This window comes from Rhodococcus sp. KRD175 (assembly GCF_017168275.1).
GTDB classification, from domain to species: domain Bacteria; phylum Actinomycetota; class Actinomycetes; order Mycobacteriales; family Mycobacteriaceae; genus Rhodococcoides; species Rhodococcoides fascians.
Window position 1 is genome coordinate 87,827 of record NZ_JABFAQ010000012.1, and the last position, 56,628, is coordinate 144,454.

General features: G+C 63.8%; 54 protein-coding genes, 2 tRNA genes and 1 pseudogene (2 of these 57 only partly in view). 19 read left to right on the forward strand and 38 right to left on the reverse strand.

The annotated features are described in order from the left end of the window. The 5 genes from J1M81_RS18430 to J1M81_RS18450 form a co-directional block, all read left to right on the forward strand. Positions 1-144, forward strand: the final stretch of a protein-coding gene (locus J1M81_RS18430) for a hotdog fold domain-containing protein (RefSeq protein ID WP_206498542.1). 351 nt of this gene lie to the left of the window's left edge; 144 of the gene's 495 nt are visible here — the last part of the coding sequence; its start codon lies off the left edge, out of view; it ends in the stop codon at positions 142-144. 12 nt (positions 145-156) lie between these two features. Beyond that, positions 157-1,065 (forward strand): prephenate dehydrogenase dimerization domain-containing protein, encoded by a 909-nt coding sequence (locus J1M81_RS18435; protein ID WP_032365638.1) that lies wholly within the window; start codon positions 157-159, stop codon positions 1,063-1,065. A 32-nt stretch (positions 1,066-1,097) separates the two neighbouring features. Further along, positions 1,098-2,051 (forward strand): diiron oxygenase, encoded by a 954-nt coding sequence (locus J1M81_RS18440; RefSeq protein WP_027496306.1) that lies wholly within the window; start codon positions 1,098-1,100, stop codon positions 2,049-2,051. Positions 2,052-2,487: 436 nt separating this feature from the next. Further along, entirely contained in the window at positions 2,488-2,691 is a 204-nt protein-coding gene (locus J1M81_RS18445) for a DUF3072 domain-containing protein (RefSeq protein WP_032368910.1), read from the forward strand. A gap of 292 nt (positions 2,692-2,983) precedes the next feature. Beyond that, on the forward strand, positions 2,984-4,030 hold the full coding sequence (locus tag J1M81_RS18450; protein ID WP_027494765.1) for an alpha/beta hydrolase family protein: 1,047 nt from the start codon (positions 2,984-2,986) through the stop codon (positions 4,028-4,030). On the opposite strand, the gene hisC is transcribed toward J1M81_RS18450, so the two are convergent. Then, positions 4,019-5,074 (reverse strand): histidinol-phosphate transaminase, encoded by a 1,056-nt coding sequence (gene hisC / locus J1M81_RS18455; RefSeq protein WP_206498543.1) that lies wholly within the window; start codon positions 5,072-5,074, stop codon positions 4,019-4,021. The two genes, J1M81_RS18450 and hisC, sit on opposite strands and share 12 nt — an antisense overlap. Positions 5,075-5,170: 96 nt before the next feature. On the opposite strand from hisC, the gene J1M81_RS18460 reads away from it, so the two are divergent. The 3 genes from J1M81_RS18460 to J1M81_RS18470 all read left to right on the forward strand — a co-directional run bounded on the left by J1M81_RS18460 (position 5,171) and on the right by J1M81_RS18470 (position 6,276). Then, the gene (locus J1M81_RS18460) at positions 5,171-5,935 is read left to right on the forward strand and encodes a dienelactone hydrolase family protein (RefSeq protein ID WP_027494763.1); all 765 of its coding nucleotides are present in this window, start codon (positions 5,171-5,173) and stop codon (positions 5,933-5,935) included. A 123-nt stretch (positions 5,936-6,058) separates the two neighbouring features. Next, positions 6,059-6,148 (forward strand) — tRNA-Ser (locus tag J1M81_RS18465). A gap of 55 nt (positions 6,149-6,203) precedes the next feature. Next, a tRNA-Arg gene (locus tag J1M81_RS18470) sits at positions 6,204-6,276 on the forward strand. Positions 6,277-6,557: 281 nt separating this feature from the next. Here the strand turns inward: J1M81_RS18470 and J1M81_RS18475 are convergent. The 9 genes from J1M81_RS18475 to J1M81_RS18515 all read right to left on the reverse strand — a co-directional run bounded on the left by J1M81_RS18475 (position 6,558) and on the right by J1M81_RS18515 (position 17,152). Next, positions 6,558-8,039: an ATP-binding protein gene (locus J1M81_RS18475; RefSeq protein WP_206498544.1), complete on the reverse strand. Its 1,482-nt coding sequence runs from the start codon at positions 8,037-8,039 to the stop codon at positions 6,558-6,560. A 274-nt stretch (positions 8,040-8,313) separates the two neighbouring features. Further along, positions 8,314-8,508 (reverse strand): hypothetical protein, encoded by a 195-nt coding sequence (locus tag J1M81_RS18480; protein ID WP_206498545.1) that lies wholly within the window; start codon positions 8,506-8,508, stop codon positions 8,314-8,316. Between the two features lie 171 nt (positions 8,509-8,679). Beyond that, positions 8,680-10,446 (reverse strand): sigma-54-dependent Fis family transcriptional regulator, encoded by a 1,767-nt coding sequence (locus tag J1M81_RS18485; protein WP_283348110.1) that lies wholly within the window; start codon positions 10,444-10,446, stop codon positions 8,680-8,682. A gap of 307 nt (positions 10,447-10,753) precedes the next feature. Then, on the reverse strand, positions 10,754-12,403 hold the full coding sequence (groL, locus tag J1M81_RS18490) for a chaperonin GroEL (protein WP_032407834.1): 1,650 nt from the start codon (positions 12,401-12,403) through the stop codon (positions 10,754-10,756). A 42-nt stretch (positions 12,404-12,445) separates the two neighbouring features. Beyond that, entirely contained in the window at positions 12,446-12,787 is a 342-nt protein-coding gene (locus J1M81_RS18495) for a hypothetical protein (RefSeq protein WP_145916562.1), read from the reverse strand. 71 nt (positions 12,788-12,858) lie between these two features. After that, on the reverse strand, positions 12,859-13,203 hold the full coding sequence (gene mimD, locus J1M81_RS18500; protein WP_027494759.1) for a propane 2-monooxygenase effector subunit MimD: 345 nt from the start codon (positions 13,201-13,203) through the stop codon (positions 12,859-12,861). After that, on the reverse strand, positions 13,200-14,324 hold the full coding sequence (locus J1M81_RS18505) for an aromatic/alkene monooxygenase hydroxylase subunit beta (protein WP_167325896.1): 1,125 nt from the start codon (positions 14,322-14,324) through the stop codon (positions 13,200-13,202). Before J1M81_RS18505 ends, mimD begins: the two co-directional genes overlap by 4 nt. 65 nt (positions 14,325-14,389) lie before the next feature. Next, positions 14,390-15,433, reverse strand: a complete 1,044-nt coding sequence (locus tag J1M81_RS18510; RefSeq protein WP_206498546.1) for an FAD-binding oxidoreductase — start codon at positions 15,431-15,433, stop codon at positions 14,390-14,392. 87 nt (positions 15,434-15,520) lie between these two features. Continuing rightward, the gene (locus J1M81_RS18515; protein WP_027494756.1) at positions 15,521-17,152 is read right to left on the reverse strand and encodes a methane monooxygenase; all 1,632 of its coding nucleotides are present in this window, start codon (positions 17,150-17,152) and stop codon (positions 15,521-15,523) included. A gap of 214 nt (positions 17,153-17,366) precedes the next feature. Between J1M81_RS18515 and J1M81_RS18520 the strand changes: the two genes are divergently transcribed. Both J1M81_RS18520 and J1M81_RS18525 read left to right on the forward strand, forming a co-directional pair. Beyond that, entirely contained in the window at positions 17,367-17,579 is a 213-nt protein-coding gene (locus J1M81_RS18520; protein WP_206498547.1) for a hypothetical protein, read from the forward strand. A 61-nt stretch (positions 17,580-17,640) separates the two neighbouring features. Continuing rightward, complete coding sequence (locus J1M81_RS18525; RefSeq protein WP_206498548.1) at positions 17,641-18,234, forward strand: hypothetical protein; 594 nt, start codon at positions 17,641-17,643, stop codon at positions 18,232-18,234. A gap of 102 nt (positions 18,235-18,336) precedes the next feature. Here the strand turns inward: J1M81_RS18525 and J1M81_RS18530 are convergent, their stop codons facing one another. The 5 genes from J1M81_RS18530 to J1M81_RS18550 all read right to left on the reverse strand — a co-directional run bounded on the left by J1M81_RS18530 (position 18,337) and on the right by J1M81_RS18550 (position 24,785). Then, a complete protein-coding gene (locus J1M81_RS18530; protein WP_206498549.1) occupies positions 18,337-18,894 on the reverse strand; it encodes a hypothetical protein in 558 nt (185 codons plus the stop codon). A gap of 293 nt (positions 18,895-19,187) precedes the next feature. After that, the gene (locus J1M81_RS18535; RefSeq protein ID WP_206498550.1) at positions 19,188-19,964 is read right to left on the reverse strand and encodes a glucose 1-dehydrogenase; all 777 of its coding nucleotides are present in this window, start codon (positions 19,962-19,964) and stop codon (positions 19,188-19,190) included. A gap of 85 nt (positions 19,965-20,049) precedes the next feature. Beyond that, positions 20,050-21,468, reverse strand: coding sequence for an NAD(P)/FAD-dependent oxidoreductase (locus J1M81_RS18540; protein WP_206498551.1), 1,419 nt, complete (start codon positions 21,466-21,468; stop codon positions 20,050-20,052). Continuing rightward, positions 21,465-23,312: a DUF3556 domain-containing protein gene (locus J1M81_RS18545; RefSeq protein ID WP_206498552.1), complete on the reverse strand. Its 1,848-nt coding sequence runs from the start codon at positions 23,310-23,312 to the stop codon at positions 21,465-21,467. The genes J1M81_RS18540 and J1M81_RS18545 overlap by 4 nt, the downstream gene beginning before the upstream one ends. A 189-nt stretch (positions 23,313-23,501) precedes the next feature. After that, positions 23,502-24,785, reverse strand: coding sequence for a CdaR family transcriptional regulator (locus J1M81_RS18550; RefSeq protein ID WP_206498553.1), 1,284 nt, complete (start codon positions 24,783-24,785; stop codon positions 23,502-23,504). A 94-nt stretch (positions 24,786-24,879) separates the two neighbouring features. Between J1M81_RS18550 and J1M81_RS18555 the strand changes: the two genes are divergently transcribed. Continuing rightward, on the forward strand, positions 24,880-26,370 hold the full coding sequence (locus J1M81_RS18555; RefSeq protein ID WP_206498554.1) for a class I adenylate-forming enzyme family protein: 1,491 nt from the start codon (positions 24,880-24,882) through the stop codon (positions 26,368-26,370). A gap of 45 nt (positions 26,371-26,415) precedes the next feature. Here J1M81_RS18555 and J1M81_RS18560 read toward each other — a convergent pair whose 3' ends face one another. The 6 genes from J1M81_RS18560 to J1M81_RS18585 form a co-directional block, all read right to left on the reverse strand. Next, the gene (locus J1M81_RS18560; protein WP_308051291.1) at positions 26,416-26,694 is read right to left on the reverse strand and encodes a hypothetical protein; all 279 of its coding nucleotides are present in this window, start codon (positions 26,692-26,694) and stop codon (positions 26,416-26,418) included. 112 nt (positions 26,695-26,806) lie between these two features. After that, positions 26,807-27,313 (reverse strand): nuclear transport factor 2 family protein, encoded by a 507-nt coding sequence (locus tag J1M81_RS18565; protein ID WP_206498555.1) that lies wholly within the window; start codon positions 27,311-27,313, stop codon positions 26,807-26,809. After that, positions 27,313-28,095 carry an SDR family NAD(P)-dependent oxidoreductase gene (locus J1M81_RS18570; RefSeq protein WP_206498556.1) on the reverse strand — a complete coding sequence of 261 codons (783 nt, stop codon included), beginning with the start codon at positions 28,093-28,095 and terminating at the stop codon, positions 27,313-27,315. Before J1M81_RS18570 ends, J1M81_RS18565 begins: the two co-directional genes overlap by 1 nt. Before the next feature lie 13 nt (positions 28,096-28,108). Further along, positions 28,109-29,440 (reverse strand): MFS transporter, encoded by a 1,332-nt coding sequence (locus J1M81_RS18575; RefSeq protein WP_032407845.1) that lies wholly within the window; start codon positions 29,438-29,440, stop codon positions 28,109-28,111. Between the two features lie 22 nt (positions 29,441-29,462). Then, the gene (locus J1M81_RS18580) at positions 29,463-30,902 is read right to left on the reverse strand and encodes an FAD-dependent oxidoreductase (protein ID WP_206498557.1); all 1,440 of its coding nucleotides are present in this window, start codon (positions 30,900-30,902) and stop codon (positions 29,463-29,465) included. Beyond that, positions 30,895-31,719 carry an SDR family NAD(P)-dependent oxidoreductase gene (locus J1M81_RS18585; RefSeq protein WP_241258253.1) on the reverse strand — a complete coding sequence of 275 codons (825 nt, stop codon included), beginning with the start codon at positions 31,717-31,719 and terminating at the stop codon, positions 30,895-30,897. Before J1M81_RS18585 ends, J1M81_RS18580 begins: the two co-directional genes overlap by 8 nt. A 217-nt stretch (positions 31,720-31,936) precedes the next feature. Here J1M81_RS18585 and J1M81_RS18590 point away from each other — a divergent pair, with 217 nt between their 5' ends. Then, complete coding sequence (locus J1M81_RS18590) at positions 31,937-32,599, forward strand: helix-turn-helix domain-containing protein (RefSeq protein ID WP_206498605.1); 663 nt, start codon at positions 31,937-31,939, stop codon at positions 32,597-32,599. A gap of 19 nt (positions 32,600-32,618) precedes the next feature. Here the strand turns inward: J1M81_RS18590 and J1M81_RS18595 are convergent, their stop codons facing one another. Further along, positions 32,619-33,038 (reverse strand): nuclear transport factor 2 family protein, encoded by a 420-nt coding sequence (locus J1M81_RS18595; protein ID WP_206498558.1) that lies wholly within the window; start codon positions 33,036-33,038, stop codon positions 32,619-32,621. Between the two features lie 99 nt (positions 33,039-33,137). On the opposite strand from J1M81_RS18595, the gene J1M81_RS18600 reads away from it, so the two are divergent. Together J1M81_RS18600 and J1M81_RS27025 are read left to right on the forward strand one after the other, a co-directional pair. Beyond that, positions 33,138-33,509, forward strand: a complete 372-nt coding sequence (locus tag J1M81_RS18600) for a hypothetical protein (RefSeq protein ID WP_206498559.1) — start codon at positions 33,138-33,140, stop codon at positions 33,507-33,509. Then, positions 33,509-33,556 (forward strand): annotated as a pseudogene (locus J1M81_RS27025) (hypothetical protein); the annotation flags it as partial. The gene J1M81_RS18600 and the pseudogene J1M81_RS27025, both read left to right, overlap by 1 nt. A 147-nt stretch (positions 33,557-33,703) precedes the next feature. Here the strand turns inward: J1M81_RS27025 and J1M81_RS18610 are convergent. Beyond that, on the reverse strand, positions 33,704-34,162 hold the full coding sequence (locus J1M81_RS18610; protein ID WP_206498560.1) for a hypothetical protein: 459 nt from the start codon (positions 34,160-34,162) through the stop codon (positions 33,704-33,706). A 113-nt stretch (positions 34,163-34,275) separates the two neighbouring features. On the opposite strand from J1M81_RS18610, the gene J1M81_RS18615 reads away from it, so the two are divergent. Then, positions 34,276-35,151 (forward strand): bifunctional methylenetetrahydrofolate dehydrogenase/methenyltetrahydrofolate cyclohydrolase, encoded by an 876-nt coding sequence (locus J1M81_RS18615; RefSeq protein ID WP_027494744.1) that lies wholly within the window; start codon positions 34,276-34,278, stop codon positions 35,149-35,151. On the opposite strand, the gene J1M81_RS18620 is transcribed toward J1M81_RS18615, so the two are convergent. From J1M81_RS18620 to J1M81_RS18645, 6 genes are all read right to left on the reverse strand, one after another. After that, positions 35,121-35,924, reverse strand: coding sequence for an IclR family transcriptional regulator (locus J1M81_RS18620; RefSeq protein WP_027494743.1), 804 nt, complete (start codon positions 35,922-35,924; stop codon positions 35,121-35,123). The genes J1M81_RS18615 and J1M81_RS18620 overlap by 31 nt on opposite strands. 69 nt (positions 35,925-35,993) lie before the next feature. Further along, positions 35,994-36,686, reverse strand: coding sequence for a GntR family transcriptional regulator (locus J1M81_RS18625; protein ID WP_201010485.1), 693 nt, complete (start codon positions 36,684-36,686; stop codon positions 35,994-35,996). Positions 36,687-36,716: 30 nt separating this feature from the next. Then, positions 36,717-37,868: an aromatic ring-hydroxylating dioxygenase subunit alpha gene (locus tag J1M81_RS18630; RefSeq protein ID WP_197077464.1), complete on the reverse strand. Its 1,152-nt coding sequence runs from the start codon at positions 37,866-37,868 to the stop codon at positions 36,717-36,719. Positions 37,869-37,963: 95 nt separating this feature from the next. Then, complete coding sequence (locus J1M81_RS18635; RefSeq protein ID WP_206498561.1) at positions 37,964-39,127, reverse strand: NAD(P)/FAD-dependent oxidoreductase; 1,164 nt, start codon at positions 39,125-39,127, stop codon at positions 37,964-37,966. Then, positions 39,124-39,486 carry a bifunctional 3-phenylpropionate/cinnamic acid dioxygenase ferredoxin subunit gene (locus J1M81_RS18640; protein WP_027494739.1) on the reverse strand — a complete coding sequence of 121 codons (363 nt, stop codon included), beginning with the start codon at positions 39,484-39,486 and terminating at the stop codon, positions 39,124-39,126. Before J1M81_RS18640 ends, J1M81_RS18635 begins: the two co-directional genes overlap by 4 nt. A 369-nt stretch (positions 39,487-39,855) precedes the next feature. Continuing rightward, positions 39,856-40,941 carry an S-(hydroxymethyl)mycothiol dehydrogenase gene (locus J1M81_RS18645; protein ID WP_206498562.1) on the reverse strand — a complete coding sequence of 362 codons (1,086 nt, stop codon included), beginning with the start codon at positions 40,939-40,941 and terminating at the stop codon, positions 39,856-39,858. Positions 40,942-41,433: 492 nt separating this feature from the next. Here J1M81_RS18645 and J1M81_RS18650 point away from each other — a divergent pair, with 492 nt between their 5' ends. The 3 genes from J1M81_RS18650 (at position 41,434) to purU (ending at position 46,461) form a co-directional block, all read left to right on the forward strand. After that, on the forward strand, positions 41,434-42,945 hold the full coding sequence (locus J1M81_RS18650; protein WP_052053699.1) for a BCCT family transporter: 1,512 nt from the start codon (positions 41,434-41,436) through the stop codon (positions 42,943-42,945). A 176-nt stretch (positions 42,946-43,121) separates the two neighbouring features. Next, a complete protein-coding gene (locus J1M81_RS18655) occupies positions 43,122-45,587 on the forward strand; it encodes an FAD-dependent oxidoreductase (RefSeq protein WP_206498564.1) in 2,466 nt (821 codons plus the stop codon). A 25-nt stretch (positions 45,588-45,612) separates the two neighbouring features. Further along, positions 45,613-46,461 (forward strand): formyltetrahydrofolate deformylase, encoded by an 849-nt coding sequence (gene purU / locus J1M81_RS18660; protein WP_206498565.1) that lies wholly within the window; start codon positions 45,613-45,615, stop codon positions 46,459-46,461. An 80-nt stretch (positions 46,462-46,541) separates the two neighbouring features. Here purU and J1M81_RS18665 read toward each other — a convergent pair whose 3' ends face one another. Genes J1M81_RS18665 through glyA form a run of 8 tightly spaced genes read right to left on the reverse strand, consistent with a single transcriptional unit; the run spans position 46,542 to position 55,538 of the window. Continuing rightward, positions 46,542-47,924: an L-serine ammonia-lyase gene (locus tag J1M81_RS18665; protein WP_206498566.1), complete on the reverse strand. Its 1,383-nt coding sequence runs from the start codon at positions 47,922-47,924 to the stop codon at positions 46,542-46,544. After that, on the reverse strand, positions 47,921-48,331 hold the full coding sequence (locus J1M81_RS18670) for a glycine cleavage system protein H (RefSeq protein WP_241258255.1): 411 nt from the start codon (positions 48,329-48,331) through the stop codon (positions 47,921-47,923). The genes J1M81_RS18665 and J1M81_RS18670 overlap by 4 nt, the downstream gene beginning before the upstream one ends. After that, entirely contained in the window at positions 48,328-49,254 is a 927-nt protein-coding gene (gene folP / locus J1M81_RS18675; RefSeq protein ID WP_283348109.1) for a dihydropteroate synthase, read from the reverse strand. Before folP ends, J1M81_RS18670 begins: the two co-directional genes overlap by 4 nt. Positions 49,255-49,284: 30 nt before the next feature. After that, positions 49,285-49,860, reverse strand: a complete 576-nt coding sequence (locus tag J1M81_RS18680; RefSeq protein ID WP_032408349.1) for a sarcosine oxidase subunit gamma — start codon at positions 49,858-49,860, stop codon at positions 49,285-49,287. Continuing rightward, positions 49,853-52,696 (reverse strand): 2Fe-2S iron-sulfur cluster-binding protein, encoded by a 2,844-nt coding sequence (locus J1M81_RS18685; RefSeq protein WP_206498567.1) that lies wholly within the window; start codon positions 52,694-52,696, stop codon positions 49,853-49,855. Before J1M81_RS18685 ends, J1M81_RS18680 begins: the two co-directional genes overlap by 8 nt. Further along, positions 52,693-52,971 carry a sarcosine oxidase subunit delta gene (locus tag J1M81_RS18690; protein WP_206498568.1) on the reverse strand — a complete coding sequence of 93 codons (279 nt, stop codon included), beginning with the start codon at positions 52,969-52,971 and terminating at the stop codon, positions 52,693-52,695. The genes J1M81_RS18685 and J1M81_RS18690 overlap by 4 nt, the downstream gene beginning before the upstream one ends. Positions 52,972-53,022: 51 nt before the next feature. Continuing rightward, on the reverse strand, positions 53,023-54,261 hold the full coding sequence (locus tag J1M81_RS18695; RefSeq protein WP_032367894.1) for a sarcosine oxidase subunit beta family protein: 1,239 nt from the start codon (positions 54,259-54,261) through the stop codon (positions 53,023-53,025). After that, on the reverse strand, positions 54,258-55,538 hold the full coding sequence (gene glyA / locus J1M81_RS18700) for a serine hydroxymethyltransferase (protein WP_206498608.1): 1,281 nt from the start codon (positions 55,536-55,538) through the stop codon (positions 54,258-54,260). The genes J1M81_RS18695 and glyA overlap by 4 nt, the downstream gene beginning before the upstream one ends. 166 nt (positions 55,539-55,704) lie before the next feature. On the opposite strand from glyA, the gene J1M81_RS18705 reads away from it, so the two are divergent. Continuing rightward, positions 55,705-56,376 carry a GntR family transcriptional regulator gene (locus tag J1M81_RS18705; RefSeq protein ID WP_027494729.1) on the forward strand — a complete coding sequence of 224 codons (672 nt, stop codon included), beginning with the start codon at positions 55,705-55,707 and terminating at the stop codon, positions 56,374-56,376. Here J1M81_RS18705 and J1M81_RS18710 read toward each other — a convergent pair. After that, positions 56,360-56,628, reverse strand: partial view of a LysR family transcriptional regulator gene (locus tag J1M81_RS18710; RefSeq protein WP_032367892.1) — the end only. 667 nt of this gene lie beyond the right edge of the window; only the last 269 of its 936 coding nucleotides appear in the window; the start codon falls outside the window, past its right edge — the gene reads right to left on this strand; it ends in the stop codon at positions 56,360-56,362. The genes J1M81_RS18705 and J1M81_RS18710 overlap by 17 nt on opposite strands.

The window sequence follows — 56,628 nt, forward strand, 5'->3', positions numbered from 1 at the left end:
GTGGCAGAAGTGGAGACCATTCCCGACTTCGCGACCGTCACCGACGGATGCGAGATCGTCGTGCCGGTTGCCATCCGTGACACCGCGGGCGTCGAGGTGGTGCACGCCGACATCACGATCTGGGTATCTGCAGCCTCTCGTTGACATACTCGACCGATGGACACGGTGACGCGGTCGGAGCAGCAGAACTCGGTAGTGGTGGTCGGGGGCTCCGGAGCCGTCGGCCGGCTACTGGTCGACCTCCTGCGCAGCGACGGCGTGCAGGTCACCGTCGTCGACGCTCGAGCCGCTTCGACATCGGTCGACGCCGCGACGCTCGTCGGCGACATCACCGCACCCGACCACCGCGTCACAGCTGCATTGTCGACTGCGTCGACGATCGTGCTCGCTGTGCCCGAGTCCGTGGCACTGTCGGCCGATCTGAGCGCGGTACGCCCCGACGCACTGCTGGTGGAGACGTTGTCGGTCAAGTCCGGCTACTCGCAGTACGCCGGCCGCGGCGGACACCTCGGCCCGACGCTGGGCATAAACCCGATGTTCGCACCGTCCCTGGGCATGAACGGACGCCCCGTTGCCGTCGTCGTGCACCGACCCGGCACCTCGGCCGACGCGTTCGTCGACAGACTGCAGCACTGGGGTGGCCGGACCGTTCTCCTCGACGCCGAGCGTCACGACCGACTCGCTGCGGCGACCCAAGCGCTCACCCACGCCAGTGTTCTCGCGTTCGGGCTCGCCCTGGCCGAGCTCGATCTGCCGTTCGCCGACATCGACGCCGTCGCTCCTCCCCCACACACGACGATGCTCTCCGTCCTCGCACGCATCACCGGTGGGGAGCCCGAGGTGTACTGGGACGTTCAGGCAGGTAACCCACACGCCGCGGAGGCGCGGGCGGCGCTGCGCCGCGCGACGCAACTGCTCGGCGAGACCGTCGAATCCGGCTCGGAGTCCGAGTTCGCCGAACTGATGAACCGAGCAGGCAGCGCCCTCGGCAGCTCCGCCGATCGCTATCGATCCGTCTGTGCCGAGTTGTTCGGTATCGTTCGAGGTTCCGGCGACAATTCGTGATCGCCGGTCCGGACGCGGAGGCGGGGCACACGATGTTGGAACAGCCGACCTTGCCGGAGCACGACCCCCACGATGTCGTCGAGAGCGCGGTCGTAGCGCGGTTGGCGAAAAACTGGTCGCAGCGTGCCACCGTCAAGAAGCCCGAACCCCAGTTGGACGATTTGTTCGACACGACCAAGCGAGATTTTCCCGACGCCTTGATCCCGTTCGGAGAACACGACACATTCCTCGGTGCCGAACCGGAACAGCAGGATCGGCTGCGCGCCTGGGGCTGGATCGCGTTCAACAAGAACGTGATGGATGTCGAGCAGCACGTCGTTCACCCGGGGTTTTCGCTGCTCGCCCAGGATGTGTTCGAGACCGGGATGGGCGACACCCTTGCGGTCGCGGTGACTCAGGCCATGGTGGACGAGCAGTACCACACGCTGATGCACCTCAACGCCAGTGCGGCGACCCGTCGCGGTCGCGGTTGGGCGTTGTCCGAACGATCCCTGCCGTTCAGTTCCACCGTCCGTCGCCAGCGGACCGCTCAGGCGAAGAGCGACGACCCGTGGTCTGCGGCGATCAGCTCGCTCGCCTTCATGACGGTCGCAGAGATCTCCATCACGTCCTACCTCGATCTGATCGAGGACGACGACGTCATTCAGCCGATCAATCGGGCGACGGTCAAGCTCCACAATCGCGACGAGTACTGCCACGCATCGATTGCCGACGACATGGCGGCGATCGTCTTCGACAGGCTCGGATCCAACGATCGACAGAAGTTTCTCGACGGTCTCGTCGACGGCATGGATGCGTTCTCGAGCAGCGACTTCTCGACGTGGGCGCGCATTCTCGAACTCGAAGGTGTCCGCGGAGCCGAGGCCATGATCGCCGACGTCGAGGCCGACAAGAGCCGTCGAGCGCTGGTTCAGGACTACAGCGGACTGCGATCCCTGTGCCGAAAGCTGGACGTCGAGGACAGTATCGATATCGATTGGGGCTGACGGCAGAACATCTGCGACTGCAATCCACAGGTAACATTTCCCGGCAGTTCCCGTATCAAGTAGTGGCCCTCCCCTCCACGGGCCCCGGCACCCCTGCGGTGCGGGCGGGGGAGCGAAAGCAGGCGGCGGCGGAAGGATGCAGAACTGAGCCGAGCCGGCACCGCACAGGAAATCGGTGATCGGATCCGCCGAAGCGAGGGCGGGGGTGGTGACCATGGCTGCCGCAGCGATCGCGCTTCCGATGCCGATTCTGACCAGCAGGTTCTTCGTCTTCATGTTGCTCCAATTCGAGGGGGTGCGATGGAGCTTCCTCGCCGGATCCTTGAACTGTCAACGAAGTCATTCGCGCGACCGACAGCCGTGCTGAGCAGGGCGGCACCGTAATGCGCAGGGTCGACGCGTTTGGAAACCGTCACGAGGGCGTATTTACGAACGTATGAGCGAAAACGAGCAGGTCAACCAGAACCCCGAGAAGGATCCGGACGACTGGGTCACCGGCGACGAGCCGATGACCGGTCCGCAGAAGAGCTACCTGAGCACCCTCGCTCAGGAAGCAGGGGAGGAAGTTCCCGACGGCCTGAACAAGGCGCAGGCGTCGGAAATGATCGACAAGTTGCAGGGCGAAACCGGCCGCGGTTGAGCCTGCTCCGTCAGAAGTCCACTCGATGTGACATCGACCCCCGAAAAGTCCACCGAATGTCACATTGAGTGCCTTCCGAAGCACCTCCCGGTGGCAGCATCCGACCAGGTAGACCGTTATTTCTTCGGTACATGTAACAAAGGATTACGCAGACTTTTGTACCCGGGATTTCGCGGCTACTGTGAGCGGACCCACAGCCCTCGGCGTGTCTGCGTCGCGGTGGGTACGTTGTGGAACGGATGTTGTTTGTGTTGCGCCCGCGAGGGTGCGCCTGGGGAGGATGGCAGATCAGATGCACCGTCGTGTGTTGGCAGTAGCGGGGGCTGCGCTGGCTGTGTCCTTGCTGTCGTCGGGTATCGCCGGAGCGCAGCCGCTTCCGGGTACCGGCAGTGCCGATGGTGGCGGGGCAGCACCTGGCATACAGGCGCAGTCGTTGCCGACGGCAGCGGCTCGTATCGATCGAGTCGACATGTTGACTCCGCGTCGTGCGGCCGTGTGGGTCGATTCGCCGGCGATGGGTCGGGCGATCCAGGTGCAGGTTCTTCTTCCAGCCGCGCAGGCCGTGTCCCGTCCGACGCTCTACATGCTCGACGGCGTCAGTGCCGGCAAGGAATCCGATTACAAGGAAAGCACTTGGACGCAGAAGACCGACATCGTCGATTTCTTCGCGGACAAGCAGGTCAATGTCGTGTTGCCGGTCGGCGGATCGAGTAGCTACTACACCGACTGGAATGTGCCCGACCCCGTCCTGGGCGTCAACAAGTGGGAGACGTTCCTGACGGCGGAGTTGCCGCCGCTGATCGATGCGCGGTTCTCCGGTAACGGCACCAATGCCATCGGCGGTGTGTCGATGGGTGCCCAGGCCGCGATGGATCTGATCACGCGCCACCCCGATCTCTACACCGGAGTAGCCGGTTTGAGCGGTTGCTACGACAACTCGCAGAACAACCTCAAGGACGCCGTGCGCGCCACGGTCGCCACCAACGGCGGCAACGCCACCAACATGTGGGGCGAGAACGCCGACGCGAAGTGGATCGAACACGATCCGTCACGCAACGCAGAAGCCTTGCGCGGCAAGGACGTCTACGTGTCCGTCGGCACCGGCCTACCCGGCCCGTACGAGCTGGGCCCCGGCGGCGGTGGTGTGCAGGAGGCTGCGATGGGCGGACCGCTCGAAGCTGCAGCGCTGTACTGCACCACGCTCTTCGACACACGCCTACGCTCGATCGACATACCGGCCACCTTCACCTACCGCCCGTACGGCATTCATCAGTGGCCGTACTGGCAGGACGATCTCCGTGAATCCTGGCCGACGCTCGAGCGCGCGCTAGGACTGTAGAGCGAACTTCAGAAACGCGTCGTTCTCGTGCGGGTCGCCGATGGTGACCCGCACTCCGTCGTTTCCGTAGGAACGCAACAGCACGCCCTGTTCGGCTGCGCCCGAGGCGAATTCACCCGAACGCTCGCCCAGCGGCAGCCAGATGAAATTGGACTGGGATACGCCCACGTCGTAGCCACCCGAGACCAGGGCGTCGCGTACTCGATCACGTTCGGCGATCAGCGCACCGGTCCGGGCCAGTAATTCAGCCGAGGCTTCGAGCGACGCGAGAGCCGCCTGCTGAGCGATCGTGCTGACGGCGAACGCAATTCGAACCTTCGACAGTGCCGTGATCACCTCGGGATCGGCCACGGCGTAGCCCACCCGCAGACCCGCGAGGCCGTACGCCTTCGAGAACGTCCGCAGCACGATCACGTTGCGCCGACCGCGAGCGATCTCCACCCCATTGGTGTGATTGCCTGCCGCGTCGGGCCGGGTGTACTCGAAGTAGGCCTCGTCGAGGACGACGAGGACGTTCGGCGGTACCGCGTCGAGAAAGGCCACGAGCTTGTCGCGCTGAACGACGGTTCCGCTCGGGTTGTTCGGGTTGCAGACGAAGATCAGTCGGGTGCGCTCGGTGATGGCGTCGAGCATCGCGTCGAGATCGTGCACGTGGTCCGACGTCAGCGGCACCTGAACGGGCGTCGCTCCCGTCACCCGGACGATGATCGGATAGGCCTCGAACGAGCGCCACGCGAAGATGACTTCGTCACCGGGGCCACAGGTGATCTGAACGACCTCCTGGCACAATGCGACCGAGCCGTTTCCGGCGGCCACGTTCTCCGGGGGCACTCCCAGCTTTTTCGCCAACGACTCGACGAGCGCCGTCGCGCGGATGTCGGGGTAGCGATTGACTCCGCCGGCCGCTTCCGCGATCGCCTCACGGACACTCGGCAGAGGGCCCTGTGTCGTTTCGTTACTTGCCAGCTTGATCGCACCGGGAAAGCTGCGGCCGGGTACGTAAGCGGGGATGGCGTCGAGGTCGGGGCGGATGTGCACGGTCACGCCCGTCATTATGCGCCGACCCTGTCGGCAGTCGACTTCTGCCTGTCCGCGTCAAAGCTGTGCAGGACGGCCGGAATCGTCCTATCTTCGTACAGTATGTCGGGAACTTTCAGCGACTTCGCAGTCCTTCGGTCCGCCCCCGCGCCCACAGTCGGCGCGGACGACGAGGTGGATACGGCCGCATCGAAACCCGTCTCGCAGGAGAAAGTGCCGTTGACGGCCGTCGAGCCCGATGGGTCCCCGCGCGGCGGGATCGTCGTGTTGCACGAGGCCAGGGAGATACCCGAGTCGCTGAAAGATCTCCTGCGCGCCCTCGCGTTGGAAGGGTGGCTGGCGGTAGCGCCGGACCTGTTCCATCGAGGACACGGCGACGACAAGGAAGTGTTCGGCGACGACCTCTTCGCCGATTTCGACGCCACCTCCGACTGGCTCGTCCAGCGCGGGGTGTACTCCGATTGCATCGGCGTCATCGGATTCGATGATGCCGGAACGGCCGCGTTGATCGTGGCCACCAGCCGTCCGGTCGGAGCAGCGGTCAGTGTCGCCGCAGCAGGGATCGTGGAGCCGCTCAATTCGGACGCCATCGCATTGGTCGACGCCGCGCCGAAGCTGCAGGCGCCGTGGCTCGGCCTCTATGGCGAGAACGACCCCCACACCCCACCCGAACACATCGAAGCCCTTCGCGATGCCGCCACGCGCGCCTCAGTGGCCACGAACGTCGTCAGCTACTCCGGTGTGGAGCATCGCGCCGATCATCCTCGGGAACAGCCGGGCAGCAGCGACGACACCGACCCCGCCGAGGCCGCTCTCGTCGATGCGCAGACGCGCATCTTCGACTGGTTCGACAGCTTCATGCGTTGACGAGCAACAAGCATCTTTTACGCGAACGCCGCGCGAACCTGGGGCGTCGACCAGCCGTTTTGCCTTCTGGCCCCAGCCGTGTGTAATCTCTTTCCTCGGCGGTCCGAGAGGGCCGGCAGCCTAGGAGGCGTGCCAGAGCGGCCGAATGGGAGTCACTGCTAATGACTTGACCCTTCACCGGGTCCGGAGGTTCAAATCCTCTCGCCTCCGCCACGCTGATCCGCAAGGGTCGGCACGTCGGTTCCTCGGAACCGACACAACTGAACATGCGCCCGTAGCTCAACGGATAGAGCACTTGACTACGGATCAAGAGGTTAGGGGTTCGAATCCCTTCGGGCGCACAGCGAACATCCCCCCACCAGCAGAGATGCAGGTGGGGGGATGTTCTCGTTACAGGGCTAACCGGCTCTACAACACGAATCGACACGAATCGGATTGAGGCTATCGGGGCGGCACTTTAGAGTTGAGGACAGTTCTAGACACGCGACCATCTCGAAGTCAACCCGCAGGCATACGGATATGTCCAGCGTAATTTTGGTGGGTTAGAAAATAGATCAAAAAAAGATAATCCCAGCTAGATGGCTCTTTTCTCTACTTCGGCAGGTTACTTAGGAGATACGGACTACGTCGCGTGTCTAGCCCAGAACGGTACGTAGCGCATGTGCTTGCGTCCAGCGTTCGGGTCGTACTGGGTTATCAACCCGGCGTCAAGAGTCTCCCGGATGTACGTCGATGCGGCGGAGGACTCCTTGTCGGTGAGACCGAACCGCTCGCGAACTGTGGTGTTCGTAACTTGCTCACCACTTACTGACTTTAAGCAGCTATGCAGGTAGACGGCCCGGATTCTGTCCTCTTTGTCCATATCGCTGGTCTTCTTGTGGCTGAATAAGGTAACGGTGGTGTGACCTTCGGTAACGAGGATGAGTGGTGCCGGGAGCTGGTGGAACTCGATTTCAAAAGCAATACGGTCCCAACCGCTTCCTCTTTCCTCGCAGATGTTGCAACGGCGCATCATGTAGGCCAGCTTTTCGTTTCGCGAACGAGGCGGGGCGTCTACAAACCGTGAGGGGTCGACCAAGGGTGCGCCCGGGTTGGTGATGACCATCCGATCATCAAAAATCTCAATGAGAGGACCAGTCCCACCTACCGAGAAATCTTGGTGTATGAGGGCGTTGGCCACGATCTCGCGGATTGCAGTCTGCGGAAACATACTCACTTCGGTTCGCAGCGCCTTACCGATAATCTCGTTCGCTGGCAGCAGGTTGTCGATGTAGTCGACCATCCCGGTGAAACCCGCCGCGTAGCCTCGCGTCCCCTCATGCTCGCGCTCGGCGGTCAACTTGTTCTTGCCCTTGTACTTGATGACTCGCGCCGCCTTGCGGGCAATCGACGGATAGTCGCTCAGTTGCATACCGAACAGCAGTGCCCCCATGTTCGTGATGCTGACCCGCCCATTTGGCTCTCGATCAAAAATCTTGTCCGACAGAAGCGCGTCGACCACAACGTCCCGCTCGGCCGGAACTGCAATTCCTTGGAGCTTGTAGTAAGAGGCGTGGTCTACATGCTCCAACGCCTCGTCCTCAGTCAAACCACTGAGGGCCGCTCGGTGCTCGAACGGGACAACGTCTAGGTTGCGATAGAGCTGCTTGGCTTCTACAGGATGGGCATTCAGCTTCTTCTTATGGCTACCGATGCGGATGAAGGCTGTGCCTTGGAACATGACCGGGGAGTGTGCGGCAGCCCCGATTTCAAGCACGACCGTGCGCTTCCCTTCCGCTTCTCCGTGGTGGTAAACAAGTCCAGGGTCGGGGCTGAGAGACCCGACCACCCATGGTTGGAAGGACTGGTTGCCCTTCTTGAGGGTCGTTTCGTCGAATGTGGTTCCAACGAGACTGTGCGTGCCATCCTCTACACCCCAGACTAGGTACGCCCTGGCCTCGCCATGCAGGGCCGCCGCGTTCGCCAACGCCGAGATGTATTCACCGATCTCCTGCGCATCGCTCAGGTTTTGCTTGAACTCAAGCCACTCGCTCTCGGCTGGTTGCTCGACGAGGCGGTTCACCAGCTCTTCAAACTCGGCGCGGCCTTCAGGGAGGGGAGACACGCTGTAATTCTACGGCGCACCAGCGCTTGGACCGCGGTCACTGATCCGGGAGCACGCCGAGGAATTTGGCCAATCAAACTGGACGGCCGGTGGCGCAGGCCTGTCTCACGGTTTGAAGTGGTATCTCCGACTCCGCGGTGCCAACCCGATATAGCCCGCCAAGCCGACAACACGGATAGTCCACTCGATCGACACGCTGTCAGGTAAGGTCCCCGCACGAAGAAGCCCGGCCTGATTCCAGCAGGCCGGGCTTCATTCCCAAGTGCGGACGCCCCTACTTGCGGCCCTTTCGCACAAGGTTGCGAGCAGCCGCATCATTCAGCTTGGCACCCGTCTGCTTCTCGTACTGACGCTTCACATCCGCCATCGCAGCCGACTCGCTGCCGCCCGAAGGCACCTTTACCTCGGCCGTCAACCGCTTCTCCAAGTCCCGCATTGCCTTCGCATTCACTGTGACCTTCGGTGCCATACGAAACCACCTTTCGTAGCCGGGCCGACCCATCGTCGACCACCAGTTCGATACAACACCCGAATGTCGACAAAACAGGCACAAACTCTCGGCGTGTCGCGATCATGAGGTTGGGTTTCGGGGCTTCTTCGTCGAGTATCCGAGCTGCGGCCGGCTCGGCATCTGGTCTGTCTAGAACTCGATGCCGAATTCTCGGATTTTTCGGTAGATCGTGGCCCGTGACATTCCGAGGGCATCGGCGGCGGCCTGCTTGTTGCCTCCGTTTTCCTCGAGGCTGCGGACTATCGCGTCTCGGTTCATTGCCTCTATCGGGGTGAGGGTTCTGCGGCTCACCGCCCGGACGGACGGTGGCAGCTTGTCTGCCTCGACGACCCCTGAACGTTGACTCTGCACGACCTCCTGGAGCACGTCGCGGAGCTGTCCGACATTGCCGGGCCAGCTGTATTTGGTCAGCTGACGGACCGCAGCCGCCGACAGTGACAGCTCCTGACCGCGACTGACTTGGCGCAGTAGGTAGGGAATCAATTTGTGGAGGTCTTCGATGCGGTGTCGAAGGGCGGGTACGTGCACGGTGTGGCCGAAGAAGGGAAGTATCAGTGCCTCGCTTCCGGCGCTCTGCGTACCGGTTCCGATGGTGGCTCCCATCCATCCGGCGTGTTCGCGCCCTTGAATCAGGCTCGCGATCTCTTGCTGGACAGAGTTCGGAACCAGGTCGAGGTCGCGAATGATGACGCTGAATTCGTCCTGTTCGATCTCGGTTTCGAGCGCCCGCATCCCGGCGTCCCCGTCGGCGAGTTCGGCTGCGGTGACGAAGTGTGTGCGACTGGAAATATGCTGTTGCGCCGCAGCTTTGAGGACCGCGAATCGGCCAGAGCCGGATTCGCCTGCCACCACGGCCCATTCGTGCCTGCGAACGCACTGCGACACGTCTCGGGTCGCGCGCCTCCACGATGCGCTGTCTCCCACGATGCCGGGCAGCGACCTGATGCCCTCGATGGCTATCGCCGCCGGACCGGCTGTGTCGTTGAGGTAGGCGTGGTACACCGCCACACCGTGTCGAGGTGCAAGGGCGTCGTCGTGGAACGGCGACAACCTGACGGTCTGCCCACCGGGCAGGGTCAGCAGATACTTGCTGTTGTCGGTGTGGACGCTCAGATCGACTGCGTGCTCGAGCAAGGCGGCTTGGTCTTGCGGGGTGAGGGCATTGCGTAGCTTGCGATTGAGCAGGACGATGTCGTCGCCGAGTGCCAGAACTCCGACCTGTTGGGATCGCCGGCACGCTTTGAGATAGGTGTTGAGCAGAGCGGTCTGCTCCTGACTCGATTGGGACAGCAGTCGACCTTCGATCTGTGCCGTCGCCGATTGCGCAAGTGTCACCAGGAGTGGAGCTCCGTCGTCGATCCACCCGGTCACGTCGAGAACTCCGACGACGAGTCCGGATATGGGATGAACGATGGGGACGCCGGCGCACACCAACCCGCCCAAGCTCTCGACGTAGTGTTCGGCTCCGTAGACCAGAGTCGGTTTGCGAGTCTCGAGCGCTGTGCCGATGCCGTTGGTTCCGGCATATTCTTCCGAGTAGCTGAAGCCCGGTGCGAGATTGACGTTGTCCAAATTGTCCAGCAGTGGCTTGCTACCGGCCACGCGGTCCAACACCACACCGTCGGCCGAGGTGAGGATCACCGAAATCGGCTCGTCCACCAAACCTGTTGCGAGCTGGCGAAGTACGGGTGCTGCGGCGACGACGAGAGGGCTGTCCAAGTCGGGTTCGCGAACGAAGGGCAGGTGCAGAATGTCGGGTTGGATGTTCAGTGCGCGCGATCGTTCCCACGAGAACGAGATCTGGTCTCGGACCGCGTCGTCGAACTCGTTCTCTACGAAGAACTTGTCACGCGCTCTCGAGAGATCGCGTGCGCCCTGTCTTGCCAAAGCCGCCACCTACCCACAACAATCGAGGAAACTCAATTACCGCCTGCGCGTGAATGATTCGGCGTAGGTGTTCTGCGGGGGTCGAGTCTACCCGTCGGAAAGCGTGGCGTCTGCGGTTTTTGGGACTCGGCTGCGACAGGTACCTCGGGACCGATGTGAATGCCGGTCAGAACTCGCAGCACGACTCGAAGGTCGTGATCGGTCAGCTCGCGTCGCGGCTTCGATGAGGACATCGTAGTTGGCTCCTTGGTGCGGCTCGGGGATCGGCGTCCTCACTGCGATGCCGACCCCCGAGTAGCGCGAAACTCGTTGGGATTCAGTAGATGTTCGAGGGGCGGACCATTCCTTCGGCGAGATCGCCGAATCCGGGGGCCATGATCGCGCCCGGGTTGCCGAATACCTCTTCCACCACTGCGGTTTCGGTGGTGATCAGCAGCGCTGCAATGGAAGCTGCACTTTCGAGCGCCGCACGCGTCACTTTGAAGGGATCGATCACTCCGTCGTCGAACATGTCTCCGTATTCGCCGGTGAGCGCATTGAAGCCATGGCCCAGTGGCAGTCCGGACACGATCTCCACGACGTCGTCGCCTTCGTAGCCGGCGTTGATGGCGATCCATCGAAGTGGTTCGGTGAGCGCTTTGCGGACCACTTCGGCACCGATCGCCTGGTCTCCGGTCAGCTCCAACTCGCCGAGGGCGCGATGGGACTGCGCCAACGCGGTACCCCCGCCGGAGACGATCCCGGATTCCAGAGCTGCTCGAGACGCTGCCAGGGCGTCCTCGACACGCAGCATGCGTTCCTTGAGCTCGACACTGGTGGCCCCGCCTACCTTGACCACGGCCACCCGGCCGGTCAGTCGTGCGATCCTCTGCTCGAGGCTGTCCCGGTCACCGTCGATCTTGGAGCGCTCGAATTGCGACTCGAGCTGAGCCACGCGCGCGTCGAGCAGCTTGGGATCGCCCCGGCCGCCGACAATGGTGGTCGAGTGCTCGGTGACGGTGATGCGGTCGCACGAGCCCAGTTGGTCGAGCGAGACCTCGAACAGTTCGAGGCCGGTGTCCTTGGCGATGACCTGGCCCCCGAGCGACACGGCGAGGTCCTGGAGTTCTGCGACGCGGCGATGTCCGAAGCCCGGTGCTCGCACCACGACGGACAGCATCGTGTTGTGCATGTTTCCACCGACCAACAGCTGCAGCGCCGGTCCATCGACGTCCTCGGCGATGACCACCAGGGGACGATCTGCTCGCTTCGCGGCTTCGATGCTCGGCATGATGTCCTGGACCTGGTTAATCTTCTTGTTGGTCAACAGAATGACCGGATTTTCGTGGACGGCTTCTGCTCGCTCGTGATCGGTGATCATGTAGCCGGAGATGAACCCGTGATCGAACTCGATGCCGTCGACCACGTCGACCGACATCCCGAGAGTGTCGCTTTCCTCGGTGGTGACGATGCCCGACTTACCCACGTACTCCACGGCTTTGGCCACGCACTGGCCGATGGCGTCGTCGTCGCTGGCCGCCAGTGTCGCGATGCGCTCGAGGTCTGCATTGCCGACCACTTCGACGGCTTGAGCGCGCAAGGAATCGACGACGGCCGAGACGGCGGTCTCGATGCCTCGGCGCAGACGCATCGGGTTGGCACCGGCGTCCACTGCTCGCAGCCCCTCCCGCACCATCGCTTGGGCGAGCACGGTGGCAGTGGTGGTTCCGTCGCCGACCACTCCGTTCGTCTTCATCGCCACCTCTTTGACCAGCTGCGCACCCATGTTCGCAAACGGGTTGCTGAGCTGAATCTCTTTTGCGATGGTGACGCCGTCGTTGGTGATAGTCGGTGGGCCCGTGAGCTTCTCGAGCACGGCGTTGCGCCCCTTCGGGCCCAGAGTCACCTTGACCGCGTCGGCGAGTGCGTTGACGCCTTGCTCCAGTAAAGCGCGCGCCTCAGTGTTGAACCGCAGTTCTTTGGCCATGACGTATTCCCTTCGAGTGGTGTGATGTGCGGTCGGTTCGGTTCACGGGGTCGAGAGCGTGGACTGTCCGGACGAAAGTCGAAGCCCTCTTCGGTCGTCCGGCATCATGGGTTTGCCGCTCTCGTCCACGAAGACGCGACTGTTGGGACAGATGCTCAGCCCGAGCGCGCTCCGCCGTCGCAACAATGCTGTGGTGTGTCTTTCGCCCCTGATATCGCGGAGTGTCAGGGAACGAACACGATCGGTACCTTCTCCGGTGCGCGCCAGATGCTCCTCGATGGAACGCTCCAGAACCGCGAAGTATGCTTCGAGACAGGCAGTCTCGTCGACCTCTTCGGTGTCCACCGCACCGAAGAGGTCTTGGTCGACGTCGGTTTCGTACATCTTCGAATCTCCCACTCGTGTCGGTTCGGGGCTGCGCATCGATGGCCGGCGCTCGATCGGCCGAAGCGAGGTCAGGGCCGTTCGGCGAGATCGAACCCGATATACTTGGCGGCGTCCTCGGGGCTGGCGAAGAGCATCGTCTTGTCGTCGAGGTGCACCATGCGGCCGTAATGCGTCGAGCTGATCTCCTCGAAGACCGACCCGTCGAATTCCTGGCCGAGTGCATCGGTCAGCTCGTCGTAGTCGAACGAGAGGAGTTTGGTGCCGTCGACGCGGATCATCGAGGGATACTCGGTGAGCTCGACGCCGTCCTTGTCACCCATCACCTCGGCAACCACACGTCCGACCGGCGTGTTCATCAGCGTCACGCCGCACTTGTTGGAGAACTCCGTGTCCGATCCGAAATGCATGGTCATAGTGCCAACTCCTGCGGGATGTCGAGGCCGAGTGATTCGAGCAGAACGGTGAATTTGGCGATCGCCGCGTCCAAGCTGGTCGCGAACGTCACGGCCTTGTCCGCGGGCTGCGACCAGATGGGTTGCAATGCGCGTGCGGCGGCGAGGCATCTCGGTACCCACAGCGCCATCCATTCGCCGAACAGTGCGCGATTGGCTTCGCCGTGTTCTGGATCGTGTGTGAGCAGCTGGAACAGCGTCCGGGTGTAGTTGAGGTCGCGGTCGTAGTCGTGCTCGCCGGTACCGACGATGGTCGGGGTGATGTAGTCGCCGTTGCGGGCAGAAATCTGCATCACCAGTTCGGTGCGGAACAGGGAGCCGACGAGCTGCTCGAAAACGATGTTGGTTGCGAAGAGCAATTCGCACCAATCCGGTACAGCCGTCAGCTGTTCCACGACCTCACGTGTCGGTTGCCACTCGGGTGCGCTCTTCCACACCTCCATGTGGGCCGAACCGTCGAAGGAGACATCGGCCTCGGACAGATCGAGATTGAACAATGCGAGGTCCTGTGCGAACCGCATCTTGTGGGCGGCGTTCACCGCAACGGCCGTGTTGATCATGTTCGTCGGCCCCGAACGCTGAATGGACGTGAACACATGCAGTGCCAGTCCATTTTCCGCGTGCATCCACGCCCCGATGTTCCGCTCGATGAACTTCAGCCACGGGGTGTTCCAGCCGGCGTAGGCACGGGCCCGCTTGGCGTTGCTCAGACACAGCTCGACTTGATGCACGACCGCGGAGTTGTTGCGGAAGATCGTCTGGTCCCATTCTTCGTTGGGATCCAGAAATTGGTGCCAGTTCGAGGATTTCGCGACCGTCCACTCCTGTGGGTAACCGCCCGGGCCGTCGCCGAAGCCGTAGATCCACCCTTGCGTGAGGTGCCGATCCGGGTCCGGCTGAACGTCGACGGTCACGTCCTCGTACATCGTGGCCCGACGTTTGGCCGGTGTGTAGTAGCTGTACGTACGGCTTCTCGAACTGGGGAACTCCTTGGCTCCGGCCTCGGAATCGGTGAATTCGATTGTGGGGAAGCTGCGTTGCTTCGGCTCCGTCGTGGCAGTCGAGTCTGTGGTGGCAGTCATGTCTGGCCTCTCGGTTGAGGTAGGGGCTGGTGTTCGTGATGCGCGTGCCCGGTCTCGGCGGTGAACTAGTCGAAGGCAGGGCTGGTGAACTTGTCGAAGAAGATCTGGTCCGTCGGCGTTCCGCACACGTCGAGGAGGTCCAACGCAGCGTCGACCATCGGGGGAGGTCCGCACAGGTAGACCTCGGCTTTGGCGATGTCGGGCTCGAGGCGACGTACGACGTCGGTGACGTTTCCTTCTTCGATCGACAAGGATCCCGATGATGCGACTCCCGCTGCGTCGGATACGCACGCCACGAAGGTGAAGTCGACCAAACCTGCACCGAGGGCAATGATCTCGTCGACGTAGAACAGGTCGGCCGGGGTTCTCGCGCCGTAGTAGAAGTGCACGGGACGGGTGTTGCCGGACTCGCTCATGTGCCGGACCAGCGACAGGACGGGCGCCATGCCGGCACCACCGCCGATGCAGACCACCGGCAGGACGTGACCGTCCTTGAGGGTCGAGGAGCCGTACGGGCCGGTCAGGGAAATGCTGTCGCCGACCGAAATTCCGTCGTCCAGCAAGGCTGCGAATACGCCGCCCGGATATTTCTTGATGAGGAATTCGACCTGGTTCGGCGTAGACGGTGTCGACGCCATGGAGAAGGATCTGAACTCGTCGGTGCCGGGGATCTGCAGATCGGCGTATTGGCCGGGTTTGAACTCGAACACCTCGGGCTCGATCGGTTCGAGGCGTAGGGCCACGATGTCGGCGGTGACCGACTCGACCGAGACTACGCGGGTGGTGACGTTCTGAATCGGAATTCCACCGAGTAGTTCGTCTTCGTCGAAATTGAGCAGCTCGATGGTGCAATCGCTGTAAGCCTTTGTGCGACAGAGTAGTACGAAACCCTCGTCCTGTTCTGCCTCGTTGCACGCGAAAGTGGAGTGGCCCTCCATCTGAATGTCTCCGTCGAGAACGAACGACTTGCACGCTGAGCAACGTCCTTCGCGACAGCCGTGCATCAGGTGGATTCCTTGTCGGAAGGCCGCGTCGAGAATGTGTTCGTCCTCTCGGACCTCCATCTCGATGTCGACCGGGTCGAACGTGATTCGGTGTGTGTCGGCCACGAGGGGTTCTCCTGAATCGAAAGAAAGTGATCGTGCTGGATGCGGTGGGCAGCGCCCGTGATCGGCCGCTGCCCACCGAGTCTGTGATCAGGCAGGCATGGTCGCGCCGGCTCGGTACGCGGCGATGTGTGCGTTCCGCTCCGATTCGGTCATCTGGTTCAGCAACACGTTCGGGCTCTGGAAGGTGTTCCCGCGGACATCGTCGAGTGTCCACATCTTCTTCGGATCCAGATCGAGATGTGGCTGACCGACGAGGGTCTTGCCGTCGTCGCGGACGTAGCCGAGATCGGAGACGATGTCGGCGAGATCCTTGCCGTGGTGCAGTGTCTCCCATTCACGGAAACCGGTGAGACGACCCATGTTCGGCGTCTCCTTGCCCTCGTACTCGCCGCGGAAGGCAACTGCGTCGGTCCAGTAGCACGTCTCCGAACAGTAAGTGCGCCACTGGTTGTCGACCTTCTCGACCACCATGTCCTCGCGGATGAGGGCCGGCACCATGCACGTCCAGCAGCGGTGCGGGTACTGGTAGCCGACGTCCTCGAATGCGATCGGCTTGTTGATCCCCGGGTACGCGAGCCGGTTGTACTCCTCCCACCACTTGCCGTACTTGCTGTACCAGCCGGGGTACTTGTGCTCGAACCACTCGAAGTCCGTGTCGGTCATGGTGTCGATGCGCCAGTAGTTGACCGGCCAACCGGTGGCGAAGAATCGCGCGACCTCGTGCACGTAGCCCTTGTTCGTGATCCGGTTCCACGCTTCTTCGACCAAGTCGTGGGGGATCGTCAGGCCGTACTTCTCGAGCGGGATCAGGTAGCTGCGGTAGTAGTCGTCGTAGATCCACCGCTGCCACATCTCGGCGTAGCTTTCGCGGTCCTTGCGTCGATCCTTGGTGCCGTACTCGATGAAGGTGCCGATGGCCGCGTCGACGACGCAGTGGTTGTTCCACCAGGCGTAACGCAGATCGCGTTCCAGGAGAGGACGATTCCGCTCGTCGGCGAGGGCCATGAGCAGAATCGAGTACCCGTTCGAGATGTGCCGTGATTCGTCGGACTGCACCGAGTGGAACACCGTCGGCAACAGGTAGTCGCCGTTGGCGGCGGCCTCGTCCGGCATGGCCACGAACAAGGTGTTGGTGAACGCCGTCTCCGCCACCACCGTCAGATAGATGTTTGCCGCCGTGATGGCATCACCGGTGATGAAGCCCTCGCCGAACTGCCTGCCGATAGTGCCCGCGTAGTTGTTCGCGAACGCTTTCTCGGTCATATCGAAGCCGGCCGGGTCGATGTAGTTGTTCATGTACAGCTTCTTGAGATTCATCTGAATCGTCGAGTGACGCACCTCGTCGATCATCTGAACGGCAAGGCCGTTGTGGATCTCGGGGTTCGGCACGGCGTCGATCGCCATCGGCATCGCACGGGCCGCCGAAATCTCGGGGAACGGAATGATCGAGAGGAACAACTTCTGCCACTCGAGCCAGCGTTGCTGGACCTGGCGGAACATGTTGCCGCGAATGGCACCGTCCATCGCGCCGTACACGCGGTTGTCCTTCTCCTCCTCCATGGGGAAGTAGGACCGCATGATCTGCTTGAGTGGGTCCTTCTTGGGTGCTTTCTCGAACGTGTAGTCCGTGCCGAAGCGAGTAGCAGGGGTAGCGAACGTGGGTTCCCACGTCAGCTCCGAAATCTTCGCGTGTGCCTTGGTAAGGCTTTGCCTACTCAATGTGCGCCTCCTGGATGCGAGGTCGGCAGGGGTTGTCGACCTTCTCGGGAAGATGTGCACATGATTGAACACCGTGATCTACGTCTCATCCGTCTCAGTTTGAGATTTGTGGCACTCAATGTGCGGCCTGGTAGACGGCGTGCAGATCGGTCGAAAGCACACCCGTTTAAAACAAACCGGACGTAAGGTGTGCTTGTCTCGCCATGGAGGGCACGTGAGCGATCTGCGGTCACGGTTGCTGGCGACAGTCGGTGTTGTCGCCGTCGCTGCGAGTCTGGTGTCCAACCTCTACAACGTCGAGAATCTCGTGCCGCGGGAGTGGGCACTCGACCCCCGCTTCGGTCTGTGGCCGAACATCGTGCTGACTGCAGCCGTGTTCGTGGTCGGAGCAGTGGGGTCAGCATTTGCCGAACGGTCCAGGCGGTAAAGGCTGCGACGCAGAGTGACCCGGGCGATGGGGGTCGTCGTCGGCGGTGGACACTGGCAGGATGGCAAGCCCAGGTGACCCGAAGTCGGTGTGGACGACAGTCTCGGTGATCGTCGGCACCGTGGCCGCAGGCGTCGTAGTCGCCGGTCTTCTCCACGATCCGCAACCCGACGCCGTGTCGATACCCGGCTGTGCGGAGGTCGTCCAGCCCGAGGACATGCAGAGAATCAATTACGCCTTTGTCGGACCGGATTCCGCCCCGGTGGGGTTCGACGCAGCAGCAAAGTCGGCCGCTTTGGTTGGAGCCCTCCCCGCCGGGACCACGGTAGAACCCGATGCCATGTTCCCACCGCTGACATTCGACTTCCAGGCCTCTGCGTATGGGCGAATCTCGCTGGGCGGAGCCGTGGGTGACCTGAACGTGAGGCTGTCGACATCCGACCAATCCGCCGGTCCATGTTTGGCCGGCTACGTCGATGAGCGTCGGACGCTGAGTGACGGCACCGTCGTCGATCTGAGATCATCCGCAAGGGGCAGTCGCGTAGAGGTATACGGGACCGACGGCAGCATCGTCGATGTATCCGCCGACCCTGTGTTGACGGTCCAGCAAGTGACCGACATCGCGATGACGCCCGGCCTTCGCTGGAATCCCTAGGCCCCCTTGGCCGCCGTACCTCGCACGCCGGTGTCGGCACTGCCCCAACAAGTCCGACCCTGCCGCAATGTCTGCGACGGGGTTGGGCACATTCGCGTGTATCTACGCGCGGGCGACCAGCTTTCCTGCGATTCCCGACAAGATTTCGGTCGGCCTCTGCTGCTCACCCTGCTGAGCACCCAGCACCACGAGGGTTCCGGTCAGGACCGGCAATGCCCACTGGAGGTACTTCAATTGTTTCTGTGCTGCGGCGGCCTCGCGTGGGGTGCCCGCTGATGGCTCGGTTGCCGAATCGATCGAATGGCCCTGAGCCTTGGTCGTTTTCGCGCCGAGAATACCGCTGTACGCGGTTGCGGCCAGGGCGGCCCCGGTGACGGCGATCTTGATGTTGGTGTTGGCGGTGACACCCTGCTGATGGCGAGCACGACCGCGGTTGGCCATGAGTATGCCTGCGCCGCCGATGAGATGTGCACCGATGGCCGCAGCGTTGACCGGAGCCCACTTCGCCCACCCTGCTGCGGCAACCTGTGCGCGATCACGCGGATCCTGCACCGCAGTGGCAGCACCGTTCACGCCGACGGCACCCATGAGCGAACCGCCGAACCAGGCGGCGGCACCGAGATCGTGTAGCGAACGGATGACGGTATTTCTGTTGGACATCTGCGGATCCTTCGGTTGTGTGCGCTGCTCGATCGCGAAAGCCGCGACATACGAGAGGTTTTGGCGGCCGCATGAACGGCTCCTTGTCTGTCGGTTACCCGCGTGAGCGGTTTCCACACCTGGGCCCCACGCCGACTCGAACCGGAACGCCACGGATGCGCCCTCGCTCCTCGGCGTCGACGGCGCTCGTTTGATTCGATCCGGACCGGCGACAGAGAACGTCCCACCCGAGTGAACGAAACACATCGGCAAGCCTCTGCCGATGTGTTTCGTTCTCGAACCCCGTCAGGCGTTCAGAGCAGGGAGCCGACCAGGCCTCCGTCCAGAACGAGGCTGCTCCCCGTGCACCACGACGACTGTTGCGATGCGAAGAATGCGACAGCTGCTGCTACTTCCTCCGGTGTGCCGTAGCGCCCTTGTTTCTGGGCGATGAGGGTGTCGAACCCTCCTTCCGGTAGCCCGAGAGCTGCCTCGAATTCGGGGGCTGCCTTGGTGACCAGGGCGGTATCGATGAACCCCGGCAGCACAGCGTTGACTCGAACACCCTGCGCTCTGAACTCCGTTGCGGCGGTTTCGGTCAAATTTCTCACCGCGGCCTTGCTGGCGGCGTAGGGCGCGAGCAGCGCCGAACCTGCCGTCGCGGTGATCGAGCTGATGGTGACGATGGAGCCGCCGCCGGATGCTGCGATCGCGGGTGCGGCATACCGGATGGTCAGGAACACGCCATCGAGGTTGACTGCGGTGGTACGCCGCCAATCGGCGTACGACATCTGTGCAATCGCTCTGACCTCGCCGACACCGGCGTTGGGAATTGCTACGTGCAGGTTGCCGAAGTGTTCGACGGTCTGCTCGACGAGAGAACGAACTCGATCCTCGTCGGTGACGTCTGTCGCGATGGCGATCGCACCGTCGATCGAGGACGCCACCTGGCGTGCGGCGTCGAGATCGATGTCGGAGACGACCACCTGTGCACCGTCGGAGGCCAGTCGCCGCGCGATGGCTGCGCCGAGGCCTGCCCCGGCACCGGTGACGAGTGCGACCTTGCCGTGGAGAGATTCGTCGAATGGCATTGTGTTCGGTCCTTCCGTGGGAAAGCAGTGGTAGTGCCTTCTCGCTGACGACAGAGAAGGCGAAAGGTATTGCTGTGTCGCTGTTTCAGCGCTTCAGCAGGTCATCCAGAGCTCGTCGCGCTGCATTCAGTCCCGCCATGCCGTGTGCACCGGGTCCGGGGGGAGTTGCCGCCGAGCACAGATAGAACCCCGGCGTTCCCGTGCGGTACGGGTCTCGGCCGGGCCGTGGTCCGAGGAGCAATTGTGTCGGTGATGACGTACCGCACAGAATGTCGCCGCCGACGAAATTCGCGTTTCCTTCGGCGAAGCTCTGCGGAGACGTGGTGACTGTCTCCACGATTCGCGAACGCAGGCCCGGTGCGAACTGTTCGATGCGGTCGATCACGACGTCGGTGACATCGTGATCGAGGCCGGCGGGAACATGGGCGTATGCGTACAGCGGTACGACGTCTCCGTCCGCCCGTTGAGGATCTGCGACGAACTGCTGCCCGACGAGGACGAACGGCCGATCGGGCATTCGTCCTGCAGCAACGGCCGCCTCGGCTGCGATGGTGTCCGCGGCGCTACCTCCCACGTGCACAGTGCCGGCCTGCGCGACCCGGGGGTCGGTCCACGGGACTCCACCGCGCACCGCGAGGTCGACCTTGAACGCAGCCGGGCCGTGTCGAAACCTGTTGTAGGAGCGACGTGTACGCGTCGTCAGTTCCTGGCCGAGTACGTCGGCCACCACGGACGGCGTCGTGTCGAAGATCGTGATGTCCGACGGCGGCAGATCGGCTCGCGAGGCAACCCGCGTCGAGGTCTGCACGGTTGCTCCGAGTTCGACGAGCGCGGAGTGCATCGCCAGTGAGATCGCCGCGGTTCCGCCCTCCGCCACCGGCCATCCGTTGTGGTGTCCCGCGGTCAGGATTCCTACCCCGATGGCGGAGGAGAACACTTCGGTCAACGGCCGCATCGCGTGTGCCGCTGCTCCGACGAACAGTGCCCGCGCCTGCGGCGTGGTGAACACCCGTGACAACACCGCAGCGGGCAGAGCAGTCGGCGCACCGAATCTCGCCAGCAGCAGTGGATGTCGGGGCAGGTGGACGACCGGTCCGAGTAGATCTGCGGACAGTCTGTCGTACGACGACGACGGTTGCCCGAACAGTGCCTTCCATCGTTTGCCGTCCGCACCCAGGCCCACAGCAGTCTCGTTTACCGATCGATGGAGCAGCGCTGCCGCGTCGTCGAGAAGCGGATGTGCACAATCGATCTCGGGCCACCGCCACGTCAGTCCGTGTTGCTCGAGACCGGCGAGGGCAGGTGAACCCACCGCCATCGGATGAAAACCGGCACAGTGATCGACGAGCAGATCGACGGTGGTGAAAGGCCGGTGGCTACGGGTGCCGCCGCCGATCTCGCTCTCCGCTTCCAGCACGGTGACGTGTATGCCGTCGCGTGCCAGAGCAAGTGCAGCGGCAAGCCCGTTCGGGCCGCTGCCCACTATCGTCGCGGATCGCGTCATGATGTCGATTCTCCAGCACCGGCCGTCGCTGACGACGCCTCTGGTGCCGAGTGTCGAGCGGTTGTCGAGTCTGCGCGACGCCGCCACGTCACCGACATGGGGATGGGGCCGTCGGGTAGCCACGGCTGGGCGGACACCGCGTCGTCGACGTTCCACGTACCGGTTTCGATCACGCCGAGGGCGGCATCGATGAGCTTGTACGACTGCGTCTTTCGATGGATGGGCTGCGATTCGACCCAGGCCACCACGAACTCGCCCGGCTCGAAGTTGCAGCGTCGCTGAATCGCTGCGATGAGGGAGGCGTCGTGCAGGTGGCCGTCGCCGAAGTTGAAGCCGAGAATCGAGTTGCAGGCGAATTCGCCTTCACGCACCGTCCATCGATCGATGTCGGGAACGTTGCGGATCAGAAGCGAGAACAATCCGCGACCCTGACTGTGCATCGAGCGCCATGCGATGGTCTGTTGCATCGTGATCTCGGCGACGGCAGGCGGGTAACCCATGGCTTCGAGCTGTCGTACCTGATTGCGGGTGGGGCGCACGATCTGATCGAGCTTGTCCTCGGCACCCGGTGCGAACGCCCACAGACCGGAGGCCCAGTTGCCCGCGTACTGGCGCATCGAGGGCGTGAAGGCCACGAGGTCCGGTCGTAGGTTGCCCAGAACCGGGAAGAAGAACAAGCACACCAGCGCTGTCGCCACGAACCACGGGGAGGCGTCGAAGATCGAGAATCCCTGTCCTGCAGGATGTCCGACGAAGAGGAACACCGCTGCGTAGGCGAACAACAGATTCCACTCCAGCGGCACCGCCAGCGGGAACGTCGAGATGATGAACAGGTGGAATGCCACCATGAGAAGTGCTCCGACGAGTGCGACGGTCGTGTTGGTGGTGAGTAGCAACACGACCGGTACTGCGATCTCGACGGTGGTGCCCAATACGTGCGCGATCAACTTGGCCGTTGCCGAGGGGCGAATGTCGTCCGGGAAATTCCGGTAGTGCTTGCGCCTGGCCCAGCGCGTGGGAATGCAGGGGCTGTTCGAGACCATGGGCGGAACGACGTTGGCGAAATGTGCACCGAATTTCGAGATGCCGGCCCCGACCCACACCGAGAAGATGAGCAGCTTCAGTCCGACGACGAGGTCCACGATGGCGTTGTCACCGAGAATTCCCACGAGACCGAACAGGACTATCGCCGGACCGTACTGCTCGGCGCGGGCAGCGATGAAGATCGTCTTGTCACGAAGGCCCACAACGATGGTGAGCAATACCGGCGCGATCGCCCAGCGTGGATCGACGAGGTTGCCGATGCCCTCGGGCAGGATCGAGGCAAATGCACCGGGCGGTGTTCCGGGCGCGATGACGGGGACGAACAGACTCGCCAGGAGCGCGAGATACAGCACGACGTCCAGCGGCGTCCTGGTGTCACCCGAGGTGAACGGCACCTTGCCCGGCCACGGAGGCATCCGAACGGTCCCCGGTTTCGCCCAGAACAGGATTCCGCCTGTCATCGGCTTGAACTTGCCTGCGATCGGTCCCCATGACCCCGCGAGTCCGACGGTTTCGAGCAGCATCGTCCAGTAGACCAACTTCTGGTAGACGATCATGTCGTCCCACCACGAGCCGACGTCCCACGGCATCCCGACGCCGGAAGTCAATGTCGCCAGAGTCAGGCCGATCCCGATGTAGAGCACCAGGAGCTTGACGACGTAGGTGGTGGGGATGACCTTCGGCGAGCCGAAGCCGTAGTCGACCCAATGCAGTGCAAGGGTTTTCACTCGTTCCAGTAGAGGCCGGTCGAGGAAGGTTTCGAGGTCGACAGGTGGAAACTGTCCGTTCTTGAATCCCATGAGTGAGCTTTCTGTAGCGAGCGCTGAGGATGAAGGAGCAGGAGTCAGCCCTGTCGCTCGAGGCTCGGGTCGCGGTGACGCGACCATCGGACTGTGTCCTGCACCACAGAAAGCTACGGGTGGGTATCGCTTGTCCCAATGGTTCGCCGACCCGACGCTCGCAGACGTTTTTGTGTCGCCGACACAAAGTCAGGTCAGGACTCGACCCCCGAGCCACTGACATGCGGTGAGGGCAACCTCGACGGCGAGTCGGTCGTCGGACAGTGGCCGGGGGAGCAGCTTCTCGGCATTGTCGACGCGGTAGCGAATCGAGTTCTTGTGCATCGTCATCACCGCAGCCGCCGCGGAGAGGCTCCGTTCGCACGCAAGGTAGATCCGCAACGTGGTGCGCAATCGTTCGGCATGTGTGGTGTCGGCGGCCAACTGCGGTCCCAGCACGCTCAGGACCCAGGCCTGCAATGCCGACGGGTCGCGAGCGCACAGGTCCACCACGGCCAACCCGGGGTCGTCGTAGCGTTCGATCGTTCGGCCTCGGCCACCCAGAACGGCCACGTGATGGGCGCGCTGAGCCTGCCGGTGGGATGTGACGAACCCGGCCGCGTCGAGTCCGATGGCCCCGGCCGCCAACAGGGGTGCGTCCTCGGTCCGCGGTCGAGTGTTGATGCGATCGAGAACGACGGCGAGATCTGTGTCGTTCGATGGAACCTGAATCCATCCCCACGCGGTAGCGCCGTCGCGTCCGACCACCAGAGGAGGGGCCGGACTGTCCAAGTCCGCCGCCAGAGCGCGGATGGTGGTGGTGAACCTGCGCATCCGGTCGCCGCGAACGGCGGACTCACCGACCCAGGCCACGACGGCCAGGTGTCGTCCGCGCAGTCGATACCCGGTCACTCGCTCGACGACATCCACCGACCCCTTGCCGTTCAGGAGATCGAGTACCGCATCGAGTCGAGCATTCTCGCGGTCCGCCAGCCAGGACTCCCGCTCGGTCTCGTACACCGCGGCTACCCGTTGCGAGATCCAGTCGATGTAGTCGAACACCGAATCGACGATCACGCGGTGCGCTTCCATCCGGACCGGGTCCGGCGCGGCCAGCGACATCGAGGTCTCGAACGCTCGATCGAGCAGAAATTGCTGTCCGAGTCGATAGGCGCGAACCAAGGCATTGACCGGCACGCCCCACTGAGCCAGGCGGCGCGCATATTCGATGGCCGCCGCCGGCGGCTCGAATCCGGCACCGCCGATGTCGTGCTGCAGAGCGTGCAGGATCGTGTCGACGTTGCCCTCGATACTCGATCCCAGCAGCTCGATCAGCGATGGTTCGTTGTTCAGTTCCGTGATGCGCGACGCGAGTGTCGTGCGCATCTGCGCCACGACATCTGCCAGCCGGGCATTGAGGTGCGCGGCAACCGCGGCCACGTGAGTGCGCACCGCCTCGGCGGAGGCGGGCGAGATGTCGGCAGGTGTCGGCACGGGTGTTCCTTTTCGTTTCGGGCTACAAATAATCCGCGGTTTTTGTGCTGCTGGACCGAAGTCTTTCAAATGGGCAATCCGTAACCTACGTCACATGCTGCCAATTCTCGACGCCTCCTCGCCGGTTCTGCAGGCCATGTACCGCCGGATCGACAACGACCCGGACGGCGCGTGTCTGTCCGACGACTCCACTCCGTTGAGCAATGCCGAGTTCGGGCTCGAAGTCGACGCGGTTGCCGCCGAACTCGTCGACGCGGGGGTGGGAGCGGGTGATGTGGTTGCAGTCTTGCTTCCGAATCGCATCGACATCATCACCACGATGTTCGCGGCATGGGTGCTGGGAGCTACGTTGACTCTCGTCAATCCCGCACTCACCGACGACGAGGTGCGCTATCAACTCGAGGACTCGACCGCCCGCGCGCTCGTCGGTAGCGAGCGAGCCTGCACTCTCGGCCGCGCACAGGGTATTTCGTTCATCGACGTGGACTCCCGCGATCGTCGTCCCCGCACGCCGCAGTTGGAAGGCACGCATCGTGGAGCGGGGCCTGCCGACAGCTCGGCCCCTGCCTTGATCGTCTACACCTCGGGAACGACGGGGCGGCCGAAAGGCTGTGTGCTGACTCATCGCAACGTCGACCGGATGAGCGCCGCGATCGTGACGGCCTGCGAATTGACCGATGCCGATACGAGCCTGCTGGTGCTTCCACTCTTCCACTGCAACGGACTCGTCGTCGGCTCGGTCGCTCCGCTACGAGCAGGCGGACGTGTGCACATCGCGCCTCGTTTCTCGCCGGACACGTTCTGGCACAACGTGGAGACCGTCCGGCCCACCTACTTCTCCGCAGTGCCCACCATGTACTCACTGCTTGCGGACCGCGGCTCGACCGACCGCGACATCTCGTCGCTTCGATTCGTCATCTGTGGAGCAGCGCCCATGCCTGCCGGCCTGATCGCGTCGTTCGAATCGATCTTCGGCGTGCCGGTCGTCGAGGGGTACGGCCTGTCGGAATGCACTGTGGCGGCAACGATCAACCCGCCGAACGGGATTCGCAAGCCGGGCACGGTCGGCATCGCGCTACCGGGTATCGACATCGCGATCGATACACCCGACGGCCCGAGCACCATGCCCGGCCGGACCGGCGAAGTGTTGGTGAGTGGAGAGACAGTCATGCAGGGATACCTGGGCCTGCCGGACGTGACCGCAAAGACCATTCGAGAGGGGTGGTTGCACACCGGCGACATCGGAGTCCTCGACGAGGACGGCTATCTCGTCTTGGTGGATCGACTCAAGGACATGATCATTCGCGGCGGCGAGAACATCGCGCCGAGCGAAATCGAACATGTCCTGCAATCCCATCCCGACGTCCTGGAAGTGGCCGTCGTGGGCGAAGCGCATCCGGTCTACGGGGAGGTGCCCGTCGCGCACGTCGTTGCACGAGCCGGTCGCAGTATCTCGGTCGACGAGCTGGACGCGCACTGCGCGCGGAGCCTGGCCAAGTTCAAGCGACCGACTCGGACAGTCGTCCACGACGCTCTACCGAAGAATTCCGTCGGAAAGATCGTGAAGAAGGAGCTCGGCGCGTAGTCCGATCCGACCTGCCCTGTCGCTACCGGGTCAGGACGGTCGCGGTCACATGGACGAGGCCGCGAAGGTCAGGAACACGACGAACAATCCGATGCCACCGAGCGCCGCACCGATCACGGCGTCGCGACCGTTGGACGCGTCGCCCTCGACTGCGCGGCCGAGACCGATCCAGCCACTGACCACCGCGATCACTCCGGCCGGGATGGTCACGAAGTCTCCGACGAACGGCACGAATGCGCAGACGACCGCGACGATGCCCGCAACCAACGCCAGGTTTCCGGCACCGTCACGGAACATCGACTGGGAAGCGGACTTACGTTTCACCGAGTCTCCAATCGAGTGCAGCGCGAACGCGGCGATCGAACCTGTCAGCGCGGGTAGACGATGATGCCGACTCCATAGTAGATACCCAACGGATCTTGGCGTCGGCAACTTGTCACCTGCTGTTTCGGGCCCTACGTACGAAGACCCGGTCGGCTTGGGAACGGCGGGAGGTGATCCAAGACGGGTCGAGCACGTTTTCGATAGTGGTGCAGAGCGATTCGTCGAACACGACTACTCGATCGGCTATTCGCCACTCGTTGTCCCGTCTTTCGAAGCGGTCCACGTATCGGCATTTCACAGTGGTCAGAACGTGCGTCGACGATCCGATCTCAGGTTCTTGCCGTAGGCAACACAGGCAATAGGATTCGACCTCGGCCGCCTGTCCGGACGGCTCGAGATCGATGATGACGTTGGTTATGTAGTGCATCGAGCTGTCGATGGTCCGATGTCGAACCTCGATGTCCGCGATCAGGCCGTCGATCGTGCCGATATTGCCCCCGTGTTGGTCGACGGCGTCGGGAAAGTAGCACCTTCTCAGGCTCTCGAAGTCCTTGCGATCCACGGCCCGGGCGTACCGGTACAGCACCTCGGTGATCGCTACTCGGTCCTCGATCGGCATCAGCGTCCGGCTTTCAACTCGTCGGTGATGCGGTGGTAGATGCCGCCGGAAGTCAGTCCGCCGTCGACGACGATCTCTGTGCCGGTGATGTATCGCGAAGAATCCGACAGCAAGAACGCGACCGACTCCGCGATCTCCTCGGCGTCGGCGACGCGCCCTGCGGGTACCGATTGCAGGCTTGTCTCTACGAAAGCCGTTGAGCCGGAATGTAATAGGGGTGTGTCGACCAGGCCGGGATGGATCGAATTGACGCGAACTCCGTACTGGGCGAATTCGAGTGCGCCCACCTTCGACAGGCCGCGCACTCCCCATTTGCTCGCGCCGTATCCCGCTGCGAAATAGCCGATCATTCCGGCGATGGACGAGACGTTGACGATCGAACCGCCGCCACCCTGTTTCAGAAGTGGCGCACAGGCTTTCATTCCGTAGAATACCGAGCTCAGATTGATGTTCATGACGCGGTGCCAGTCGTCGATCGTAGTATCCTCGATACCCGCTCGGTGACTGACACCGGCGTTGTTGACCAGTCCGTCGAGTTGGCCGTCGGATGTCTCGATCGATTTCGCCAGTTCGGTCCACGATTGCGGTTCGGTGACGTCGAGCTGATAGAACTCCGCTCGGCCACCGGCGTCGAGAATGTTCTTCACGACGGCGTCACCTGTGGCCGTGGAGATGTCGGTGACCCAGACCTTGGCTCCCCGGGCTGCGAGCATCTCCGATTCGACGCGGCCCATGCCGCTGCCTGCACCGGTGACGACGATCGTCTTGTTCTCGAAGTTCATGCGAGGGGGCCTCTCACTCGGTTTTCAGTTCGGTCCCCTTCGTCTCGGTCACGAAGAAGACCGTGGCGAAGGTGACGACGGCGCAGAACACGAAGTAGCCGGCGGGTGCGAGCGGGTTTCCGGTGAGCGAGATCAGGTACGTCGCGATGAAAGGCGCTGTGCCACCGAGCAACATGTTGGTGGTGTTGTTGCCCAATGCCAGACCGGTGTACCGGACCGAGGTCTTGAGCATTTCCACGTACGTCACGTACGAGGCACCGTTGACGACGGATACCGCGATGAACAACACCGACTGTCCGACGACGGCCTGCCACAGTGTGCCGCCGGCCATCATCATGAACATCGGGACGCCGAGGACGATGGCTGCGAAGCTACCCGCGAACAGAACGGGCTTTCGGCCGTACCTGTCGGCCATGTAGCCCGAGATGGGCAGGGTGATCACTCCGAGAACCAAGGCGAGCGAGGTCGACAGAAACGCTGCCTGCGAGGTCTGGCCGCCCTCGGTCCTGAGGTACGTAGCAGCATAGACCGAGGCGATGTAGTAGCCACCCGTGATGAGCGCGCCGAGCAGGATGATCTTCACGACGCTGCCGCCGGAGGTGCTCAGTAGCTCCGAGATAGGAAGCTTCTTCGTCTCTCCCTTGTCCTCGAGTTCCTTGAATTCCGGAGTGTCGTCGAGACGGTTCCTGATCCAGATGCCGACGCCGCCGATCACGAGGCTGAGAAGGAACGGGATTCGCCATGCCCAGGACAGGATCTGTTCGTCGGTGAACACCGAGTTCAGTGCCAGCGCGCAGAGTGAGGCAAGCAGGGATCCGATATATGTTCCGGTGTTGACCATCGACGTCTGGGTCGCGCGCCACCGTGTCGGCGCGGACTCGGACACGAATGCGTTCGCGCCTCCGAGTTCACCACCGGCAGCGAATCCCTGAAGGCATCTGCACAGGACGAGAACCGAGGTGGCCCAAACTCCCAGCGTGACGTACGTGGGGAGCAGTCCGATTCCGGCGGTTGCGATCACCATCAGCAGGATGGTCCAGGACAACGCATTCTTGCGGCCGTACTTGTCGCCTATGTGTCCGAAGAAGATTCCGCCTGGAACTCGCAGGAAGAAGGCGACGGCGAACGCCGCGAAGGTACCGAGAAGTGCGGCCGTCGGATCGTCGGAGACGAAGAACAGCGCGGCGATGGTGGTGGCCATGTAGCCGTAGATGCCGAAGTCGTAGTACTCGACGACGGTTCCGACGACGGCGGCTCGGATGACGGTCAAGGGAGATTGTGGCGGGTTCGTCCCGGGGGTTCGTGCGTCCGACTCGGGCTGCGCGGCGCGATCGTTCGTAGTCATCGGTGTCCTCGAGGTCAGGGGGTCAGGCCGTCAGCGGCTGAGCGTCGACGGTGTGAAGGGCAGCGTTTCGACCGGCAATCCGGCCCATGGTCAAGGCATTCGCTACAGCGTTGCCGCCACCGACGTACCGCTGCCCGAGAACTCCGGCTCCAGCCTCGCCTGCGGCGAACAGTCCGGGCACGCGGGTGCCACGTGTTGTCAGCACAGCGGAATCGGAATCGATCTCCAAACCTGCATGTGTGCAGACCAATTCGGCGGGAAGGATGCGTGCGGCATAGAAGGGGGCGGTCCCGATGGGTTCGGGATTCGATGTGCTGCCCTTGTTCTTCAATGTCCGATGGCGAAGAAAGTCAGGATCCTCGCCATGGGGCAGATGAGCATTCCATCGCTCGATCGTGGAATCGAGAGCTCTGGCAGGCACGGCCATGAGCTCGGCCAGCTCTGCGAGGGAGGATGCGCGGAGCGTCCGGCCGGCGTCCGCCTCGTCCTCGATACGATCGGGTGCCCAATCTGCATACCCCGCAGGCAGATTCTGTCGAGCGTTGTCGTCGAAGATCATCCAGGCAGAGCCGCCCTGAGCGTCGATGATTCCGGTCGAGACCGCATACGAGGCGTCTTCGTCCATGAATCGACGTCCCGCGGCGTTGACGTGGATGCGTGATTTCGGGGGAAACCCGGACTGCCAGTGGTGGTAGCGCTGAAAGTAGACGGTGGGCAGCATGAGTCCCCATCCGTCACCGGTTACGGACGCGTCCACCGATTGTGCGTAGCGAAGATGGTCACCGCGGCTGCCCTCGGCTGCAACGACGAAAAGTGAGGAACCCGCGCGGTTGGCAGCCGGGTAGTGGAGATCGACAAGCGCTGGGTCTCGGGCAAAGCCTCCCGAGGCCACGACCACTGCTGCAGAACGGAGTTCGACGTCATCGGCAACGACTCCCACGACCCGCTCGTGCTCGATCAGTAGCGCTTGGACGCGGGTGTCGAGAACGACCTCGATTCCGTGCCTGCGCCGCGCGGCGTCCAGAACCTGAACGAGGCCGAAGCCCTGGTCTTTCGGAACATGGCCTCGCCAGATGTCCTCGACGCCTGCTTGGCTCAAACCTGGTTGGTGTGCGTTGCCGGATATCCGGGCGGGAATGTCCAATCCGAGTTCGAGCAGCCACTCCAGTGTCGGTCCTGCCTGCTCGCAGAAGGTCCGGATCAGACCGGGTTTGAGCATCCACTGATTGAGATCCATGTAGTGCTGGAAGTACTTCTCGGCGCTGTCGTCGATTCCGAGTGCGCGCTGAACGCTGGTCGCTGCCGCAGTGAACAATCCGGCCGACAGGGCCGTCGATCCGCCCAGTTCCTTGCGAGCCTCGAAAAGAATGACGGATGCGCCGTTCTCGGCCGCTGTCACTGCGGCTGCGAGCCCCGCGCCGCCGCCGCCGATGACGATGACGTCGTAGTCGGTGTCAGACATGACGTGATCCGCCGTCGACCGCAATGCTGTGTCCGGTCACGTAGCGAGCACTGTCGGACAGGAGGAACAGAAGCGGCCCGAAGACTTCCTCCGGTGCCCCGAGTCTGTGCAAGGGAACCGAATCGAGTGCCTTGGCAAGAGCTTCCGGATCTTCCTGCACCCACCGAGTCATTTCGGTGTCGATGTAGCCGGGTGCGATGGAGTTGACGCGAATGCCCAGGTCACCGAATTCGACGGCGAGGGACTCCGTGAGGTGAGCAACTGCTGCTTTGGACGTGCAGTAGGCGCCGCGGCCCTTGCGGACACGAAGTGCGGACACCGAGGACATGTTGACGATCGCGCCGCCTTCGCGCATATGGCGAGCAGCTGCCTGCGAACCGAACAGAACACCTTCGACATTCACGCTGAGTGTGGCACTCATCTGCTCCGGGGTGATGTCCGCTGCGTACGCGAACGGGAAGATCCCAGCGTTGTTGATCCAGAAGTCGATCCGTCCGAATTCGGCCAGTGCAGTTCGGGCGAGGGTTTCGTGATCGTCGGAGACGGTGACGTCGGCTCGAGCGCCGATGATCGTGCCGGGCTGCTCGACCAGCGAGTCGGTGACCAGCTCCGTATTGAGTTGCTCGGCTGTCTCTTTCATACGAGCGTCGTCGATGTCGGCACCGACGACATGTACGCCGCGCGCCGCAAGTCCCTTGGCGAACACCGATCCCATTCCCTGGGCAGCCCCGGTGACGATGGCAACCTTGCCCGACAGTTCGGGGTAGACCGCAGTCATCGTGCGATCGACGACGCGTCCTGGATTGGGGTTGTTCATGGTGTTCTCCTCATACGAAAGATCTTCATCGGGCGTCCGAAGCGGCCGGTAGCGACAACTTGCGACGGCCCAAAGCGTGTGCGATAATCGCACGTGGTGTGCGATTCACCACGAACTGTAGGTGGTCCACCTCACACTCGTCAACAGGGGGTAATCCATGTCCGACGCCGGTCCGGGCCGAATGGACGGTAGAGACGCCGTGACCATCGACTCGGGGATGTCCAAAACGCTGCACCACGGCCTCGTCGTACTCGAGCTTCTGGCCGAGCATCCGAACGGCCTGTCGATCACCGAGATCGCGGACGGGATCGGTGTGCACCGCACCGTTGCGCACCGGCTGGTTCGCACGCTCGAGGCTCATCACCTGTGCAGGCGAGACGAGTTCAAGCGAATCGCGCTCGGTGCCGGCCTGGTGGCACTGGCGGAACCCGTCGAGCAGGATCTGCGCACCGTAGCGCGACCCGTTCTCGAGGAACTGGCCGATCAGTTGGGCGCGACCGTCCATCTCGTGGTTCGCGAGAACGCAACGGAAGTAAGGGCTTTGATGGTTGTCGAGCCACGAGGCGCGAAGGTGCACGTGGCATTCCGTGGGGGGCAAGTCGATCCGATCGATCGGGGATCTGCCGGCCTGGCGATGCTCGCGTCATTGCCCCCGGCAGATGGGGAACGCGCAGAAGTGACCAGGGCTCGGAGCGTCGGATATGCAGTCACTCATGGCGAAGTGATTCCATCGGTCGGCGGAGTGTCCGCCGTGGTGCCGGGTCGCCGCGGGGATGCCATGGCGAGCGTGGGTGCGTCGGTGTTCGAGATCGACGACGAAGAGCAACTCGGTGCGGCCGTCGTCGCTGCGGCGGCGCGGTTGGGGCATCTGCTTCGTTAGCCGGTGGTTGGGAGTCGTGTCAGGCGTCGTCGCGAGACACAGTCCTGTGTTGGATGCGCCACCGATCGTCCACTCTTACAACACGATCCCGGACCGACGTGAATCGGAGGAGCCGGGTCTCGCCGCCACGCGGTGTTGCCATGATCTGGAGGTAGCAGTCGACTGTCAGTTCGTCGACGCTCACGAGATCGACGGCAATGTTCGTGATGACGTGCCGACGCCTCTCGTTCGCCTCGGCCGCGCTGTCGAAGAAGCGTTGGGCGAAGGCGGTCAGCTGGTCGCCGCCGACCTGGGGCTCGGGGTAACTGGGCGAATCGAAGACGCCGTCTGCGGTGAATGTCTCCGCCCATTCCGTCGCACGTCCGGAATCGATTGCGTGGCTCTGCCTGCCGTACAGGAGTTGAACATCGGCAACGGTTGTCGAGTCGGGATCGGGCATCGACGGCTCCTTCGGTGCGCTATTCGCACGGATGGTGCGTATAGGTGCGACGTTACGTTTCGGTCCGTTCGGCCGTCGAGTCAGGGGTGCCCTCACGCGGTGGCGACCTCGTTCGTGGCCGCCGTGGATACCACCCGTACCGCCGTGCTCGCGACCTTAAAACATATACGGGCTCCAACGAATTCGACTTCGAAGACCCAGGTGAGTGAGGTTGCCCCGGCACTCGCGAGCGCATCGGCGGTGGTGCGGGCGTGGGTGATGGAGGCGCTGCGGGTCGACACGTCAGGTTCGGTCTTTAACGGCCTGGTCACGGAGGGTATCGATCTGAAGGTCGGCGAACGGGTGGTGCGGCTTCATCGAAACACGCTGAGAATGCCGAACATTAATGCCGTTCATGCCCTGAGCGGGCCAACATTCGATACTGCGAGGCTACTGAACGCGCATGGGGCAGTAGTCGATTTAACAAGGTGATGCGATTCGGCAAGGGCCCGAGGTCTTGCCCGGGGAAGTCGTTCGCGTTGTCGATGATCGCCGTTTTCGTCGCCGCGTTCCTGCGTGCGTACCCGGACGCTCACCTCGACCCGACGCAGTACGACAACCGCTACCCGATCCATACGTCCTCCGAACACGGCCTGTAAGTCGAACTTCGCACATGACCCGAATGGTCAGGGGTTGGGCGTGCTCTTGCGAACGCGGTAGTTGTGCCATGCCTGTGCCGCCAGGGGTGCCCCGATCAAGACGCAGGCGATGATCGGCAATGAAATCGGCCACGGAATCGACAGGTTGTTCGCCGCCAACAGGGCACCGGACAGCGCCATCGACGCGCCGACAGTCTCCAGTAAGTCGACCTTGCGCGGCCGGACCGGCGGGAGTCCCATCCACGGGATGCGTCGACCGGCGTTCTCTCGCGACACCCGTCGCGCCGCCGCGACGGAGAGTGCGGCTCCGACGACAAAAAGGCAGACTCCGGCGACGACGGCCCACTCGTGACCTCCGTCGATCCACATCGACGCCAGGTACAGCGCCGGGCCGCCGATATAGGCACCCCACACCTTCCATCGAGGTGCAGCCTCGCGCTCGACCCGTTGCACGTCGACCGGCCGCATCGGCTGCAGGGGCTCCATGTCTCGACCCTCCCATACAGCGGCTCTTGACCGGTCGCTGCGACTCACCGTACCCTGACCGACAGGTGATATATCAGAACCGCAGCGGACCGCCGAACCGAGGAATCGAAAGTATGACCACAGCGCTCAAGATCGACGGAACCGCGGTCAGCGCGATCGTCAAGGACGATCTGCGATACCGCGTCGAACGGCTCGCCCAGCAGGGGATTCGGCCCGGTCTGGGCACGATTCTGGTGGGCGACGATCCGGGTAGCCGTTCCTATGTCGCGGCGAAGCATCGCGACTGCGCTGAGGTGGGACTGCATTCGATTCAGGTCCGGTTGCCTGCAACCGCGAGTCAGCAGGAGATCGAAGATGCCGTGCACGCTCTCAACGAGGATCCCGAGTGCACCGGGTTCATCGTTCAGTTGCCGCTGCCCTCGCACATCGACACCCATCGGGTGATCGAGCTGATCGATCCTCGCAAGGATGCCGACGGGCTGCATCCGACCAATTTGGGTCGGCTCGTACTCGGCATGGACGGGCCGCTGCCCTGCACCCCACGCGGGATATTGGAACTGCTTCGGCACCACGATGTTCCGATCACCGGTGCTCGCTTCTGCATCATCGGATGTGGAATCACGGTGGGTCGTCCGCTCGGCTTGATGCTGACGCGTCGCAGCGAACACGCCACCGTGACGATGTGTCACGAGGCGACGGTGGACACCGCCGCGCACACTCGGGCCGCCGACGTGGTCATCGCGGCAGCGGGTGTAGCGCATCTGGTGCAACCGGACTGGATCAGTGCCGGAGCCACGGTGTTGTCGGTGGGAATCACCCGTACCGTCGAGGGCATTCTCGGCGACGTGCACCCCGGCGTCGAGCACATTGCGGGGCGGCTCAGCGGAGCGACCGGCGGGGTCGGGCCGATGACCAGGGCGATGCTGCTGACGAACGTGGTGGAGTGTGCGGAGGCCGCTCAGGCCGAGGGGATGAAGGACTCCCGGTAGCCCATTTTTTCGCTGATCTCGGCGGCGGCGGCCAGCACGTCGGGGACGATGGCCCGCATTCTGGTCTCGTCGAAGCGGTAGACCGGTCCCGAGATGCTCAGCGCGGCGGTCGTCTTGCCGGTGTAGTCGAGAATCGGGGCTGCGATGGCGTTGAGTCCGGTCTCGAACTCTTCGACGACGACGGCATATCCGAGGGATACCGCGGCATCGAGTTCGGCAGTGAGACCGGCTTTGGTGGTGAGTGTGTGCTCGGTGTACCGGTGGAGGTCGAGTCCGTCCACGACGTCCTGACGCGTATCGGAGTCGAGGGCAGCCAGCAACACCTTGCCGCTCGCGGTGGCGTGCAGCGGTGTCTGCTCCCCGATCCAGTTGTGGGTTCCCACCGAACTCGGCCCGCGGGCCTGATCCAGGTGGACCGCGGTATTGGACCGCAGCACAGCGATATTGACCGTTTCGCCGAGCTTGCCGGCGAGGCGTTCGCAGACCGCGTGGCCGTATTCGGTGATCTCCAGACGCTCGGGCACGGCCGCCGCGAGCCGGAGGACTCCGAGGCTGAGCCGGTACTTGCCGCGATTGTGCGTCTGCATCACCATGTCGTGTTCTTCGAGCGACGCCAGCAGCCTCGACACCGTGGATTTGTGCACACCGATCTCGGTGGCGATGGCGCTCACGCCGGCCTCTCCGAGCCGTGCCACGACCTCGAGCACCCGAAATGCGCGGTCGACGGACTGGACGCCACCCTCGGGGGCACGTGTCGAATCGTCGCTGGCCACCCCCGCGACTATACGTAACAGGCACTTGGCCGTGGTGTTGCCCCTCGGAGCGTGGCCCGAGCCGGCGATCTAGATGACGGCGCGCACCGCGTCGTCGAACTCGGTCACGTGTGCTCGGGCGATGGTCGCGGCCTTCTCGGCATCCCCGGCCGCGATGGCGCGCAGCAGCTCGGTGTGCGTTCCCACGTGGTCGGCCAGCGGAGGCAGACGATCCATGAACAACCAGAAGATTCGCGTCGCGAGATTGTTGTAGCGAATCAATGCGTCTTCGAGAACCGGGTTCGCCGCCAGCCGGTAGACGGTGCGATGCACTTCGGCATCCCAGTTGATCAGGTCGTGTTGGCTCGGCGGCGTCGCCTCGAACTTCTCGGTGCGGTCGGCCATGCCCAGCAGAACTTGGCGTTGGGTTGCGGTGGCCGCGGTGGCGGCCTTGGCGGCGGCAAGAGGCTCGAGCCGCTGGCGGATTTCGGAGATGTCACCCAGATCGGCGACGTCGATGGCCGTGGCGAAAGTGCCGCGGCGGGCGTGCGAGATGACGAGGCGCTCGTACTCGAGCCGTTTGAGAGCTTCCCGTACCGGCGTGCGTCCCACCCCCAGCTCGGCGGACAACGCCGATTCGACGACGGCCTCACCCGGCTTGATGGTCAGCATGATCAGTTTGTCGCGGATAGCCGAGTAGGCGACGTCGGCCATCGTCGCTCCGGGTTCGCCCGGCACCCCCGACGATCCGGGGGCGCCCGGCGATGCGACCTCGACACTCATGGTTACCGATCCTATCGGCACCGAGTGCGGTCAGGCCTCGATGCGGTTCTTCAGCCAATCGTGGAAGATGCCGATGTGGTGTTCGCTGCCCACCAGCACTCCGCCGTCGCGGTACTTCCGTGAGCTCATGGCGGGCTGGCAGCGTTCGCACGCCTCGAAGTCCTGCAGATTGACGCGGTGGAACAACTCCACCGATTTCTGCAGATCCCGTCCCGATGCGACGACGCCGGGCAGGTACAGCCAATCGCATTCCACCAGAGTGCGATCGGCGGCAAGTGGATACATCCGATGGATGATCACGTGATCCGGGACGAGGTTGACGAACACCTGTGGCCGGACGGTGATGGCGTAGTAGCGTCGGTCCTGTTCGGGTGCGATTCCGGGAATGGAGTCGTGTCCCTCGGAACCGTCGAGCGTGAATCCCTTGACGGATTCCCCGAATTCGGCTCCGTGGCCCACGTAGTACTGGGCGGCGTAACCGTCGGCGAATTCGGGAAGTACCTCGGTCAGCTCGGGGTGGATGGTGGCGCAGTGGTAGCACTCCATGAAGTTCTCGATGATGAGTTTCCAGTTGGCCTTGACGTCGTAGCTCACGCGTCGGCCGAGGCCCAGGTCTTCGATCTTGTAGCGATCGATCGACTCCACGTCGCCGAGCCGATCGCGGATATCCTGCACGACAGTGGTGTCGAAGGAGGCCGGATTGTCGCTGAGATTGACCCAGACGTACCCGAGCCATTCCTCGACCGACACCGGTGACAGGCCGTAACGAACCCGGTCGATGTCGGGCATCTTGGTGAGATTCGGTGCTGCGATGAGCTTTCCGTCGAGGTCGTAGGTCCACGCGTGGTACGGACACTGGAACGATCGCTTGACTTCGCCCTTGTCCTCCATGCAGATTCGCGCACCGCGGTGCGCGCACACGTTCAGGTAGGCCTTGATGGCCCCTGTTCTGGTGCGCGTCACGATGACGCTTTCGCGGCCGATCTGCACGGTGCGGAAAGCGCCGGGCTTGTCCAGGTCAGCGGCACGGACCGCGCAGATCCACAGCTCCTCGAAGATCTTCTCCTGCTCGAGTTCGAAGATGGCCGGATCGGTGTAGTAGCGGCCGGGAAGGGTGGAGATCAGACTTTCGGGCAGGGGAAGGGAGGTTGCGGGCGGCGTGGTGTCGGGAATGGTGGTCACTTCGGTCCTCCGTACGTGGCCGATCTTGTGGATCGGTGACGAGACGTCAACTGGGGTAATGGAATACGACGGGTGGAACAGCGGTCCGGGTGGTTTCAGACCGCGCGAGCGGGAGCCGAGAGCTGTCGGCGCCAGCGGGTGAACAACCGAACTTGGTTGACACCGAGTACGCCGACCGGGAGTCCGTCGGATCGATACACGGCGAGGAAGCTCCCGAGTTCGGGCGACCCCTCTTCGATGGTGCATTCACTGTCCGGTCCGGCGGTGCCGGCGAACTGAATACGCGACCCGTACTGGTCGGACCAGAAGTACGGAGGTTTGACGTGTTGGCCGCCGTAACTACCCGAGAGCAGGGTGGCCACCGCGACAGTGGGTCGTTCGGAGGCCCCGGCCCAATGCTCGACGCGTCGGTGGACACCGGTCGAATCCAGCCATGCGGCGCAGTCGCCGACTGCGACCACTCCGGGTACGGCAGTCGCGCCGCCGCCGTCGCACAGGATTCCGTTGCCCAGTGCGAGGCCGCTGGTGCCGAGCCAGTCGATGTTCGGAATGCCGCCGATGCCGACGACCACAACGTCGGCATCGAGGAGTCGGCCGTCCGCGAGACGAACGCCCGTCACTCGGTCGGTGCCGGTCAGGCCGTCGACGGCTGTTCCGCAGATCAGCGTGGTGCCGTTGTCGCGGTGCAGATTTCCCACCGCGCTACCCAGTCGTGCACCGAGTGGCCCGGCGAGCGGTGACGGGGCGGCTTCGACGACGGTGACGTCCAGACCGAGTTTTCTTGCGGTGGAGGCTACTTCGGCTCCGATGAAGCCGGCACCGATGACGACGAGACGTGCACCGGGCGCGAGATCTGCACGCAGCCGGTCGGCGTCGTCGATCGTACGCAATACGTGCACACCGGCGAGGTGATCGGTACCGGGAAGCGATCGCGCGCGTGAGCCGGTGGCGAGGACGACGCCGTCGGAGGTCAGTTCGGCACCGTCGTCGAGCGTGACCGTGCGACGCGACGGATCGAGGGCGGTGGCTGTCCGGCCCAGAATCCAGGTGGCATCGAGGTCTTCGTCGTCGGGTTCGAGGGCGAGAGTGCTCATGTCCACGTCGCCGGCGAGGTACTCCTTGGACAGGGGAGGGCGGTCGTAGGGGCGGTGGTGTTCGGCACCGACGATGGTGACCGAGCCGTCGAATCCGGCCGCCCGCAGTGCACGCGCAGAGCACAGGCCTGCCAGGGAGGCTCCGACGATGGTGACGCTCTTCATGAATGTCCCTCGGCGGCCAACCGGCTGCGAACGTCGGGCGGAAGATTGGGGGCCGCGGTGCTCAGCTCGACGTAGACGACGCCGTCCTCGACGACGACGGTATGCGTACGGACCGGCAATTTGGCGGGCGGAGCGTCGACAGCTCCGGTGCGCAGGTCGAAGGTGGATGCGTGGAGCGGGCATTCGACCGCGCACCCCTCGAGCCAGCCGTCGGCGAGCGACGCGTCCTGATGCGTACAGGTGTCATCGATCGCGAACAGCTCACCGTCCTCGGTGTGGAACACCGCCACGGGAGGGGTGGTGTCGACGCGCAGAGCTTCGCCGCCGGGGAGATCGGCCAAGGAACACACCTTGAGCATTCGGATCCTTTCTGTATCGCTATGCGGAACACGTCTTACTTCCCGCAACAACAGTGTGAACATCGCCACAAGAGTGTGTCAATAGGTGACGGCACTTTTCATACACGCGAAACACGACGTAACCGGAATCGGACAAATCACGCTTCGTGCCAGCTGAGCAGGTGGTTAGCCCGTACAATGACATGCGGAGCCGGTGCCGTGTCCGCTCGACTCGATGATGCCCCCGACGTCGGAATACGTCGAGGGCATCAGGAAGCGAAACGCTACCGACGGGTAAAACCGCCACTTTGATATATCAGCGATGTCGAGCCGCAGCGTACGGGCTCGAGGTGCCGAGCCTGACGACCTCCTGGACTCGGAACTGCCCGCTCACAGGACCACCACCGAACGCAGCACGGTGCCCTGATGCATCTTGTCGAACGCCGCCTCGATATCACCGAGACCGATCCGTTCGGTCACGAACTTCTCGAGCGGCAACCGACCCTGCTCGTACAGATCGACCAACATCGGAAAATCACGCTCCGGCAGGCAATCGCCGTACCACGACGACTTCAACGACCCACCCCGGGAAAAGAAATCGATCAACGGCATCTCGACGGTCATCTCCGGGGTCGGCACCCCGACGAGGACGACGGTCCCGGCGAGATCGCGGGCGTAGAACGCCTGCTTCCACGTCTCCGGGCGACCGACGGCATCGATGACCACATCCGCCCCGAACCCACCGGTCAACTCCTGGATGGCCTCGACCGCATCGACCTGCGAGGCATCGACAGTGTGCGTGGCCCCGAGATCGAGAGCCCAATCGAGTTTTTTCTTGTCGCGGTCGACGGCGATGATCGTCGACGCCCCCGCCAGGCGGGCACCGGCGATCGCAGCATCCCCGACACCGCCGCACCCGATCACCGCCACCGAATCCCCGCGAGAGACGTGGCCGGTGTTCATCGCCGCACCGAGCCCGGCCATCACCCCGCACCCGAGCAACCCGACCACCGCCGGATCGGAGTCCGGGTCGACTTTGGTGCACTGGCCTTCGTGGACGAGAGTCTTGTCGGCGAACGCCCCGATCCCCAACGCAGGAGACAGTTCGGTGCCGTCGCCGAGAGTCATCTTCTGCGACGCATTGTGGGTGTCGAAGCAGTACCAGGGGGTGCCCTTCTTGCAGGCTCGGCATTCCCCGCACACCGCACGCCAGTTCAACACCACGAAATCACCGACCTCGACATGAGTGACAGCGTCGCCGATCGCTTCGACGGTGCCTGCGGCTTCGTGGCCGAGCAGGAACGGGAACTCGTCGTTGATACCGCCCTCGCGGTAATGCAGATCGGTATGACACACCCCGCACGCCGCGATCTTCACGACGACATCGTTCGGGCCGGGATCGGGAATGGTGATCGTCTCGATCGAGACGGGCTCGCCCTTGCTCTTGGCAACGACGGCGCGGACCTGCTGCGGCATGGTGATACTCCTGAGATAGTGAAGGAGCGGCGCTCTAGGCCGCCGGCGGTAGTGGAATCGAGTTAATATATCAGTTACCGGACAGTATCGATTGTTAAATGCGAGTATCGAATTCGGGCAACTTTTCGCATTTCCACATGCTCAGTCGCTGTTCAGAGGCACTGTCAGTTTCGATCAACCGTGGCGAACGCGATGAAGTGGATTGCCATCTCTTGACATAGACCCTGGGTCGGCTCAGTCTTGTTCGGGTTCATACAAATCGAAGTTGCGCAGAGAGCAACGCGTCGCGCACCTACCCGACCATCCACGCTGCGTGCACGGGCGACACACCTATTCGGCGAGAGCCGGAGGGAGAACGATGTGACAACGAACAGCAAACCCCGGGGCGACAAAACTCGGGACGATTCATCCGAGAAACATGCCCCTCATCATTACGGCCCCCTCGAGGTCTACCACCACGGAGAGGAGGGCAAGCCGCGCACCGACAAGGTGGTGTTCGGTATCACCGCCGCCATCGTCATCGCGATTCTGGCGTGGGGCATCCTCGGCACCGAGAACATGAAGTCCGTCAACGCGTCCGTACTCGACTGGGTCGTGACCAACGTCGGCTGGCTGTTCATCTTCTCGGCCACCGGGTTCGTGATCTTCGCGCTGTGGCTCGCGCTCAGTCGCTACGGAAAGATTCCGCTCGGCAAAGACGGTGAGAAGCCCGAATTCAACACCGTCAGCTGGATCGCGATGATGTTCAGCGCCGGCATGGGAATCGGCTTGATCTTCTGGGGAGTGGCCGAGCCCCTCACTCACTTCGTCACCCCGCCGCCCGGAATCACCGATTCCACTGTGGGAACCGCACTCTCGACGGCCATCTTCCACTGGGGACTGCACCCCTGGTCGATGTACGCGGTGGTCGGATTGTCCATCGCCTACGGCACCTACCGGATGGGCCGCAAGCAGCTCATCAGCTCCTCGTTCATTCCGCTGATCGGTCGGCGCGCCGAAGGCCCCATCGGCAAGGTCATCGACATTCTGGCGATCTTCGCCACGATGTTCGGCACCGCGGCATCCCTCGGCCTCGGCGCACTCCAGATCGGTTCCGGTATCGAGGTTCTCGGCTGGGTCAACCAAGCGGGGACGCTTCTGCTCGTGGCTGTCGTCGCCATCCTGACACTTGCGTTCGTGGCCTCGGCAGTGTCCGGGGTGTCCAAGGGAATTCAGTGGCTGTCGAACATCAACATGGTGCTGGCTCTCGTGCTTGCGATCTTCGTGTTCGTCGCGGGCCCCACGGTCCTGATCCTGAATCTGCTGCCCACCACTCTCGGCGACTACGCCGCACACATCGCCGGCATGTCGGCGCGCTCGGCGGCATCCGGTGGCCCTGAGACCGAGTCCTGGCTCTCGTCCTGGACGATCTTCTACTGGGCCTGGTGGATCTCGTGGACCCCCTTCGTCGGTATGTTCCTCGCTCGCATCAGTCGCGGCCGCACCATCCGCCAGTTCGTCATCGGCGTCATTCTCATCCCGACGTCGGTGAGCTTGGTCTGGTTCTCGATTTTCGGTGGAGCGGCAATCGGCGAGCAGCAGAAGGGAACCGAGGATCTGGTGGCCCTCGGTAAGCCGGAGTCGCAGCTGTTCGCGGTTCTCGACCACTTCCCGTTGGCCGGCATCTCGTCGGTGTTGGTGATGGTATTGGTGGGCATCTTCTTCGTCAGTGGTGCCGACGCTGCCTCGATCGTGATGGGCACCCTGTCGCAACGCGGAACCCTGGATCCGTCGCGTGGGGTCGTCGCCTTCTGGGGTGTGGTCACCGGCGGCATCGCGATCCTGATGCTGTGGACGGGAGGATCGGACGCCCTCAACGGGTTGCAGACGATGACCATCATCGTGGCGGCACCGTTCGTACTGGTGATGATCGGTACGTGTGTCTCGCTGTACAAGGACGTCACGAACGATCCATTCATCGTCAAGAACCCCAAGGCCCCGCCGAAAGTCAAGGCCGGCAAGTGAAGTGAACGATGGTGCGGGACGCGAGACTATGCGTCCCGCACCATCGGTATTTCGGGGGTTGACCACATCCATCCCTGCCCATACTCTTGATATATCAATCTCTGGTTAGTTGTCGTGCAGGCCGTCGGTTGCTTCGGCCGAGCTCCATCTCTCCACCCCGATACGGAAGGACCACCATGGGTTCACCGAGAGTTGTCATCATCGGCGCCGGCATCGTCGGCACGAACGTGGCCGACGAGCTCACCGCACGCGGTTGGGATCGCATCACCGTGCTGGATCAGGGGCCGCTCCCTCTCACGGGTGGATCGACCTCGCACGCACCGGGTCTGGTGTTCCAGACGAATGCATCCAAGACCATGACCGAACTCGCCCGATACACGGTGGAGAAGTTCATGGGCCTCGAGGTGGATGGGCAGTGGTGCTTCAACCAGCTCGGCGGTCTCGAAGTGGCGACCACCGAGGAGCGACTGGCCGACCTGCATCGCAAGCAGGGTTGGGCCACGTCCTGGGGAATCGAAGGGTCGGTCATCGATCCGTCCGAATGCGCGAAACTACATCCGCTGATCGACCGTTCGCGTGTTCTCGGCGGTCTGTACGTCGAGACCGACGGTCTAGCCAAGGCGTCGCGCGCAGTGGTGGCACTGACCCGTCGCGCAGAATCGCGTGGAGCCGTCTTCCGCGGTTCCACGAAGGTCATCGGTATCGAGCAGACGGGTGGCCGAGTCACCGGTGTGGCAACCGACAACGGCGTCATCGAGGCCGACATCGTGGTGTCCTGCGCCGGCTTCTGGGGCCCCGATGTGGGCGAACTGGTCGGCATGAAGGTGCCGCTGCTGCCGCTGGCGCACCAGTACGCCAAGACCGATCAGATCCCGGAACTGGTGGGACGCAACACCGAAGCGGCCGAGGCGGGCATGCCCATCCTGCGTCACCAGGATCAGGACCTGTACTTCCGCGAGCACGTCGACCGCCTCGGCATCGGAACCTACGCGCACCGCCCGATGCCCGTCGACACCAAGACCCTGCCCGGCGGAGACGGTGTGTCCGACGAGGCGATGCCGTCCATGCTCGACTTCACGCAGGAGGACTTCGCCCCGTCGTGGGAGCAGTCCAAGTTGCTGTTGCCGTGCCTCGAAACCGCCAAGATCGACCACGGCTTCAACGGAGTCTTCTCGTTCACCCCGGACGGCGGACCGCTGCTCGGTGAGTCTCCGGACGTCAAGGGCTTCTGGATCGCCGAGGCCGTGTGGGTCACGCACTCGGCCGGAGTCGGCCGAGCCATCGCACAGTTGTTGGTCGACGGACGCTCCGAGGTGGAACTGCACGGATGCGACGTCAACCGCTTCGAGGACTTCCAGCTCGATCCGGCATACGTCAGCGAAACCTCGCAGCAGAACTTCGTCGAGATCTACGACGTGCTGCATCCTTCGCAGCCGCGGTTGTCCCCGCGTGACGTTCGGGTCAGCCCTTTCAACGCGCGGCAGCATCAACTCGGTGCCGTGTTCCTCGAAGGCGGCGGGTGGGAACGCCCGCACTGGTACGAGGCCAATGCCGATCTGGTGCAACAGCTTCCGGCCGAGTGGCAGCCACCCAAGCGCGACGAGTGGGCCTCGATGTTCCATTCGCCCATCGCCGCAGCCGAGGCCTGGAAGACCCGTACCTCCGTCGCCATGTACGACATGACCCCGCTCAAGCGGCTACGCGTACGTGGACCCGGTGCGCTGGCACTCTTGGAGGGTTTGACGTCCGGCAAGATGGACAAGTCCATCGGGGCCGTCACGTACACGCTGGCTCTCGACGAGAAGGGCGGCGTCCGAAGCGATCTCACCGTGGCGAGGTTGTCCGCCGACGAGTTCCAGGTCGGAGCCAACGGCAACCTCGACTTCGACTACCTTCGCCGCGAAGCACCGAGCGACGGCAGCGTCACCGTCGACGACATCACCGGATCCACGTGCTGCATCGGTCTGTGGGGTCCGCACGCCCGCGAGGTCGTCGAAAAGCTGACCCAGGACGACTTCTCGAACGAGAACTTCAAGTACTTCCGCTGCAAGCAGGTTCGTATCGGGGGAGTGCCCGTCACCGCGATGCGGTTGTCATACGTGGGCGAGCTCGGGTGGGAGCTGTACACCACCGCCGATTACGGCCAGCGACTGTGGGACATGTTGTGGCAGGCCGGTTCCGAGTTCGGGATCATCGCCGGCGGGCGCGCTGCGTTCAACAGCCTGCGCATGGAGAAGGGCTACCGGTCGTGGGGTTCGGACATGACCACCGAGCACAACCCCTACGAGGCAGGCCTCGGCTTCGCGGTACGCCCACAGAAGGGCGAATTCCGCGGCCGCGACGCCGTACTCGAGATGTCCGACGACACCGTCTCGAAGAAGTTGGTCTGCTTGAAGATCGACGACGGCACGTCGGTGGTACTCGGCCACGAGCCCGTCCTGGTGGACGGTGAACCCGCCGGCTACGTCACCAGCGCCTCGTTCGGTCACACCGTCGGTGCGCCGATCGCCTACGCCTGGGTTCCTGCCGGTAGCGCAGAACCAGGTGCAGCAGTACAGATTCGATACTTCGATCGGCTCGTGTCCGCCACCGTCGTGGCCGAGCCCCTCGTCGACCCCGAGATGGCCAAGATCCGCAGCTGACGACCCACCAGTACCAGGAGATTCGATGACCGAGAACTTCACCCTCACGCTCAGCTGCGGCCAGCGGCCGGGCATCGTCCGGGCCGTCAGTGCGTTCCTCTTCGACAACGACTGCGACATCGCCGAACACCAACAGTTCGACGACTCCACGGACGGCTCGTTCTTCCTTCGCACGTCGTTCGTGGCCAGCGGTGCCACCGACATCGAGAAGCTGACGGACAGCTTCCGCGAGGTGGCCGATCGATTCGCGATGACGTATACCTTCAACGGCTGCAGCCAGCCGCGTGTGCTCGTCATGGTGTCCAAGATGGGGCATTGCCTCAACGACCTCATCTTCCGTTGGCGCTCACAGAATCTCGGCGGCGAACTGGTGGCCGTGGTGAGCAATCACGAGGTGCTGCGGCCGATAGCCGAGGCTGCCGGGCTGCCGTTCGTCCACGTTCCCGTCACCCCGGGTACCAAGGCCGAGGCCGAGCAACGCCTGCTGGACCTCGTCGCCGAGTACGAGGTCGACCTGGTGGTGCTGGCCCGCTACATGCAGGTGCTTTCCGACGAGACGTGTCGAGCGCTGCACGGCAAGGCGATCAACATCCATCACTCGTTCCTGCCCGGCTTCAAGGGCGCGAAGCCCTACCACCAGGCATTCGACCGGGGCGTCAAGCAGGTCGGGGCGACGGCGCACTACGTCACCCCCGACCTGGACGAGGGCCCGATCATCGAGCAGCAGGTCATTCGTATCGACCACACTCACGACCCTTCTCGTCTGGCCACCGTCGGTCAGGACGCCGAGGCCCTCGCACTCTCGCGGGCGGTGCGCTGGCATTGCGAGAATCGCGTCCTGCTGCACGGACACCGGACGGTTATCTTCAGCTGAACCGACACAGGACGAGGGGCCCGTACCGAATCGGTACGGGCCCCTCGTCGTTGTGTGGCGGTGGAGAAAGTTCTCGGCCTCTAGCACTCCACGAAGTTCACCGGCACGTTGATCGCGAGGCCGCCGCTGGAGGTCTCCTTGTACTTCGAATGCATGTCGGCCCCGGTGGAGCGCATCGTCTCGATCACCTGGTCCAGGCTGACGCGGTGGGTGCCGTTGCCGCGCAATGCCATCCGAGCCGCATTGATGGCCTTACCCGCCGAGATGGCGTTGCGTTCGATGCACGGAATCTGCACCAGCCCGCCGATGGGGTCGCACGTGAGACCGAGGCTGTGTTCCATCGCGATCTCGGCCGCGTTCTCCACTTGTTCGGGTGTGCCGCCCAGTACCTCGGCCAGACCGGCGGCCGCCATCGATGCTGCCGAACCCACCTCGCCCTGGCAGCCCACTTCGGCACCGGAGATCGACGCCATCTCCTTGTAGAGCGATCCGATCGCGCCGGCGGTGAGCAGAAAACGCACCGTGCTGCCGTCGGGATCGGCGACCCCTGCGGCGGTGTAGCGGGTCGCGTAGTGCAGCACGGCCGGGATGATGCCGGCTGCACCGTTGGTGGGTGCTGTGACGATTCGTCCGCCGGAGGCGTTCTCCTCGTTGACGGCGAGGGCGACGAGATTGACCCAATCCTCGGCGAATTCGCTCGAACGGTTCGGATCCTCGGCATCGAGCCGCAGGAACCAGTCCCGTGCTCGACGCCGCACTCCCAGCGCGCCGGGAAGGTAGCCGTCGCGGGAGATGCCGCGAACCTCGCACTCGACCATGACGTCACGGATGTGCAGCAACGCGTCCCGAATTTCCTCGTGCGTGCGGCGTTCGAGTTCGACCTCGGTCATGACGTCACTGATGCTGCAGTGCCGATGTTCACAGAGCTGAAGTAGTTCCTTGGCCGACGCGAATCCGTTCGCGGAGGCGAGGGGTGCGACGGCCTCGACGCTTTCGGCCTCGGTCACCACGAAGCCGCCACCGACGGAGAAGTACACCTCGCTGTGCAGCTCGGTCGAATCCGCTCTGCGCGCAGTCAGTTTCATCCCGTTCGGGTGGAACGGCAGTACCGTCAACGGACGCAGCACGATGTCGTCGACAGCCAGGTCGATCTCGCGGTGACCACCGAAGACGATTCGGCCGGTGGCCGCCATCGATGCCTGCCGTTCTTCCATGACCTCGGTCGTGATGCTCTCGGCCGCATGGCCTTCCAACCCCAGCAGTACGGCGGTCATGGTGCCGTGGCCGGCTCCGGTCGCGGCCAACGAGCCGTACAGATCGACCGCCAGCTCTCGAACGTCGTCGAACGCAGACATGGTCCGCAGATCGTCGACGAATCGGGCGGCCGCGCGCATCGGTCCGACGGTGTGCGAACTCGAGGGGCCGACTCCGACGGAGAAGAGGTCGAACACACTGATGGTCATGAGGTCGTCCGCACTGCGCCGGTCGGCTCGCGCATGGTCAGGTCGTCGAACGACGAGGCCGCGGGAGTCAGGACCGCGAACAGCCAGCCGGCACCGAGCGGATCGGCAGCGACGAGCGACGGGTCCTCGCGCACAGCGGGGTTGACGATCGTGACCATGCCGCTCGCCGGGGCGTACACCGTGACCGAGCCGGCGGAGGTGTGGATAGTGCCGCACGCATCACCGGCGGCGAGCACGGTACGTACCGACGGAAGATCGACGCCGATAAAGTTGGCCGCGTCGGCCAACGCTGCCGGCGTCACCCCCACACGGCTCGGAGTCTGGGCCGGTGAACCGAACGGGTCGACGGCCATCCAACCGTGCTCGGCGCTGAAGAGCCGACGGGCGGAGGAGAGGGATGCGGTCATGAGGTGGCCTCGGCATTCGTCGTGGATTGACCTGGGTGTGAGGGCAGTACGTCGAGCGACCGCACTGCCCGCATCACGGCCAGTGCGTCGATGGTGGCGGCGACGTCGTGAACCCGCAGGAGTGACGCCCCGTTCTGGGCCGCGAAGATCGCGGCGGCGAGTGATCCGGCGAGTCGGCCGTCGACCTCTCGGCCGGTGACGGCACCGATCATGCCCTTCCGCGACAGACCCGCCATGATCGGTCGCCCGGCCGCGGTGAGCGCCCGAAGGCCCTGCAGCAGTTGCAGATTGTGCTCGAGAGTTTTCCCGAACCCGAATCCGGGATCGACCAGGATGCGGTACGCCGGGATTCCGGCTCGGATGCATTCGGCAGCCCGGTCGTCGAGGAACTCGCACACCTCTGCGGTGACGTCGCCGTAGCGAGGGGAATGCTGCATCGTCGACGGCTCGCCCAGCATGTGCGTCAGGCATACCGCAACGTCCAGTTCGGCAGCTGCGGCGAGTGCGCCCGGAAGACGAAGAGCACGAACGTCATTGATGACGCTCGCCCCGGCGCGTACAGCCTCTCGCATCACCTCTGGCCGTGAGGTGTCGACCGACAGCGGTGTCGAGGTAAGTCTGGACAGGGCGTCGATCACCGGTACGACTCGTTCGATCTCCTCGTCGACGGTGGGTGGGGTTGCCCCCGGCCGGGTCGACTCACCGCCGATGTCGAGCAGTTCGGCACCCTCGTCGACCATCGACAGCGCATGCGCCACAGCACGATCCGAGTCCAGGAACATGCCACCGTCGGAGAACGAATCCGGGGTGACGTTGACGATCCCGCAGACGACGGGATGTGAGGTCGTCAACCGGGTCAGCAGTCGGTCGCGGGCATCGGCTGACCGGGTTGCCGTGGAGACGGTCGTGAGCACTGTGGTCACCTGTTCTCTCGCGCTAGTCCAACGGGACGATCAGACGTCGGTGTATTCCTCGGCCGCGTCGGTCAGCCAGGCTGCGAGATAGCGTGCGAACGACGAGCGCACGAGGATACGATAGTCCGTTCCGGTGTCGTCACAGGCAATGAGGATCATGCCTGCCATCGCCAGCATGGTCTGTACCGTCGACCCGGCCGGGAAGACGCGAGGGTGCAGATCGATCGAGCACCCCTTCGCCAACACGTCGCGGGCCCTGGAACCGCTCAGCCGCAGACTGGTTCGCTGTGCGGACACATCGGTTGCCGCACCGCGATGCTCACGAACGGCCGAGCCGAGACGGTGTTCGAGTTCGACCGGATCGAGGCCCGCCCCGATGATCAGCCACTCCTCCGGGCCGAGCCAGATCGCGGTGGTGTTCGCGCCCTCGGCAACGCGTCCGGGGCCGGGCAGCTCCGTGCCGAGCTCGGTCGAGGCAGCGGCACCGCCCGGCCCGCTCGGGTCGACCCACAGGTCGATCCCGGCCAGGAACGGCTCCTCCACGATGCGGACAGCAGACGAGTCCGGCAGAACTGTTTCTGCGAGTGGGCTTCTGGCGGCGAGTCGGTCAGCCATCACGGCGGTTACCTTCCGGGTCGACGAGTACGGAGCCGGTGACTTCCACGGCGACGAGGGTGTCGCCCACCGGGACGTGCAGGATGTCGCCGAGTCGGTCACGCCCGGCCTCGAGCAGGGCCAGCCCGAACGGCCTGCCCAATTCTGCGCTGGCGTAACTCGACGTGACGTGGCCGAGCATCGGAACCGGAAGCTCGGGGAGGACGCCGCTCTCGGAGTGCTCGATGATCTGCGAGCCCTCGGGGAGGACGGTCTCCCGATCGACGGGCAGGAGCCCGACGAACTGCTTGCGCAACGGGTTCCGGTTCTCGGCACGGTCGAACGAGCGCTTTCCGATGAAGTCGAGCTTCTTCTTCGATACCGCCCAGCTCATACCGAGGTCCTGTGGGGTGACGGTCCCGTCGGTGTCCTGGCCGACGATCGGGTAGCCCTTCTCGGCCCGCAGCACGTGCATGGTCTCGGTGCCGTAGGGGGTGATGCCGTACTTCTCGCCCGCATCGATCAGCCGCGACCACAGTGCGTGGGCGTGCCAAGAATCGATGTTCACTTCGAAGGCCAGTTCACCGGAGAAGCTGATGCGCGCCACGCGTACCGGCACACCGTCGACCGAGGCGTCACGCCAGGCCATGAACGGGAACGCCTCGTTGGAGACGTCGAGCTCGGGGAAGATCTCGCCGACGAGGTCGCGGGAGCGCGGTCCGACGACGGGGAACGTGGCCCACTGCTCGGTCACCGACGTCAGCCGAACCGCGAGGTGCGGCCATTCGGTCTGCAGCCACTCCTCCATCCAGTCGAGCATTCCTGCTGCGCCGCCCGTGGTGGTGAACACCTGGAATCGGTCGTCCGCCAACCGCATCACGGTGCCGTCGTCGATCACCATGCCGTCGGCACCGCACATCACGCCGTAGCGAACCATGCCGACCTTCAAGTTGCTCATCATGTTCGTGTAGAACATGTCCAGCACCACACCGGCGTCGGGGCCCTGTACGTCGATCTTGCCCAGTGTCGAACCGTCGAGCATGCCGACGCTCGCACGCACGGCCGCGCACTCGCGGAGCACGGCGTCGTGCATCTCCTCGCCGGCTAGCGGGTAGTAGCGGGGCCGCTTCCACTGTCCGACGTCCTCGAAGACCGCGCCGCGGGCGACGTGCCAATCATGCACTGCAGTAACCCGTTCCGGGTCGAAGGCCATGCCGCGGTTGCGGCCGGCCAACGCCGCGAACGCCACCGGGGTGTACGGCGGTCGGAAGGTGGTGGTGCCCAGGTTCTCCACCGGCTTGTCGAGCAGTTCCGCCACGATGCCCGAGGACACCACAGCGGAGGTCTTGCCCTGATCGTGCGCGGTGCCGATCGTGGTGTAGCGCTTGATGTGTTCCATCGACGACATGCCTGCACCGACGGCGCGGACCAGATCGGCCACCGTCGCGTCTCGCTGCACGTCGACGAACTGGCTGTCGGCTCCGAAGTCGTCGCGCACCCGCCACAGCACCAGTGACTCGGTGATCGGCACGGATTCGGGTGCTGGAGGCGGTGTTTCGGTGATGTCGAAGCCGAGACGGGTCAGCACACCTGCCGCGGCCGAGTTGCCGTCGCGGAGGCATCCTGCCAGATCGAACACTCCCGAGGCCGATCCGGCTACGCTGATGCCCTCGACGTCGTCCGCCGGGACGAACGCACCGAGTTCGCCGTCGTAGCGCAGCTTTCCGCGGGCCTGGCTGAACAGGTGGACGGCGGGGTTCCAACCGCCGCTGACGAGCAGTACGTCGCACGCCACGGTGTCGGTGGCACCGTCGGCACCGGTCACCAATGCATGAGTGACGCGGGTGTCGCCGCGTGTGCCGGATACGACGCTGCCGGTGCGCACCTCGATACCGCGCTCGCGGCACAGGCCGAGCCAGTGTTCCGGTGCCTCGGAGCGGGCATCGACGATGCGCGCGATGCGGACCCCGGCGTCGTGCAGATCGACGGCTGCCTTGTACGCGCTGTCGTTGGTGGTGAACACCACGGCCTCGGTTCCTACCGTCACGCCGTAGCGATGTAGGAACGTACGTGCACTGTGCGCCAACATGATTCCGGGTCGGTCGTTGTCGGTGAAGACGACGGGACGCTCGTGGGCGCCGGTGGCCACCAGGATGTGACGCGAGCGAATACGCCAGACTCGCTGACGGCTCAGCGCTGCAGGAGCTTCCAAGCCCAGGTGATCGGTGCGGCGCTCGAGGGCGAGCACGAAGCCGTCGTCGTAGGAACCGAACGCGGTGGTGCGGCGCAGCAACGTCACGTCGGGGAAGGTCGACAACTCGGCCACCGCGTCGGCAACCCAGTCCAGGGCCGGCCGTCCGTCGATGACGTCGTCGGAGCCGAGCAGGGAGCCGCCGAACTCGCTCTGATCGTCGACGACGACCACGCGAGCGCCACTGCGGGCGGCGGCCAGAGCGGCCGTCAGACCAGCCGGACCGGCACCGACGACCAACAGGTCGGCGTGGGCGTGCATGGCGTCGTACTTGGCGGAGTCGGAGATCTCGGCGAGACGGCCCTGTCCGGGGATGCCCCGAGCGACCAGGCCGTCGTACAGCTCGATCGTCGTGGCGAGCAGCATCGGCTCGGGGAACGGCTCCTCGATCTGTACGAGTCCGCCGGTGTCCTCGGCCCATGCAGCGGTGAATCCACGGGGCCTGCCGAGCTTGATGCTGGTGGTCACTTGATGAATACCGTTGGCGAGCAACGCAGATGCCAGCGTGTCGCCCGGGTGGCCCTGCAGGGCCGAGCCGCCGAACGTGAAGTCGAAGGTGCTCGTGCGGTCGATGCGGCCGCCGGATGCGGTGCGGAATGCGGTCATGGGTTCACCGGCTTCGGGTCGTCGAGGCGATAGACACTGTGGATTCGATAGGTGGCGGTGTCCCGCACGGCGTTGAACCAACGCCGGCAGCCCTCGCTGTGGCTCCACCGTTCCGCGAAGAGCCCCTTGGGGTTGTCGCGGAAGAACACGAAGTGCGCCCACTGTTCGTCGGTCAGAGCCGAGGGATCCTCGGGGTAGGCGATGTGCGCCTGGCCGCCGTAGTGGAACTCGGTCTCTTCTCGACTCCCGCACCACGGGCATTCGATCAATTGCATTGCCACTCCATGATTTCTCGTTCGGGTGCTGCGTGTGTCGGGGCGGAGAAACTAGTGCGCCACGCCTGCGGCACCGTGCTCGTCCACCAGCGCGCCGGTGACGAATCGGTCCAGACTGAACGGTGCGATGTACTCGTGCACCTCGTCGTTGGCGATGGTGTCGGCCAGGCACCAACCGGCACCGGGGGTGGCCTTGAATCCGCCTGTACCCCAACCGCAATTGAGGAACACGTTGTCGAACGGCGTGCGTCCGACGATGGGGGAGGCATCGGGGCAGACGTCCACGATGCCGGCCCAGGTGCGCAGCAGGTGCGCGCGAGCGAAGACGGGGAACAACTCCACCGCAGCCGCCATCTGCCGTTCGATGATGTGGAACGCACCGCGCTGGCCGTAGCCGTTGTAGGAGTCGACGCCTGCACCCATCACCAGTTCGCCCTTGTGGGCCTGAGAGACGTACACGTGCACGGCATTCGACATGACGACCGTGGGATGCACGGGCTCGAGCAACTCCGAGACGAGGGCCTGCAGCGGATGGCTCTGCAGCGGAGTCTTGATGCCGAGCATGTCCGTCAGCGTCGAGGTGTGCCCGGCTGCGCAGAGCGCGACCTGGCCGGTGGCGATGTCGCCACGCGTGGTCTTCACCCCGGTGACGCGGTTGCCGTCGGTGGTGAAGCCGGTGACCTCACAGTTCTGGATGATGTCGATACCGGCCGCGTCGGCGCGTCGGGCAAATCCCCAGGCGACGTAGTCGTGCTTGGCGATGCCGGCGCGTGGCTGGTACGTCGCACCGAGCACCGGGTAGCGAATGTCGCTGGAGATGTTGACGATCGGGCACAGCTTCTTGACCTCGTCGGGGTCGACCCACTGAGCGTCGATGCCGTTGAGTCGGTTGGCCTCGACGCGTCGCACGCTGTCGCGCACGTCCTGCAGGCTGTGCGCGAGGTTGAGGACGCCGCGCTGGCTGAACAGGATGGGGTAGTCGAGGTCGTCGGCGAGCCCTTCCCACAGTTTCAGCGAGTGCTCGTAGATGCGCGCGCTCTCGTCCCACAGGTAGTTGGACCGGATGAGGGTGGTGTTGCGCGCCATGTTTCCTCCGGCGAGCCACCCCTTCTCCAGCACAGCCACATTGGTGATGCCGTGGTTCTTGGCGAGGTAGTGCGCGGTGGCCAGGCCGTGTCCGCCGCCGCCGATGATCACGACGTCGTACGACTTCTTCGGCTCGGGGTTGCGCCACAGGAAGTCCGGGTGGTCGGGCAGATGTGCGCCCGGAGGGGTTGCGGGGGCGGTCATCGGTAGCCTTCCGTCAGGTCGGAGTAGAGGGGGAACTGCGCGGCGACGGCTTCGACCCGGATTCGCAGTGCATCGAGTCCGCGGTCGTCGGTGTCGGGACGCAACGCGTGGGCGATGACGTCGGAGACCTCGGCGAAGGCCGTGGCGTCCAGGCCGCGGGTCGCGAGGGCCGGGGTGCCGATGCGGACTCCGGAGCTCACCATGGGTGGCCGTGGATCGAACGGAACTGCGTTGCGGTTCACGGTGATTCCGACGTGATGGAGTCTGTCCTCGGCCTGCTTGCCGTCCAGTTCGGACTTGCGCAGGTCCGCGAGAACGAGGTGGACGTCGGTGCCGCCCGAGACCACGTCGATGCCTGCGGCTGCTGCGTCGTCGGTCAACAGTCGATCGGCCAGGATCTTCGCGCCTTCGAGGGTGCGTTGCTGCCGTTCCCGAAAGTCCTCTTCTGCAGCAAGTTTGAAGGCGACGGCCTTGCCGGCGATGACGTGTTCGAGGGGCCCGCCCTGCTGACCGGGAAAGACCGAGGAGTTGAACTTCTTCGCCAGCGCGGCGTCGTTGGTGATGATGACGCCGCCGCGCGGTCCGCCGAGCGTCTTGTGCGTCGTCGAGGTGACCACGTGTGCGTGCGGTACCGGTGACGGGTGCAGTCCGGCGGCGACCAGGCCGGCGAAGTGCGCCATGTCCACCATCAGGTAGGCACCGACTTCGTCTGCGATGCGGCGGAATTCGGCGAAGTCGAGGTGGCGCGGGTAGGCGGACCAACCGGCCATGATCAGCTTGGGACGGTGCTCGTGGGCGAGGCGCTCCACCTCTGCCATGTCGACGAGATGGTCGTCTTCGCGGACGTGGTAGGCCGAGACGTCGTACAGCTTGCCGGAGAAGTTCAGCTTCATGCCGTGCGTGAGGTGTCCGCCGTGGGCGAGTGCGAGACCAAGAATCGAATCGCCCGGCTGTAGCAGTGCCGCCATGGCAGCGGCATTGGCCTGCGCACCGGAGTGCGGCTGCACGTTGGCGAACGACGATCCGAACAAGGCGTTGAGCCGGTCGATCGCGAGTTGCTCGATGACGTCGACGTTCTCGCATCCGCCGTAGTAGCGCCGGCCGGGGTAGCCCTCGGCGTACTTGTTCGTCAGTACCGAACCCTGCGCTTGCATGACGGCCAATGGTGCGAAGTTCTCACTCGCGATCATTTCCAAGGTGTTCTGCTGGCGGCCGAGCTCGGCACTGATCGCGCGGTGCACCTCGGGGTCGAGATCGGCGAGTACTCGGTTCGTCACGCCTCTCGGGTGCGGTGCCGTCGCCGTCGGTGCGAAGTCCTGCGTCAAGATGGCCGCCCTTCTGGAAGATCAATGATCTGGAACTGATATATCAAGATGCCAATAGAGTAAGATCACAAAGCAGAGCCGTCAAGGGCGGGGCGTCGACCGGGAGTGAGCAGACAAGATGACGATCGAAATTCAGCCGGTGATGGATGCAACGCAGTTTGTCGGAACCAATGCCGATCGAGCCTACGAAATAGTGCGTGAGCAGCTGATCATGCTTGAGATTCGTCCCGGTGAACCGATCAATGACGACCGCCTGGCCGAGCAATTGGGGCTGGGGCGCACACCGATTCGTGAGGGTCTCAAACGACTCGAACGTGAGCGTCTCGTCGTCGCGTATCCCCGACGCGGAACCTTCGCGACCGCCGTCGACATGACCGACCTGGCCAACATCTCGGAGATCCGCAAGCAGCTCGAGCCGGCGGCCTCGGCTCGTGCGGCGCGGACCGCGACACGGGCGGCCCGAGACCGCCTGGCCGAGCTCGCGGCCTCCATCGCAAGCATCGACGACACCGACGATTCACGCGAGGTGCTGCGCAAAGATGTTGCGGTGCACCGAGAGATCTATCGGGCGTCGGGCAATCCCCACCTCGAAGACATTCTGGTCAGCCTCGACGCGCACGCCACGCGCATCTGGTGCCTGTTTCTCGACCGACTCCCGAACGTGGCCGGCCATGTCCGTGAGCACGTCGTGTTGCTGCAGGCGATCATCGACGGCGACGCCGATACCGCTGCCGAACTGACCCTCGAACACGTCACCGGCTTCGAGAATGCGATCAGGGAACTGTTGTAGTCGCAGCCGCGATGCGCTCGGCGGCACCGCGCAGCGCGGTCGAGATGGCATACATCGCCGGGGTGTACTGACGCCTGGCGAGTGACGCGATGTAGATGACGCGCGTCGGCACCCGATCCGTGTCGGGGAAGTCGATGGTGGTGACGTCGGGTCGATGGTGAATGACCGACAACCCGGGCACCATGGCGATGCCGACACCGGCAGCCACCATGGCCTCGATCTCCTGATAGTCGTGGGCCTCGTAGACGACGT

What these genes read in the sequence shown, in the direction of transcription:
- J1M81_RS18435 (WP_032365638.1), top strand. Translation starts at nt 157, where the DNA reads ATGGACACGGTGACGCGGTCGGAGCAGCAGAACTCGGTAGTGGTGGTC.
- J1M81_RS18440 (WP_027496306.1), top strand. Translation starts at nt 1,098, where the DNA reads ATGTTGGAACAGCCGACCTTGCCGGAGCACGACCCCCACGATGTCGTC.
- J1M81_RS18445 (WP_032368910.1), top strand. Translation starts at nt 2,488, where the DNA reads ATGAGCGAAAACGAGCAGGTCAACCAGAACCCCGAGAAGGATCCGGAC.
- J1M81_RS18450 (WP_027494765.1), top strand. Translation starts at nt 2,984, where the DNA reads ATGCACCGTCGTGTGTTGGCAGTAGCGGGGGCTGCGCTGGCTGTGTCC.
- J1M81_RS18460 (WP_027494763.1), top strand. Translation starts at nt 5,171, where the DNA reads ATGTCGGGAACTTTCAGCGACTTCGCAGTCCTTCGGTCCGCCCCCGCG.
- J1M81_RS18480 (WP_206498545.1), bottom strand. Translation starts at nt 8,508, where the DNA reads ATGGCACCGAAGGTCACAGTGAATGCGAAGGCAATGCGGGACTTGGAG.
- groL (WP_032407834.1), bottom strand. Translation starts at nt 12,403, where the DNA reads ATGGCCAAAGAACTGCGGTTCAACACTGAGGCGCGCGCTTTACTGGAG.
- J1M81_RS18495 (WP_145916562.1), bottom strand. Translation starts at nt 12,787, where the DNA reads ATGTACGAAACCGACGTCGACCAAGACCTCTTCGGTGCGGTGGACACC.
- mimD (WP_027494759.1), bottom strand. Translation starts at nt 13,203, where the DNA reads ATGACCATGCATTTCGGATCGGACACGGAGTTCTCCAACAAGTGCGGC.
- J1M81_RS18505 (WP_167325896.1), bottom strand. Translation starts at nt 14,324, where the DNA reads ATGACTGCCACCACAGACTCGACTGCCACGACGGAGCCGAAGCAACGC.
- J1M81_RS18525 (WP_206498548.1), top strand. Translation starts at nt 17,641, where the DNA reads ATGGCAAGCCCAGGTGACCCGAAGTCGGTGTGGACGACAGTCTCGGTG.
- J1M81_RS18530 (WP_206498549.1), bottom strand. Translation starts at nt 18,894, where the DNA reads ATGTCCAACAGAAATACCGTCATCCGTTCGCTACACGATCTCGGTGCC.
- J1M81_RS18535 (WP_206498550.1), bottom strand. Translation starts at nt 19,964, where the DNA reads ATGCCATTCGACGAATCTCTCCACGGCAAGGTCGCACTCGTCACCGGT.
- J1M81_RS18540 (WP_206498551.1), bottom strand. Translation starts at nt 21,468, where the DNA reads ATGACGCGATCCGCGACGATAGTGGGCAGCGGCCCGAACGGGCTTGCC.
- J1M81_RS18545 (WP_206498552.1), bottom strand. Translation starts at nt 23,312, where the DNA reads ATGGGATTCAAGAACGGACAGTTTCCACCTGTCGACCTCGAAACCTTC.
- J1M81_RS18555 (WP_206498554.1), top strand. Translation starts at nt 24,880, where the DNA reads ATGCTGCCAATTCTCGACGCCTCCTCGCCGGTTCTGCAGGCCATGTAC.
- J1M81_RS18565 (WP_206498555.1), bottom strand. Translation starts at nt 27,313, where the DNA reads ATGCCGATCGAGGACCGAGTAGCGATCACCGAGGTGCTGTACCGGTAC.
- J1M81_RS18570 (WP_206498556.1), bottom strand. Translation starts at nt 28,095, where the DNA reads ATGAACTTCGAGAACAAGACGATCGTCGTCACCGGTGCAGGCAGCGGC.
- J1M81_RS18575 (WP_032407845.1), bottom strand. Translation starts at nt 29,440, where the DNA reads ATGACTACGAACGATCGCGCCGCGCAGCCCGAGTCGGACGCACGAACC.
- J1M81_RS18580 (WP_206498557.1), bottom strand. Translation starts at nt 30,902, where the DNA reads ATGTCTGACACCGACTACGACGTCATCGTCATCGGCGGCGGCGGCGCG.
- J1M81_RS18585 (WP_241258253.1), bottom strand. Translation starts at nt 31,719, where the DNA reads ATGAACAACCCCAATCCAGGACGCGTCGTCGATCGCACGATGACTGCG.
- J1M81_RS18590 (WP_206498605.1), top strand. Translation starts at nt 31,937, where the DNA reads ATGTCCAAAACGCTGCACCACGGCCTCGTCGTACTCGAGCTTCTGGCC.
- J1M81_RS18595 (WP_206498558.1), bottom strand. Translation starts at nt 33,038, where the DNA reads ATGCCCGATCCCGACTCGACAACCGTTGCCGATGTTCAACTCCTGTAC.
- J1M81_RS18610 (WP_206498560.1), bottom strand. Translation starts at nt 34,162, where the DNA reads ATGGAGCCCCTGCAGCCGATGCGGCCGGTCGACGTGCAACGGGTCGAG.
- J1M81_RS18615 (WP_027494744.1), top strand. Translation starts at nt 34,276, where the DNA reads ATGACCACAGCGCTCAAGATCGACGGAACCGCGGTCAGCGCGATCGTC.
- J1M81_RS18625 (WP_201010485.1), bottom strand. Translation starts at nt 36,686, where the DNA reads ATGAGTGTCGAGGTCGCATCGCCGGGCGCCCCCGGATCGTCGGGGGTG.
- J1M81_RS18635 (WP_206498561.1), bottom strand. Translation starts at nt 39,127, where the DNA reads ATGAAGAGCGTCACCATCGTCGGAGCCTCCCTGGCAGGCCTGTGCTCT.
- J1M81_RS18640 (WP_027494739.1), bottom strand. Translation starts at nt 39,486, where the DNA reads ATGCTCAAGGTGTGTTCCTTGGCCGATCTCCCCGGCGGCGAAGCTCTG.
- J1M81_RS18645 (WP_206498562.1), bottom strand. Translation starts at nt 40,941, where the DNA reads ATGCCGCAGCAGGTCCGCGCCGTCGTTGCCAAGAGCAAGGGCGAGCCC.
- J1M81_RS18655 (WP_206498564.1), top strand. Translation starts at nt 43,122, where the DNA reads ATGGGTTCACCGAGAGTTGTCATCATCGGCGCCGGCATCGTCGGCACG.
- purU (WP_206498565.1), top strand. Translation starts at nt 45,613, where the DNA reads ATGACCGAGAACTTCACCCTCACGCTCAGCTGCGGCCAGCGGCCGGGC.
- J1M81_RS18665 (WP_206498566.1), bottom strand. Translation starts at nt 47,924, where the DNA reads ATGACCATCAGTGTGTTCGACCTCTTCTCCGTCGGAGTCGGCCCCTCG.
- J1M81_RS18670 (WP_241258255.1), bottom strand. Translation starts at nt 48,331, where the DNA reads ATGACCGCATCCCTCTCCTCCGCCCGTCGGCTCTTCAGCGCCGAGCAC.
- J1M81_RS18680 (WP_032408349.1), bottom strand. Translation starts at nt 49,860, where the DNA reads ATGGCTGACCGACTCGCCGCCAGAAGCCCACTCGCAGAAACAGTTCTG.
- J1M81_RS18685 (WP_206498567.1), bottom strand. Translation starts at nt 52,696, where the DNA reads ATGACCGCATTCCGCACCGCATCCGGCGGCCGCATCGACCGCACGAGC.
- J1M81_RS18690 (WP_206498568.1), bottom strand. Translation starts at nt 52,971, where the DNA reads ATGCAATTGATCGAATGCCCGTGGTGCGGGAGTCGAGAAGAGACCGAG.
- J1M81_RS18695 (WP_032367894.1), bottom strand. Translation starts at nt 54,261, where the DNA reads ATGACCGCCCCCGCAACCCCTCCGGGCGCACATCTGCCCGACCACCCG.
- J1M81_RS18705 (WP_027494729.1), top strand. Translation starts at nt 55,705, where the DNA reads ATGACGATCGAAATTCAGCCGGTGATGGATGCAACGCAGTTTGTCGGA.